The sequence below is a fragment of the Sinorhizobium sp. Y406 genome (assembly GCF_058732025.1).
The window spans coordinates 730,326-786,223 of the sequence record NZ_CM178974.1; the positions used below are offsets into that span (position 1 = coordinate 730,326).

Below are 55,898 nucleotides of genomic sequence, written 5' to 3' on the forward strand. Positions count from 1 at the left end.
ATCCGGACCTGCTCCGCGAAGCCGTCTTGATAAACGCCGCTCATTGGGGACTCGGCGCCGCCGTATACCCGGGCGATCCGCGCCGCACCCGGCTCGAGGCCTCCGGCAATGTCAAGATCGACACGATCCGCGCGATTGCCGAAACGGGCGTCGACTATATCTCCACCTCGAAGATCACCATGGCGGCGCCGACGCTCGATATCGGGCTCGATATTTCGATCTAGCCGAACCCGAGCCAGCGGTGGCTCCGGCAAAATCCATCCGGGCAGGGGAACGAGGTCGGCAGCCATGCGTTGCCGTCTTGGAGCCGAGAGCAAGGAAGGATTGATGATGATCAGGACGATAGCTGTCGTCGCCTTCGCGGCGGGACTGGCAACCGCTGCGGCCGCACAACAATCATCTCAGACGGCAACCGCCGATTTCATCGGCAAGGATGGCAAGGAGACGGGGCGGGCGACCCTGACGGCCGGCGGCAAGGGCGTGCTGCTTGAGGTGGAGGTCAGCGGCCTGCCGAAGGACACCTGGGTTGCCTTCCACGTGCACGAAATGGGGAATTGCGACCCTGCGGAGAGCTTCAAGTCTGCGGGAAGCCACTTTGCCGGTGAAGACGAAAACGCCGAACACGGATTCCTCGCGGCAAACGGCCCGCATGCCGGCGATCTGCCGAACCAATATGTCGGCGCCGACGGTGTCCTGCGTGCCCACGTGTTCAACAGCTTCGTATCGCTTGATGAAACGGGGACGGCGATCCGCGGCCGCGCTTTGGTGATCCACCAGAATTCCGACGACAACCGCAGCCAGCCGGACGGCGGTGGCGGCGAACGATTGGCCTGCGCCGTCATCAGGTGACGTTTATCGGCCTCCGACCTTAAGGCCCGGAGCGGGCCGCTCGTCGAGAATTTGCCGTCTGAAGCGGAAAAGTGCCGCGGGCCGGCCACCGGTCGACGCCAGCGTTCCTCCCGTGGCTTCGACGAGTTCGGCGCCCTCGACCAGCCGACGAAAATTCTGTTTGTGCAGGTGCTGGCCGGAGATTGCCTCCACAGTCGCCTGCAGATGGGTCAACGTGAATTCCGGCGGCATCAGTTCGAAGACGACGGGCCTGTACTTGATCTTGCCGCGCAGCCGGGCGATGGCGGTGGCAACGATGCGGCGATGATCGTGCCGCATGGCGAGCCCGACCGCCGAACCGCCGGGGCCGCGGCAATGACCGTCGATCACGGCCTCCCGCACCAGCCCCGCCTCGTAAAGCAGCTCGTACCGCTCCAGCACGCGCTCCTCGTCCCAGGGGAAGTCATCGAGACCGAAAGCGAGGCGCAGGCGCGCTCGGCGCTGTGCGCTCGAGACGGATTTCTCCTTGTCGGCCTGGGCAATCTTCCATTGGGCGAGCGCAGGCAGGATCGCCTGGTCGAGAATTGCCGGGCGACCCTGCCGCCAGTCTTCCCAAGGCAGATAACGGTACCAGTCCCGCCAATGGGCGCCTGCCTCCGCCAGCCGTTCGTTGTTCTCGGCGTCGGTGCGCGTCAGCGCGAGATAGCCGACGGAGACCATGTGCTTGCCTTCCTCGCCAGGAAGACGCTGCCGACCGCGATCGCCGAAGGTATAGAGCTGCTCGATATAGCCGAGCTTCAGCGCGGTCCGCTTCTCGACGCGGGCGCGAAGGCTCTCCTCGAAAGTGCGGTGGCGCGCCGGATCGAAGGGCCCGAAGGGCAGGCCGTCGCGCACGTCGCCATCGGTTTCGCTGACGGCGAGAATGCGCGGGCTGCGGTTGACGACGGCGACGATGACCGCATTGAGGCCGATCTCGACCGTAGCGGGTTGTGCGTCAGCCGGCATGCATGGACATCTCCGGGCGAAGTGGCAGGAGGAAGGGCGCATTGCCGTCGGCCTCCGCGCCGCGGCCGATGGCTCGTACCGCCGCGATCAGCCTTCCCTTGCGCGATAACGCATGATCCCCAATTTCCACCAGCCGGGTGTTCGGCGTCGCGAAGGGCGACACCACCCGCAGCCGCGTCGCCAGCACCACGTCGTCCTGATCGGGCTCGACGGCAAGTGCCGCGATCAGCGCTGCGGCCGGTGAGCGCGAAACGCCCATCCAGCAATGGACGAGGAGCGGTCGCGCACGATCCCATTGCCGCGCGAATTCGACGATCTGCTCGACGTGGGTCTCCTGCGGCGCTACGAGGTCGCCCGTCCCGGCGAAGCTGATGTCGTTGACGCCGATCGTCAGATGTTTCGTGCCGTCGATCACCGCAGGGCGATGGAAATCCTGCCCCTTCGCAAGCAGGCTGACCATTTCGCGGCAGCGGTGGCGAACCGCCATTTCCGCTATGCGTGCGAGCGGCGACACGACGATGCCTGTCATGTCACGCTCTCGTGCTTCGCCTTGGCGCGCTCATTCTCGAGCGTGCCGAAACGGGCGGAAAAAAGGCGTTGTGCCTCGATCGCCGGCAGCGGATCGATCAGCAGGGTCTCGCGCGTAATGCCGCGCGGCTGACCGAAGAACTTCCGGGCCTCTTCGGGCGAGAAGCCGGCAATTTCCGTCGCCTCGAAATAGGCGGCGACGCGGTCGGCCTTCTTGATCCGATCCTTAAGTTCCCTGGGCGTGTGCGCCGGCAGACCGAAGCGCAGATGCACCGCGCTCTCCAGGCGGTTTTCCACCGCCTTATAGCCGCCACCGACCACGGCCTTGAAAGGTGAGATCATATCGCCGATCACATATTCCGGCGCATCGTGGAGCAGCGCCATCAGGCAGTCGTCGGCACTGCAGCGATTGGTGCGCCGGAAAATCTCCTCTACGAGCAGGCTGTGCTGGGCGACGGAAAAGGCGTGATCGCCGGTCGTCTGCCCGTTCCAGCGCGCAACGCGGGCGAGTCCGTGGGCGATGTCGGCCAGTTCGACGTCGAGCGGCGAGGGGTCGAGCAGATCGAGCCGCCGACCGGAAAGCATCCGTTGCCAGGCTCGCGCATTCGTCATGCGCTTGCCTCATCGGTATCCGCCGGAAAGACGAGTCCGGTCCAGCCGGGCAGCGTCAGCATCACGGGCACATCGCCGGCAAGGATCGCTTCCCCCTTCGCCATCGCTTCCCCCGCCTTGTCGATGCGCACGATCGCGAGCCCGGCCTTGCCGCGCACCGTCCCGAGCGCGCCGATCGGCCGCCCGGAGGCGGAGATGCTCGTGCCTGTCGGCGGGAGGGCCATTTCGCCGGCGACGATCACCACGCGGCGCCGGGCCGAGCCGCGGTGCTGCATGCGCGAAACGACCTCCTGCCCGACATAGCAACCCTTGCGGAAGGATAGACCGCCATTCAGATCCATCAGCACATCGTGGGGAAAGGCGTCCTGCAAGGCATAGTCCCGACCGGCGACAGCGACGCCCGCCGCGATCCTCAGGCCGTCGAGATCGGCGACGGTCGCGTCGGCTTCGGCCGTCTCGGCATAAATCCGGAACACCGGCGTGCCGGCCTTTTCAAAACGGTGGTCGCGATAGCTGCCGCTCGGTCGCTCCTCGCCGAAGACGACCGTCACCGGCGCTGGCGAGGCGAGCGACAGTTCCACCGCTGATCTGAGCTTGTACATGGTCAGGCGCTTTAGAAGCACCTCGGCCTGATCGCTCGTCGTCTCCAGCCGGAATTTGTCGCCGTCGCGGGAGATCAGAAACTCGAAAAAAATCTTGCCCTGCGGGGTCAGAAGGGCACCGGGACTCGCTTCGCCCTCGGCCAGCGAACCGATATCGGTGGTGACCAGGCCCTGCAACAGCGCTTCTGCGTCCTGTCCGGAAACGCGGATCACTGCACGGTTGTCAAGGCAGAGCTTCGGCATGGCTTCGAATCCTGTTCTGTTTCTCGAACAGGTAGGATTTCCGGTGGGCAAGAGCAAGCGTGCCGGTCAATCGCCGGCGACGAAGAACCGCCATCGGCCGTCGGGCGCAATGCCCACACGATAGAAATTGTAGTTGCCGAGTTCCTCCATGCCGGCGAAGTCACCGGCTGTGACGAGGCGGAACAGATCGACCTTCTCCGGTGGCGTCAGGGACGACAGAGGTTTCTCGGCAAAATAGGGCCAGATATAGGCCTCCTCAGGCGTGCCCTTGTCCGCAAGAACGAAAGCAGTCGAAAGCACGTCGAGGAGGATCGCCAGAATTTCGACGCCGTCCTGGTCGCCGGACAGGCCCTTCAGCACCGCAATCGGATCCTCCTCGCCGGCGGCGCCGGAGACTTGCGTCTGGGTCGGACCCTTGCCGAGCAGGGGGCGCAGCCTCTCGATGTCTCCGGACGCAGCGGCTTCGACGATCAGTTCGCGCATGCGGACGACGGGTGCCGGTAGTTTGGAAACATCCGTCAGCACCTCGACCGGCTCGACCACCTCCGGTGCAGCCTCTTCGATGGCCTCTCCCGCCCCTTCGTTCACCAACGGGTCAGGTGTTGGAATCTCAAGCGGGACGGCCTCTTCGGGCGCCTCTCGAGGTGCCGGTGCATCGCTCTGCCCGTCGGCAACGGGAGCGGGGGCCGGTCGCAATTCGCTGAGCGCGAATGCAGGCGCAACCGCGGTCGGTGACAGGACGACACCTGCCAGCAGCAGCGCAACGAGGCGCACCGGTGTCGCCCGGTAGGCTGAAGTCCGGCTCATGGGCAGTCCTGGCGTTACTGTAGAGTCCGCTGTGGCGAAAATTCTCCAGCGAGCATCCGCTCGCGAAGAGAGTTCAGCATGGCCTCGGCACCCTCTTCGCCGTGGAGCCGAACGGTTTCCCGCATTGCCAGCGCAATGGCCGCGTCGGCGATGATTTCCGGCTCGATTCCGTCGGCCATACCGTCCGCCCAGGCTTCGTTCTGGTGTTCCAGGGCCGCCTGCATTTTTTCGTGGACGATCATGTCGTCAATGTCGGTCAGGCTTGGTTCCATCATTCGATCCATGCGGGTTCCATCAGCTATACTCGGCCTAAGCTAGCGCCTCTCTGCTGAACCGCAACTGAACGGGCAGACAGGCCGGGCACTCCTTACCACTGTCTTAACAACTTAGCAGCCTTTTCCCGAAACGACACGGGCTCGCGGAAAAAGGGGTTAATATCCTGTTAATTCCCGAAGCGTGCCACGATTTCTGAAGCAAGTGTTGCGCCTTCGGCACGGTATCGCGCCTCGGCGAGTGTCGCCGACTCGGTGCAGGCGCTGTAGACGGAGGCAAATGTCCGATAGCCCCGGTTGAAGGCGGCGGTCATGTGCTCGCGTCGTTTCGGTTCGCCTGCCGTCTCACGGTCGATCAACGCCTGCATCGATTGCCGCCAGGTGTCTTCGGGTTTCGCCAGGCAGAGATTGCGCAGGTAATGGACCGAACCCAGTATTTCGGCGAGCCGCAACAGGCGCTGTTCATAGGGCGGCGGTTTCGCCTCGACGGCCGGCGGGGGTGTCTCGGCGGGCGGCGCGTCCTGGGCGGCAGCGGCTGCCGCCAAGGCAAGCGTCACGCAGGTCAGGAACAGCCGTATTGGAAGCGATGCAGCGGTCATCGCTCCATCAAAGCCGAATCGGGTCTGGTTTCAAGCCTGTGCAACGGGAGAACACGAGCATTTTTTGAAGCCCGAGCTGGCGCGAAATACACAACTGGATGCAGGCGGACCATCTTCGATGGATGTCCGCGTCCTATTCCGGGCAGGCCGTCGTCCGGATGCGAACCAGCTTCTCCACGCAGTCACGAACGCTTTTCGGAACGGGCAAGGCAAAGATTTCGTCCGGCGTGAACCAGCCGACATCCAAGGCGTCGTCACTGGCAATAGCTACACAGGCGGCGTCCGCCTCGACCGTGAAGACGGATAGGAGAAAGTGACGGCTCTCGGTTCGTCGCGGGGGAAGGTCGTAAACCTCGAAAAGCACGGGATTGCATCCCCTTATGCCGGTCTCCTCCGCCAACTCGCGAAGGGCGGTTTCCGCCGGCGTTTCGCCGGCCTCGGCGCGACCGCCCGGGAAAGCATACATCTGGGCTGCGGGTGGATTGGCCCGCCGGACGAGGAGATAGCGTCCGTCCCGTTCGAGAATGGCGGAGGAAGCGCGTTCAGGTTGGCTTTGCATAATCCGGATCGAATTGCATGGGGTCGTTGACCCACCTTAAGCGAAGTGCCACATCCCTGTCATGTGCGGACGTTTTGCGCTGACGGCGACGCCGGAAGTATTGGTGGAACTGCTTGGGCTGCTGAAAGTCGAGGGCTTTCCGGCGCGGTTCAATATTGCTCCGACGCAGCCGATCCTTGTCGTCATCGCCACGGAGCGGCCGGAGCCCGGCAGCAATCTGCCGGAGCGCAAGGCGCTCCTCGCACGCTGGGGATTCACGCCGGGCTGGGTGAAGGACCCGCGCAGCTTCCCGCTGCTGATCAATGCCCGTGCCGAAACGGTGGCGGACAAGGCGGCCTTCCGGGGTGCGATGCGGCACCGCCGCATCCTGGTTCCGGCCTCCGGCTTCTACGAGTGGCATCGGCCGCCAAGGGGCAGCCGGGGCGCCTCGCAGGCCTATTGGATCCGGCCGAAGGAGGGCGGTATCGTCGCCTTTGCCGGGCTCATGGAAACCTGGTCGTCAGCGGACGGTTCGGAGGTCGATACCGCAGCCATCCTGACGACCAGCGCCAACAGGGCGGTCAGCCACGTTCACGACCGCATGCCGGTCGTTATCCAACCGCAGGATTTCACGCGTTGGCTCGATTGCAGGAGGCAGGAACCGCGCGAGGTTGCGGATCTCATGGTACCGGCGGCTGAGGAGCTCTTCGAGGCGATCCCCGTCTCCGATCGGGTCAACAAGGTCGGGAATATGGGGCCCGAGCTTCAGGAAGAAGTCACGCCCGCCGCCGGGGCTGCATTGGAGACCGAGGATCCGAGTGGGGACGGGTGCGGCCAGCTGTCGCTGTTCTAGAGGAGGCGCTCACGTGCGGCGCTTGGTGCTCTTAGTGTTCGTCGGCTTGGCCTTGGCTTGCAGGGCGGCAGCGAGCACGGCCTTGATGCCGAGCGGCCGGTATTTCGTGACGAGATCCGCCGCCGGGGTTTTTGTTGTGGTCGCGGCTTTCATTTCACACTCTCCTGTGTTTTCCCGAGTCATGGTAACGCTTCGCTTTCGCATTTGTGCCGAAAGCCGCGTCACTTTTCATTTCCTTGGGAAACAGGATACGGCGCACAACCATGCCTCACGAATCGCTTTCCCGCGTGGCGCTTTCGGATAAGCCAAAACATGACAGATCCGTGGCCATGGGCATCGACGACGACGACTTTCGCTTGCATGCGGCTCGCCTCTTGACCGGGGCGGAGCGACGCGCGATAAGGGGCGCCATGAAGACGGTTATCTGCATAATTTGCCGGAAAATTATTCGCTAGCGCCCCGCTGGCCTGGCCGTTTTCGTCTCCACAATTCCAAGATGACAAAACGTGCGGGCCGCCCCGGACGCGCTGTTGCAACGGTTGCATGCAGGCTTGGAGATTTGGGATGGGCGGAATGCCGGTTTTGAAGCTGTACAACACGCTGACGCGGGAGAAGGCCGATTTCCGGCCGATCGACCCTCAAAACGTCCGCATGTATGTCTGCGGACCGACGGTCTACGACTATGCCCATATCGGCAATGCGCGGCCGATCATCGTCTTCGACGTGGTTTTCCGGCTGCTGCGTCATATCTACGGCGAAAGCCAGGTCACCTATGCGCGCAACATCACCGACGTCGACGACAAGATCAATGCACGGGCGTTGCGCGACTATTCCGGCCTTCCGCTGAACGAGGCTATCCGCCGCGTCACGGAATCGACCGAGAAGCAGTTCCTGGAAGACGCCGCGGTGCTCGGCTGCCTCGACCCGACCGTGCAGCCGCGCGCCACCGAAAACATCGCCCAGATGATCGAGATCATCGAGAAGCTCATTGCGAAGGGCCATGCCTACGAGGCCGAAGGCGAGGTGTTGTTCGACACCACGTCGATGGCCGATTACGGGCAGCTTTCCAAGCGCAACCTCGAGGAACAGCAGGCAGGCGCCCGCGTCGCCGTCGAGGCCCACAAGCGAAATCCGGGGGACTTCGTGCTCTGGAAGCTCTCGGAGGAGCATGAGCCGGGCTGGGAAAGTCCCTGGGGGCGGGGCCGGCCCGGCTGGCACATCGAGTGCTCGGCGATGAGTGGACGCTATCTTGGCGAGGTGTTCGATATTCATGGCGGCGGCATCGATCTGATCTTTCCGCACCACGAGAACGAGATTGCTCAGTCGCGTTGCGCCCACGGCACCGAAGTGATGGCGAATGTGTGGATGCATAACGGCTTCCTGCAGGTCGAAGGCCGCAAGATGTCGAAGTCGGAAGGCAATTTCATCACCATCTACGAGCTCCTGCACACGGAGAAATTCGGCGGCCGGCAATGGCCGGGCGAGGTCCTCAGGCTCGCCATGCTGATGACGCATTATCGCGAGCCGATCGACTTCTCGATCAAGCGGCTAGAGGAGGCCGAGCATCTGCTCTCGAAATGGCCGGTACCGGGCGATGCGGCTGGGGAGCCGGACCGCCAGGTGGTGGCGGCTCTTGCGGACGACCTCAATACGGTTGCAGCGATCCAGGCGCTGCATGCGCTGGCTCAAAAGGCGTCGGCCGATGCGCAATATCTCGGCGCCTTTGCCGCGAGCGCCGCCCTGATCGGCGTCGTGCCGAAGGAGATCGAACTCGACGAGGCGGTCGTGCACGAGATCGACGCCCGCGTGCGCGTGCGCCTCGAACTTCTAAAGGCGAAGAACTATGCCGAGGCCGATGCGATCCGCGCCGATCTGCAGGGGCGGGGCATCCAGCTCAAGGACGGCAAGGATCCGGAAACGGGCGAACGGGTGACGACCTGGGAAGTGAAACGCTCGCAGCCCTGACCGGCGCGACGGCAAGGACCGCCGGTGCGCGAGGCAAGAGGAGGACCACATGGCTGACGATATCCATAGCGGCGGATGCCAATGCGGTGCGGTCCGCTTTCGCGTGGAAGGCAAGCTCGGCGACGCCTCGGTCTGCCATTGCCGCATGTGCCAGAAGGCGAGCGGCAACTTCTACCTGCCGCTCGTCTCCGTTCGCGGTGCAAGGCTTGTCTGGACGCGTGGCGAGCGCAAGCGCTTCCAGTCCTCGAACCACGTGTGGCGTGGCTTCTGTGGAGATTGTGGGACGCCGCTCACCTATGAGGCGCCGGACAGGATGGCGCTGGCGATCGCGGCTTTCGACAGGCCGGAAGGCATCGCGCCGGCGATTCAATGGGGCGTGGAGGCGAAGTTGCCTTATGTCGATCGCGTGCCGGAACTTCCCGGCGAGGAGACGATGGCCGACCGGGATTCGGCATCCTTCCTCGCCGATCTCGTGTCCTATCAGCACCCGGACCATGACACCGAAACCTGGCCACGGAAGGAGAGATGATGAGCGAGACCGTCAGAACAGGGGGGTGCCAATGCGGCGCCGTTCGCTTCCGCACCCGCGGCGCGCTTGGACGTCCGTCGATCTGCCACTGCCGCATGTGCCAGAAGCAGTTCGGCTCGTTCTTCTCGGCCCTGGTGACGGCGCCGAAGGACGGCGTCGAATGGACCCGTGACGAACCGAGCTACTTTCAGTCGTCCGTCAATATCGATCGCGGCTTCTGCCCGAAATGCGGCACGCCGCTGACCTATCGGCATCCCGGCGGGCTCGAAATTGCGATCGGCGCCTTCGACGACCGCTCCGATCTTTCGCCGCGCATCCAGGTCAACTTCCAGGCGAGGCTGCCTTGGGTCGAGACCATTTTCGACCAGCCGGTTCATGAAGATCCGGATTACTATGCGCGACAGGAGCAGATCATCTCGTTCCAGCATCCGGACCATGAGACCGAGCAATGGCCGCCGGCGGGAGTCTGGGCATGATAATCCGGCGCATCTTCACGGGCGGTTGCCAATGCGGCGCGGTGCGCTATCGCGCCGAGGGTACGCTTGAGGATGCGCATATCTGTCATTGCCGCATGTGCCAGAAGGCGGCCGGAAACTATTTCCTGCCGCTCGCCAATATCGCGCGCGAGGATTTCCGGATCACGCGCGGCGAGCCAGCTTGGTTCAGGTCATCGGACCTCGTGCGGCGCGGGTTCTGCCGCGCATGCGGTACTCCGCTTTTCTATGACATGCCGAACGAGAACTTCCTGAACATCACGCTCGGCTCCCTCGACGATCCGGACGACGTGCAGCCGATTTACCAATCCGGTGTCGAGTCGCGCATGCTGTGGTTTTCGCACTTGCCGGCCCTGCGTGAAAAGGAGACCGACGACGGCAGCGATGCGGCCGCGGCGCGCCATCTCGCCGTCCTGGAATCCAACCGCCAGCATCCCGATTTCGACACCATCCACTGGCCACCCGAGGAAGAGTTTCAGTGAGTGCTGATCTGCGTAATCTCTATCCGGAAATCGAGCCCTATGCTTCCGGTCACCTGGACGTGGGCGACGGACATCTCGTCTATTGGGAGCGGGTCGGCACGCCCGGCGCCAAGTCGGCGGTCTTCCTGCATGGCGGCCCCGGCGGCACGATCTCGCCGAGCCACCGCCGTCTCTTCGATCCGGAGCTCTATGACGTCTTGCTCTTCGACCAGCGCGGCTGCGGCAAGTCGATGCCGCACGCCGAACTGGAGGCGAATACGACCTGGCATCTGGTCACCGATATCGAGCGGCTGAGGGAATTGGCCGGTGTCGAGAAGTGGCTGGTCTTCGGCGGCTCCTGGGGATCGACGCTGGCGCTCGCTTACGCCGAAACCCATCCGGAGCGCGTCTCCGAGCTGGTCCTTCGTGGCATCTACATGCTCACCAGAGCCGAGCTCGATTGGTATTATCAGTTCGGCGTGTCGGAAATGTTCCCGGACAAGTGGGAGCGTTTCGTCGCGCCGATCCCGCCGGAAGAGCGCCACGCGATGATGCGGGCCTATAATCGGCGGCTGACGAGCGAGGACCGCGCGACGCGGATCGCAGCAGCAAAGGCCTGGAGCCTCTGGGAGGGCGAGACGATCACGCTCCTACCGGAGCCAGAGACCAGCAACCGCTTCGAGGAAGAGGAATTCGCCGACGCCTTCGCCCGCATCGAGAACCATTTCTTCGTCAATGCCGGCTGGCTCGAGGAGGGGCAATTGCTGCGCGACGCGCACAAGCTCCATGGTATCCCGGGCGTGATCGTGCACGGCCGCTACGACATGCCGTGCCCGGCCAGATATGCCTGGCGATTGCACAAGGCGTGGCCCGCGGCCGAATTCCACCTCATCGAGGGCGCAGGCCACGCCTATTCGGAGCCCGGCATTCTCGATCGCCTGATTCGCTCGACCGACAAGTTCGCCGGCAAAACCGAATGACGCGGAAGTCGCCGCGCCTTTTGTAGACTTTGCATTTGGAACCAAGCCATGACCAGGGAACGCATCTATCTCTTCGACACGACGCTTCGAGACGGGCAGCAGACGCCCGGCATCGACTTTTCCGTCGAGGACAAGATTGCGATCGCGGCGATGCTTGATGAATTCGGCGTCGACTATGTCGAAGGCGGCTATCCGGGCGCCAATCCGACGGACACGGAATTCTTCAAGCGCAAACGCACGGCGCAGGCTTCTTTCGTCGCCTTTGGCATGACCAAGCGTGCGGGCGTCTCGGCCTCAAATGATCCCGGCCTCAACGCGCTGCTCGCCGCCGCGAGCGACGCGATCTGCCTCGTCGCCAAGAGTTGGGATTACCATGTCTCGGTGGCGCTCGGCTGCACCGAGGACGAAAATCTCGAGAGCATCCGCGCCTCGGTGGAGGCAGTCGTCGCCTCCGGCCGCGAGGCGATGGTCGACTGCGAGCATTTCTTCGATGGCTACAAGGCAAACCCGGCCTATGCCACCGCCTGCGCAAGAGCTGCGCTCCAGGCGGGCGCACGCTGGGTGGTGCTCTGCGACACCAATGGCGGCACCCAGCCCTCCGAAGTCCGCGAGATCGTCTCGGCGATGATTGCGGCGGGCGTGCCGGGTGCAAGGCTCGGTATCCATGCCCACAACGACACCGGACAGGCGGTGGCGAATTCGCTCGCCGCCGTCGAGGCTGGCGTGCGCCAGATCCAGGGAACGCTGAACGGAATCGGCGAGCGGTGCGGCAACGCCAACCTCGTGACGCTGATTGCGACGCTGGGGCTCAAGGAGACCTATTCGGGGTGTTTTGAGACAGGCATCGACGCCGAGAGGCTGCAGGAACTGACTGAGCTTGCCCATGCCTTCGACGAACTCCTCAATCGCTCGCCGGATCCGCAGGCGCCCTATGTCGGCGCTTCGGCATTCGCCACCAAGGCCGGCATTCATGCCTCGGCTCTTCTGAAGGACCCGCGCACCTACGAGCATGTCGCGCCGGAAAGCGTCGGCAACCTGCGCAAGGTCATGGTCTCGGACCAGGGCGGCAAGGCAAATTTCATCAATGCGCTGAAGCGCCGCGGCATCACGGTCGGCAAGGACGATCCGCGCCTCGACAAATTGATTTCGATCGTCAAGGAGCGCGAGGCGACGGGCTATGCCTACGAGGGCGCGGATGCGAGTTTCACGCTGCTCGCCAACCGCATCTTAGGTACGGTGCCGGATTTCTTTCATGTGGAGAGCTTCCGCGTGATGGTCGAGCGTCGCTTCGATGCGAATGGCAATCTGAAGACCGTCTCGGAAGCCGTGGCCAGGGTGATCGTCGACGGCGAGACGATGATGTCGGTCGCCGAGGGCCATGGTCCGGTCAACGCGCTCGACCTCGCGCTGCGCAAGGACCTCGGCAAGTACCAATCGGAAATCGCCGACCTGGAACTCGCTGATTACAAGGTGCGCATCCTCAATGGCGGCACCGAGGCCGTCACCCGGGTGCTGATCGAGTCGACGGACCGGACCGGCGCGCGCTGGTGGACGGTCGGCGTATCCGACAACATCATCGATGCCTCCTTCCAAGCGCTGATGGACAGCATCGTCTACAAGCTGCTTAAGAACCGCGACCAGGTCGGACTGGTGGCGGCGGAGTAGGACCGTTCGAACTTCAAAGGGTATGGCGGCAATTCCTGTCGCAACCTTCAGCAACACTCACGCTTCGCTTCACGGAAATGAATTGGTGCATCACCATTCGTTGGAGTAGGACGCTCGAGGAACGGCGGTCCGTGGGACGAGCCGTGATTTTTGCCGGAGTGATTGCGTGCCCTCGCATGACTCCGGCGCCGTTTTCAGGACCACGACCATGGCCGAGCCGAACGCGAAACCGCCCGCCGACAATACCGATTCCGCACGAGGATTCGCCTTCGCGCTGGCGGCATATCTTCTTTGGGGTTTTCTGCCGTTTTTCATGAAGGCGGTGGCGCATATCCCGGCGCCCGAGGTCGTCGCCCATCGCATCGTCTGGTCGGTGCCGCTCGCGGGGCTCGTGCTTGTGTGGCTCGGCCGCACACAGGAGCTCAAGGCGGCGCTCAGCTCTCCGCGCATGCTGAAAATGGCGACCTTGACGGCCGCGCTCATCACGGTGAACTGGGGCATCTATGTCTGGGCGATCGGTGCCGGCCGGGCGATCGAGACGGCGCTCGGCTATTATATCAACCCGCTCTTCTCCATCTTTCTCGGCGCGGTGCTGCTCAAGGAGCGGCCGAACGCGGCGCAGATGGTGGCGATCGCGCTTGCCGCACTGGCGGTTGCCGTGCTTGCCCTCGACGCCGGCGGTCTTCCCTGGGTGTCGATCGGACTTTGCTTCTCGTGGGGCTTCTACGCTTTTTTCCGCAAGACGCTGCCGATCGGACCGAACCAGGCCTTTTTCCTGGAAGTGCTTCTCCTGAGCGTCCCCGCGCTTGGCTACGTCGTCTGGCTCGAGGCAACGGGTGAGGGGCATTTCGGCGATACCGGAATGACCGATGTCCTTTTGCTTCTCGCTTGCGGTCTGGTTACGGCCGTGCCGTTGATGATCTATGCCAACGGCGCCAAGCTGCTCAGGCTCTCGACCATCGGCATCATGCAATATATCGCCCCGACGATGATCTTCCTGATCGCAGTCTTCGTCTTCAACGAGCCCTTCGGAGCCATGAAGCTCGTCGCATTCATTTTGATCTGGGCGGCGCTGTTCCTCTATTCAGGCGCGATGCTGGCCGAAAGCAGGGCGCGCCGAGCGGCGCGGCCGACGCCGGCCGAATGAGCCGATGTCGGGGCCGCGATCTTCGGCCCCTTTCCCTCGAAAGTTCAGAGCTTGGAGATGATCCCGCTCTCACCCTCGCTGCCTTTTGAAGTCGCTACGCCGAGAATGCCGGGAACGATCTCCTCGGCCTTGTCGATAACGAGTGGTTGAACGAGATGGGCCGTGTGGACGAAGCCTTCGTCGCGCATATGCTGCAGGAGCTCCAGCAGCGGCGTCCAGAATCCATTGATATTTCCGAACACCATCGGCTTGCGGTGCCGGCCGAGTTGCGCCCAGGTCATGATCTCGACGATCTCTTCCAGCGTACCGATCCCGCCGGGCAGCGCGACGAAGGCATCGGCACGCTCGAACATCTTGTGCTTGCGCTCGTGCATATCGGCCGTGACGATGAGCTCGTTGAGCTGCCCCAACGAATGGCGAGTCGCTTCCTTGTCCATCAGAAACTCGGGAATGATGCCGGTGACGTGGCCGCCCGCCGAGAGCACACCGCTTGCAACCGCGCCCATGATGCCTCGCGTGCCGCCACCATAGACAAGCTGCAGGCCATGCGACGCGATGGACTTGCCGAGAAGGCGTCCAGCCAGCATGTGGTCGGGATCACGTCCGGGCTGTGAGCCGCAATAAACGCAGACGGATCGAATCGTGGTAGCTTCCTTGCTCATGCCGCCAAGTGACATTGCAGCGCAGCATGGGTCAAGGAAAATGAGGGAAAAAGCCTCTCCGCGGATGTGCGCCTGCACACTCGGCGCTTGTGCCGAGCCATAGGAAACGTTAGCAATTTCAGCGATACACTGAAGAATTCCGACGGACGGGTCGCCGTTGCGCTATAATGCGGCAAAAGCTTGGCGACCGTAGGCCTGCAATGGGGATGCGCGGAGCATGATGCTCTGCTGCTGTGGAGAGTGGCATGATAAAGAACAAAGCCAGCTGGGTGGCCCTTAGCGTGCTGGCGATTGCGACTGCGCTGATGGTTTTCGTAGTCCAGCCGAACCTGAACGACGAGACGACGGAAGAGGCCGCACAATCCACGGCCGGCGGAGTATCGGGTGAGCCGGCGCTGGCAACGGCGGAAACCGCTCCTGCCAACGGGGCGCAGGTCGCCGCCTCCGATGCGGATGCGGCCAAGGACTGGACCGTACCCGGATTCGACGTCCTTCGCGTCGAGCCCGACGGGTCGACGGTGATCGCCGGTCGCGCTGAACCGGGTACAAAGCTCGAGATTCTAAGTGGTGATACGGTTCTCGGCACGGCGGACGTCAGTGCAGGAGGGGATTTTGCGGCCGTGTTCGACAAGCCTCTGCCGGCCGGCGATCACCAGCTGACGCTCAGGAGTGTCGGCGCGGGTGGTGCAAGCAGGACGTCGGACGAGGTTGCGACCATTTCCGTTCCGAAGGAACCGGGCGGCCAATTGTTGGCGATGGTGTCCCGACCGGGCGAGGCGAGTCGGCTGATCACCACGCCGAAAGCCGAGGACGAGCCGGCGCAGTCGGCCGCTGCACCAGTCGCACAGGCGGATACTGCTGCGGCCCCGGCAACGCCGGACACGCCCAATGCGGTGCCGGGGCTGCAGGTGACGGCCGTGGAGATCGAAGGAAAGACCATGTTCGTCGCCGGCAATGCAAGGCCGGGGGCGCTGGTGCGAATCTATGCCGACGACTCGCTGTTCGGAGAGATGAGGGCCGATGGAAAGGGGCAATTCGTCGTCGATGGTACGATTGATCTCGCGGTCGGCAGCCATATCATCCGGGCCGATATGATGAACGACGACGCCACCAAGGTAGCCATGCGTGCGTCGGTGCCCTTCGATCGGCCCGAGGGCGTGCAGGTCGCGGCGATTGCCGCTACGCCGGCTGACGCCGCCGCCACGGGGCTTGACGGGCTGAAGACGGAAGCAGGCAAGGCGCTCGCTTTGTTGAAAGGCCTCTTCGCCGACGGCAAACAGCCGACGGCCGAACAGCTGGCGGCAGCACGATCGGCCACCGAGTTCGCCCTTCAGTCGCTTGCGGAATTCAAACCCGCCGACAATTCCGCGCCGGCGGTGGTCGCGGCGGCGAATGACGCCTCCAAGGCGGCCGGCAAGGCATTGTCGGTCCTGAAGTCTGCGCCGCAGGATCCCGCAAGCGTAGTTGCCGCCCTGGACAAGGTGGATGGCGTGATCGGCCCCGCATTGCCGCGACCGGCGAGTGTCGCGGTGGCCCTCGCTTCAGACAAGCCCGTGATGGCAACGCAACCGGAAACCATGAGCGCTGTCGAGCAGCCAAAGGTCGAGGAAGCGGAAGAAACCGCAGCCAAGTCCGACATCGAGACCAAGCAGATGGCGGCGGCCGCGCCGGCCACTGCGGATGAGCAGCCGGCGACGATCCAGCAGGCGCCGCTCCAGGAAAGCAAGTCTTCCGTGATCATTCGCCGCGGCGATACGCTTTGGGAGATTTCGAGGCGCGTCTACGGGGCGGGCGTTCGCTACACGACGATCTATCTCGCCAACCGTGAGCAGATCGAAAATCCCGACCTCATTCAACCGGGCCAGGTTTTTGGCGTGCCCCACGAGGCGCTTTCCGATGTGGAATCGCGGGAGATCCATCGCAAGCACATGCGACACGAGGAATAATCGCGCTTCCGGCCGCGCTTCCATTGCGGCTTAGGGAGAGCTGACCTATCTGTGAAGCAAAGGCGGCGTCCTCAAAGACGCCGCTTTTCATTGAGCCGGACGAGATAGGGGTTTGCGATGGCCCTTTGAGCGCCCGGAAAACGATGACCATCAAGAGCATCGGAAGCGGACTGAAACGTGGCATCCAGCACTCAGACGAAAACGGTTTCCGCCGACACCAGCAACCCCTTGTCGACGATCGCGAATCTCTGGCCCTATATGTGGCCGGCCGACCGTTTTGACCTGAAGCTCAGGGTCGTTTGGGCGACGGTGATTCTCGTGGTTGCCAAGGTCGTCCTCATCCTCGTGCCCTACTTCTTCAAATGGGCCACGGATGCGCTCAATGACAGACCGGATGATCTGGCTTTCCTGCCGCAATTCCTCACCGGCGCCGTCATGCTGGTGCTCGCCTATAACCTCGCGCGTCTGTTGCAGAGCGGTCTTAATCAGCTGCGCGACGCGCTTTTCGCCAGTGTCGGCCAGCACGCCGTTCGGCAGCTTGCCTACCGAACCTTTGTGCACATGCATCAGCTGTCGCTGCGCTTCCACCTCGAGCGGCGCACCGGCGGGCTATCGCGCATCATAGAACGCGGTACCAAGGGCATCGAGACGATCGTCCGTTTCACGATTCTGAACAGCGTGCCGACGCTTATCGAGTTCCTGCTGACGGCGGTGATCTTCTGGTGGGGCTATGGCTTCAGCTATCTCCTCGTTACCGCCGTTACCGTCTGGCTCTATATCTGGTTCACCGTGCGAGCCAGCGATTGGCGCATCGCCATCCGTCGTTCGATGAACGACAGTGATACGGACGCAAACACCAAGGCGATAGACTCGCTCCTGAACTTTGAGACGGTCAAGTATTTCGGCAACGAGGAAATGGAGGCCAAGCGCTTCGACCGCTCGATGGCGCGCTATGAACGGGCCGCGACCCAGGTCTGGACCTCGCTTGGCTGGCTGAACTTCGGACAGGCGCTGATCTTCGGTGGCGGCACAGCGGTCATGATGACGATGACGGCGCTGGCCGTTCAGCGCGGCGAACAGACGATCGGCGACTTCGTCTTCGTGAATGCGATGCTCATCCAGCTCGCCATTCCCTTGAACTTCATCGGCTTTGTCTATCGCGAAATCCGCCAGGGCCTCACCGATATCGAACACATGTTCGACCTCCTGGACGTATGTCCGGAAGTCGTCGATCGGCCGAGTGCGACCGATCTCAAGATCGAGCGCGGAGGGATCGCCTTTCGCGACGTGCATTTCGCCTATGATCCGGCACGGCCGATCCTGAAGGGGATATCCTTCGAAGTGCCCGCCGGCAAGACGGTCGCTGTCGTCGGTCCGTCCGGCGCCGGCAAATCCACCCTTTCTCGGCTTCTCTACCGCTTCTACGATGTGCAGCGGGGATCGATCACCATCGATGACCAGGACGTGCGCGATGTCACCCAGAAGAGCCTGCGCGCCGTCATCGGCATGGTGCCGCAGGACACGGTGCTCTTCAACGACACGATCGCCTACAATATCCGCTATGGCCGGGTGAGCGCTTCCGATGCCGAGGTTGCAGCGGCCGCCGAAGCCGCACAGATCGCCGATTTCATCCGCGGCCTGCCGGAGGGCTACAGCGCAATGGTCGGCGAGCGCGGGCTGAAGCTCTCGGGCGGAGAGAAGCAGCGCGTCGCCATCGCCCGAACAATCCTGAAGGCGCCGCCGATCCTGATTCTCGACGAAGCGACATCGGCGCTCGACACGAAGACGGAACAGGAAATCCAGGCGGCTCTCGACGTGATCTCACGCAATCGCACGACCCTCGTCATCGCCCACCGCCTGTCGACCGTCATCAATGCCGACGAGATCATCGTACTGAAGGACGGGGTCATTGCCGAGCGTGGCACGCATGGGGAACTCATCGATCGCGACGGCCTTTATGCTTCGATGTGGAGCCGCCAGCGCGAGGCGACGCAGGCGGAGGAGCAGTTGAAGCGGGTGCGCGAAAGCGACGATCTCGGCATCGTCGACCGCGGCGTGCCCGCCCTCTGAAGAGTACCGGTTGCAGCCCGGGTCGGCGTCCAGGCGTTGCCGGGCCGTCCAATTCGCGCTACTGCATGTCTCCTTGAATCGAATTCGGTTTAAGGACAAAGACATGCGGCAATTCAACGTGCTACGGCGACCTTGGCGCGTCTGACGAGACGCTTGGCGCCGGAGGTGACGTTCGGCGTAAAATCTGGAGTAGATTTCATGAACTTGGTCGACACAGTGCGCAACACGCTCGTTCCGGTGCACAGGGAAGGCTATCGCTTCATCGCGATCTTCTTCGCCGTTTCACTGGTGCTTGGCCTCCTGTGGGAGCCCTTGATGTGGATCGGCTTCCTGCTGACCGCCTGGTGCGCCTATTTCTTCCGTGACCCCGAGCGCATGACGCCGATCGACGAAGACCTCGTCATCAGTCCGGCCGACGGGCGCGTGTCGGCGATCGCCCGTGTGACGCCGCCGGAGGAATTGGGTCTCGGTTCTGAACCGATGCTGCGCATCTCCGTGTTCATGAATGTGTTCGACTGTCATGTGAATCGTGCGCCGATGGGCGGTACGGTTCGGCGCATCGCCTATCGGGCCGGCAGCTTCCTCAATGCGGAACTCGACAAGGCAAGCCACGATAACGAGCGCAACGGCCTTGTCATCGAAACGAACCATGGCGCGATCGGGGTCGTCCAGATCGCTGGTCTGGTCGCGCGCCGCATCCTCTGCTGGACGCGGGAGGACGCTGCACTGGAAGCGGGCGAGCGTTTCGGTCTGATCCGGTTCGGTTCTCGGCTCGACGTCTTTCTGCCCGAGGGTGCCGCGCCGCGCGTCAGCGTCGGCCAGACGGCCGTTGCTGGGGAAACGGTGCTTGCCGAATTCGGCTCGGAAAAGGGGCCCGTCATCAGCCGTCGCGCATAAGGAGTGGTCATGGAAGAGCCCCGGATGGAAGAGCCCCGGATGGACAAGGCGGCGGGTGTGCCGGCATCGGACGCCGACGCGAGCGGCACCCATGACAAGGCGCGCGGGCCGCGGCTGCGCGAAATACCGCTGCGCCTGATGATCCCCAACATGATCACGGTTCTGGCGATCTGCGCCGGCCTATCCGGCATTCGTCTCGCCTTCGAGAATCGTTTCGAGCTGGCGGTTGGCATGGTCTTGCTGGCGGCGTTCCTGGACGGCATCGATGGACGCGTGGCACGCCTGCTCAAGGCGACGTCGAATTTCGGCGGCCAGATGGATTCACTTGCCGATATCATCAACTTCGGTGTGGCTCCGGCACTTGTCCTTTATGTTTTCCTGCTCGATCAGGCACGCTCGATCGGCTGGATCGCGGCCCTCATCTACGCCATTGCGACCGGACTGCGACTCGCCCGTTTCAACGTCATGGCCGAGCGTCAGGTGAAAGCCTCCTGGCAGTCCGAATATTTCGTCGGCGTTCCGGCGCCGGCGGGCGCCATACTCGTGCTCCTGCCGGTCTATATCGGCCTGCTCGGATTCGCGCCCGAGCGGGTGTTTGCCCTGATCGCGTCAGCCTATACCGTTCTGATCGCCTTCCTGCTGGTCAGCCGCTTGCCGGTCTGGTCCGGCAAGTCGGAAACCAGCCGTGTGCGTCGCGATCTCGTGCTTCCGGTCATCCTCGTCGTCGTCCTCTATGTTGCGACGCTGATGACCTATACCTGGGAAACCATGGTGGTGACCGCGCTGGCCTACCTGATCAGCCTGCCCTTCGGCGCGCGCGCCTGGCAGCGCAAATATGGCGACTGGACGGTACCGCAAGGGGGCGATGGGCTTCCAGGGGATACTGAATAGGCGGGGAGAAGGGACTTGCCGCAGCGTCTCAGTACCCTCTCCCCGCGCGCAGGGATTGGGTCAGTCCTCGGGTTAAACCGGTTAAACCCGAGGAGAGGGGCCATCTTCCACTTATTCGAACCTACAAGCTGTCGTCGAAAAGTCCTATTCCGGCCTGCGGTAATCGACGATCTTCTTCTCACGAACGATGAAGAGCTTGCCAGTTTCCGTCTGCTCGGGACCGAAGAGCGGCATCAGCGCGGCGGCGACCTCGGAAGGGTGCGGCACCGTCGATGGATCCTCGCCCGGCATCATCTGCGCCCGCATGGCGGTGCGGGTCGCGCCTGGATCGACGCTCAGGATGCGCAGCGGCAGACGCTGTGTTTCATGCGCCCAGGTTCGCGCCAGCGCCTCGACGGCGGCTTTCGAGGCGGAGTAGGGGGCCCAGAAGGGCCTGCATTTGTGTGCGGCGCTTGACGAGAGAAGCAGGGCGCGACCCGCATCGGAGCGCACGAGTAGCGGCTCGAGGGAGCGGATCAGTCGCCAGGTCGCGGTGACGTTGATCGTCATCACCTTTTCGAAGACTTTTGCCTCCACGTGGCCGATCGGCGAAGTCGTCCCGAGCACGCCGGCGTTAGCGACCAAAATGTCCAGCTTGCCCCAGCGCTCGTTGATGGCGCCGCCAAGCTTGTCGATAGCGGCCATGTCCGCAAGGTCGAAGGGAACAAGCGTGGCCGAGCCGCCAACGTCCTTGATGGCGTCGTCAAGCTCTTCCAGTCCGCCGACGGTGCGGGCGCAAGCGATAACATGCGCGCCGGCCTTGGCGAGCTCGAGGGCGGTGAAGTAGCCGATGCCGCGCGATGCGCCGGTGACGACGGCGATCCGGTCTTTCAGATTGGGCGTCATTTTTTGTTGTCTTGTTATCCGTTGCTGGCAAGAACCGAGAGCTTGCGGACGTTGCTCGCGCCTTCCTGGTCGAGTAGGCGGGTGGGGTAATCACCGGTGAAATAGTGATCGGTGAACTGCGGCGCTTGCGGGTCGCGCGACGTGCCGCCGACGGCGCGGTAAAGGCCGTCGATCGAGAGGAACTCGAGCGAATCAGCGCCGATATATCGGCACATGGAGGCGAGATCGGCGTGCTGGTTGGCAAGCAGCTTGTCGCGGTCCGGCGTGTCGATGCCGTAGAAGTCCGGATGGAAAATCATCGGGCTCGCGACGCGCACATGCACTTCCCGCGCCCCGGCGTCGCGGATCATCTGCACGATCTTGACCGAGGTCGTGCCGCGCACGATGGAATCGTCGACGAGAACCACGCGCTTGTCCTTGATCATTGCCCGGTTGGCCGAATGCTTCAGCTTGACGCCGAAGGCCCGGATCTGCTGCGTCGGCTCGATGAACGTCCGTCCGACATAGTGGTTTCGGATGATGCCGTATTCGAAGGGAATGCCGCTCTGCTGCGCGTAGCCGAGTGCGGCGGGAGTGCCGCCATCGGGCACGGGAACGACGACGTCGGCTTCGACAGGCGCATCCTTGGCGAGATTGATGCCCATGTTCTTGCGCGCCACATAGACGCTGCGGCCACCGACGACTGAATCCGGACGCGCGAAATAGACGTACTCAAAGAGGCAGAGCCGTTCAGGCCGCGGCGATTCGGGCTTACGCGCATCGATCGAGATCGAGCCGTCCGGCTGGATCTCGCAAATGACCACTTCGCCGTTCTCGACATCGCGGATGTACCTGGCGCCGATGATGTCGAGCGCGCAAGTTTCCGAACAGAAGATCGGCTTGCCGTCGAGTTCGCCCATCACGAGGGGCCGGATGCCGATCGGGTCGCGCGCGGCGATCAGCTTGGTTCGCGTCATCGCCAGCATGGAATAGCCGCCTTCCATCTGGCGAATGGCGTCGATGAAGCGATCGGAGGAGGAGGCTTGCTTGGAGCGGGCTATGAGATGAAGGACGACTTCCGTGTCCGAGGTCGACTGACAGATTGCGCCGTCGGCGATCAGTTGGCGGCGGAGAGTCAGGCCATTGGTGAAGTTGCCGTTGTGGGCGATGGCGATGCCGCCAACTTCGAGTTCGGCGAAGAGCGGCTGAACGTTGCGCAGCGCCACTTCGCCCGTCGTCGAGTAGCGCGTATGCCCGATGGAGATAAAGCCCGGCAGCTTCGCCAGCGTCGCCGGATCGGTATAGTGGTCGCCGACGAGACCCATGCGCTTTTCTGTGTAGAACTGCTTGCCGTCGAAGGTGACGATACCCGCCGCTTCCTGGCCCCGGTGCTGGAGCGCGTGCAGTCCCAGTGCGGTCAGCGTCGCCGCATCGGCATGGCCGAGAATGCCGAAAACGCCGCACTCTTCGTGCAGCGTATCGCCATCGAATTCGTCGTGGATTTCACTGGATCTGAGATCGGTCATCGCAGTCTGCCCTTGCTCCGCGCCGTGCGCATATCGTGATCGCTCCGCCAGTCGTCAAGCAATCTTAGCCGAAAAGCCTTGCGAGCTCATTTCAAATAGACAAAGCCCGCACCGCGGGCTTTGTTTGCAAACGTCTTCCTTCATCAGCCGTTCGTCGCCGGAGCGCCATCGCTCGGCGCCTGTTCGTTGGCGGCGGGCGGGTTTTCGCTCTCTCCTTCGCCAGTCGTATCACGGCCGCGCAAACGGTTGAGAATGGTGGCGTCCGCTTCTTCTGGCAGCAGTGCCACCAGCCTGTTGCCGAGATTGTCGAGCAACGGCTTCGATTTTGCTTGCGTGACCCAGATCGGCTGCTGCTGGGGCGAGACCAGCCAGTTGAAGAACAGCATGGCGACGACGACCAGCAGAATGCCGCGCGCCGCTCCGAAGAGAAAGCCAAGCGTGCGGTCGAGGGCGCCGATGCGGCTGTCGATGATGAAATCGGCGATCCGCATCGTGATAAAGGAAATCACGATCAGCGCCACCAGGAAGATGACGGCGGCCGAACCGATCAGCGCCACCGTATCATTGTCGGTATATTGCTTCGCATAGGGGAGCAGGTACCGGTAGAGAAAATACGCGGCGGCGGCCGCGCCGATCCAACTCGCGACCGACAGAACTTCGCGCGAGAAACCGCGGACCATCGCGAGGATGGCCGAAAACAGAGCGACGCCGAGAACGATACCGTCGAGAATTGTGATGGGCATATTGTCCTTACTCCGACCCCGTCTCCAAGCGGGTCATACAAAGCTTATCTGCCTCCGGACGCCCGCGCATGCGCCCGAGACATTTATCCACCGCCGATCGCGGGCCTATGTCTCAATCCGCCTCCTCCGCCTGCTGCAGAACGCGCCGCGATCCGGCGATCTGCGCCACGAGATCCGGCAGGGTTTCCATCTCGCTTAACCGGCCATTGCCGTTCTTCGGCAGGTCGGTCGATGCAGACGGCAATACGGCCCGGGAGAAACCGAGTTTTTCGGCTTCCTTGAGACGTTGAGCGGTATGCGCAACCGGCCGGACGGCACCCGACAAGCTGATTTCGCCGAAATAGACGCAATCAGCCGGAAGGGCAAGCCCGGCAAGTGACGAAACCAGCGCGGAAGCGACAGCGAGGTCGGCCGCGGGCTCGGAAATGCGATAGCCACCCGCGACATTCAGATAGACGTCGTGCTGGCCGAGCCGTACGCCGCAATGGGCCTCGAGCACGGCTAGGATCATGGAGAGCCGTGCCGAATCCCAGCCGATCACTGCGCGCCGCGGCGTGCCGAGCGAGGTCGGAGCCACCAGAGCCTGTACTTCGACGAGCAGAGGCCGGGTTCCTTCCATGCCGGCAAACACGGCGGCACCCGGCGACTTCTCATTGCGCTCCCCGAGAAAGAGCTCCGACGGATTGGCGACTTCGCGCAAACCACTATCCGACATCTCGAATACGCCAATTTCGTCCGTCGCGCCGAAGCGGTTCTTGACGGTTCGCAAGATACGGTAGTGATGGCCGCGATCGCCTTCGAAATAAAGCACCGCGTCGACCATGTGCTCGACGACGCGCGGACCGGCGATCTGGCCTTCCTTGGTGACATGGCCGACGAGCACGATCGCGGTGCCGGTCTGCTTGGCGAAACGGATCATCGCCTGCACGCCGGTGCGCACCTGCGTCACCGTACCGGGAGCGGAATCGACCGTATCGCTCCAGAGCGTCTGGATCGAATCGATGATGACGAGGTCGGGCCGTTTGCCTTCGGAAAGCGTCGCCAGAATATCCTCGACATTGGTCTCGGCCGCAAGCAGCACGTCACTGTCGGCGGCCCCGAGCCGCTGGGCGCGCAGCCGCACCTGGGCTACCGCCTCTTCACCCGAGACATAGATCACCCGATGCTTGCGGCGGGAAAGGGCCGCCGCGGCCTGCATCAGCACCGTCGATTTGCCGATTCCGGGATCGCCGCCGACGAGCAGCGCAGAGCCGCGCACAAAGCCGCCGCCGGTCACGCGGTCGAGCTCGGAAATTCCCGATTCGATCCGCGGCGCATCCTCGATCTCGCCGGAAAGCGTCGTCAGCGCCACGGGACGACCCTTCTTCGGTGCGCGTGCGGGACCGCCGCCGATGCCGCCCGTCGGGTCTTCCTCGATGATCGTGTTCCATTCGCCGCAGCCGTCGCACTTGCCCGCCCAGCGGGAGTGGACGGTGCCGCAATTCTGGCAGATGAACTGGGTGCGGGCTTTCGCCATATGAACTCGCTTTCGGCAGACGGGAAGGTGGGCGGAGCGTCTTCGCCCGAGAATCACTTTCGGCGGTCACATAATGACCCGAAATGCCGCCTTAGCGCATCGGCCCGAAAATCCTACATGACTTTCGGAAAGCTCGATGAGCGGAGTCAAAGAGCTACAGCGACCTTTGCGCGTCTGAAAGCCGCGCGGCGCTGTAAAGGACGGTTTTCAACAGCGGTCTGACTCAGTTGCCGCCGATATACGCACGGCAGTAGCGCCGACCAAGGCTCGTCAGCAGTTCGTAGCCGATCGTGCCGCCGGCACGAGACACGTCGTCGATCGCAACGTTGCGGCCGAAGAGCTCGATATAGTCGCCGGCGCGAACGGCGCTTTCCGGCAAGTCCGTGACGTCGAAGAGGCTTAAATCCATCGTCACCCGGCCGACATGCGGCACTCTCTGCCCATGCAGGAAGCCGTAGGCGCCCGACGGCATCACCTGCCGGAGCGTGACGCCGCCGCCCGAAAGCGAACGGTGATAGCCGTCGGCATAGCCGATCGCGACCGTGGCGATACGGCTGTCGCGGGCAAAGCGCGCCGAAGCGCCGTAGCTTGCCGTGCCGCCTGAGGGGACAGCCCGGATCTGCAGAATGCGCGCTTCCGCAGTTACGACCGGCTTCATCGGATTGGGGACGCCGTTCACCGCCTCGCCGCCATAAACGGCGATTCCGGGGCGTGTAAGATCGAAATGATAGTCCGCGCCGAGGAAAACGCCGCCCGAATTGGCGAGACTCGCGGGGATGCCCTCGAAGGCCGCCGTCACCTCGCGGAAGCGCTGAAGCTGGTAGAAATTCATCGGATGTTTCGGGTCGTCGGCACAGGCGAGATGGCTCATAACGAGCACCGGCGAGAAGCTTGCGGGCCTCGCCGGGTCGTGGGCAAGCGCGAGAGCTTCCTCCACGCAGAGGCCGAGGCGGTTCATGCCGGTGTCGACATGCAGCACGCAAGGATAGTCGCCCCGTTCTGAAAGCGCGGCCATGAAGGCGGCAAGCTGCTCCGCCGAGTTGACGACCGGCACGAGGTCGTTGGCGAAGAAGAGCTCCTCATTGCCCGGCCACATGCCCCCAAGGATATAGATCCGAGCGTCCGGCAGCAGCGGGCGAAGCTCGACGCCTTCCTCGACGCTGGCGACGAAGAAATCACGCGCTCCGGCGGCATAGAGCACCGGCGCCGCCTCGAAGACACCGATCCCGTAGGCGTCGGCCTTTAGGACGGCGGCAGCGCGGGCATTGCCCGAGCGCTCGTCCATGGACCGCCAGTTGTCGGCGAGCGCGGCAAGGTCGATGGTGAGCCGGTTGGAGGCAGCGATGAATTCTGGGCTGTGCATGAGGCGGGCTCTCCTACTGCATGTCTCCTTTAATCGACTTCGATTCAAGGACAAAGACATACAGCATTTCAAAGTGCTACAGCGACCTTTGCGCGTTCAATCAAACGCGCGGCGCTGTAGGGTGGTGGCTTGAGCTTTTACAGGCATGCGTCGATGGCGGCAAATCGGCTTCGCCGAGGCGGACTGAATGTGCGGACGGGCGAGCACTTTTGTACAAGACGTCCAGGCCCGGCGGCGCTAGGATTGATCGATGCATACGATTTCTCAGGAAGAGGCCACCGAGGCCATGCCGCTCAAAGGTGCCGAGCGGACGCGATTCTGGCGGGATCCACGCTTCAATGGGATGGAGTGCCTGAGCGCCACTTTCATCACCCATGAATTCGCGCCGCACGCGCACGACACGTTCAGCATCGGCGCCATCGAGGCCGGCTCGCAGATCAGCACGATCAAGGGCGAGCGATCCCAGACGGGGCCGGGCGATTTCTATCTCATCAACCCCGACGAGGTGCATGACGGGCATCCCGGCGCTGACGGCTACCGCTATCGCATGATCTATCCCTCGATGGAACTTTTCGTCGACGTTCTCGAGGATGTCACGGGCCGCGCTTTCCGTGGAACGCCCTCCTTTTCCCGACAACGGCTGACGGATCCGGAACTTGCCGATGCCTTCCATCGAGCACACCGTACCCTTGAAGGTAAGGCGGGAGCTCTGGAGGCGGACGAAAGCATGTTCAGCTTCCTGGCCACGCTTTTCCAGCGGCACGGAAGTGCGATTATCGTTCCCGTCCGGTCGCGTGAGAGCTCTGCCGTTCGTCGCGCGCGCGACTATCTGATCGAGAACTACGCGCGCGACATCGGCCTCGACGAGCTTGCCAAGGTGGCGGGCCTCAGCCGCGCGCATCTGATCCGCGCGTTCCGCAGGGAGTTCCACATCACCCCGCATGCTTTTCTCACTGACAAGCGCGTGCGCGAGGCACGCAGCCTGCTGCGGCTCGGTTGGTCGGCCGCCGATACGGCGTATCATTGCGGCTTCGCCGACCAGGCGCATTTCACCCGTCATTTCAAGGCGAGGACCGGCGTGACGCCGGGTGCTTTCCGCGCCGGCTGATCACTTTCGTTCAAGACCCGGCATCGTTCTCCCCCTATGAGCTCTGGTAAAAAGGACGGAGATCATGGACGTGAAAAGGGTGGATATCCTCGACGAATTTATCGGCGGCGTACGGGCGATGGCGCCGCTTACCGTGGCGGTCGTCCCGATCGGCCTGGTCTTCGGCGCCGTTGCCGCTTCCAAAGGGTTGAGCAGCCTCGAAACAACGATGATGAGTGCCCTGGTTTTTGCCGGAGGCTCGCAATTCGTGGCCATGGATATCTGGATGCATCCGGCCTCCTGGGGCGCGCTCGCCTTCTCGGCCTTGCTCGTGAACATCCGGCACGTCCTGATGGGCGTCTCGATAGGCACGAGGATGCCGTCCTTTTCCGGGCCGGCGAAGTATGCCGCGATGCTGCTGCTGGCCGACGAAATCTGGGCGATGGCGGAGCTGCGCGCTGAAGAGACACGGTTGACGCCGGCATGGTATGCCGGCCTCGCGATACCCTTCTATTGCGTCTGGGTGCTGACGAGCCTTGCGGGCTCGCTCGTTGGCGCCTTCCTGGGAGATCCGAAGGCGATCGGTCTCGATTTTGCCTTTCCGGCCGTCTTCACGGTTCTCGTCGCGAGTTTCTGGAAGGGCCGCGAGACCGGCGCGGTGCTCGCCGCCAGTGCCGCCGCGGCCGTGCTCGTCCACCAGCTTCTGCCTGGCGTCTGGTACATCGCGGCCGGTGCCGCCGCGGGTGTCGTTGCAACCCTCGTGACGCGCGTCGGCCAGGAGGCCTGCGCATGACCCTCGATCCGAGTACCTTCCTCGCCATCGTCGCCATGGCCGCAGCCACGGCGCTGACGCGCATCGCCGGCCTCGTCCTCATCCGCTTCGTCGCCATCGGTCCGCAGCAGAGGCGAGCGCTGGAGGTTATTCCGCCCGCCGTGCTGATGGCCGTCATCGCCCCGACGGCACTCGCCACCGGCCCGGCCGAAACGCTCGCTACCCTTGCGACGGCAATTGCTGCGACGCGACTGCCGCTGCTTTGGGCCGTTGCGATCGGCGTCTTTGCCGTGGCAATGGGAAGGGCAATGATTGGCGGGTGACACTGGTCTATAAAAGGCGGCCCTCAGCGCGCTGGCGGCCCATTCCTCGCCGGAGGGTCCGGAGAGCATGAGGGGGCGCCACGAGTCCCCTTCTCCCCGCCTGCAGCCAGAAGATCGCGGCAGCGGGATGAGGGGACAACTCCCGTCCGGCTCAATGTTCGTATTGCGTGAACGACGGGTCGGCCAGATCCGAGAAGCGGGTGAATTCGGACTGGAAGGCGAGTTTTACGGTGCCGGTCGGTCCGTGACGCTGCTTGGCGATGATCACGTCGGCCGTGCCCTTCACCTTGTCCATCTGCATTTTCCACTCTTCGTATTTCGGATCGAATTCGTCACGCGGCTCCATGTTCTTGACGTAATACTCCTCGCGGAAGACGAAGAGCACCACGTCGGCGTCCTGCTCTATCGAGCCCGATTCGCGCAAGTCAGACAGCTGCGGGCGCTTGTCTTCGCGGCTTTCGACGGCACGCGAGAGCTGCGATAGTGCAATGATCGGCACGTTGAGTTCCTTGCCGAGCGCCTTGAGGCCGGTGGTAATCTCGGTGATTTCCTGTACGCGGTTTTCCCCCGATTTCTTCGAGCCGGTCATTAGCTGCACGTAGTCGACGACGAGCACGTCGAGGCCGCGCTGCCGCTTCAGGCGTCGGGCGCGCGCCGCCAATTGGGCGATGGAGATGCCGCCGGTCTGGTCGATATAGAGCGGCACCTTCTGCATCATCTGCGAGCAGGCGACGAGCTTTTCGAAATCGGCCTCCGAAATGTCGCCGCGGCGGATCTTCGATGAAGAGACTTCCGTCTGCTCGGAGATGATACGGGTTGCAAGCTGTTCCGACGACATTTCGAGCGAATAGAAGCCGACGACGCCGCCGTTCTTTGCCTTGAACGAGCCGTCCGGCTGCACCTCCGGCTCGTAGGACGCAGCGATGTTGTAGGCGATGTTCGTCGCAAGCGACGTCTTGCCCATGCCCGGGCGTCCGGCCAGGATGATCAGGTCCGAACGCTGCAACCCGCCCATCTTGCCGTCGAGCGAATGGATGCCGGTGGAGATGCCCGAAAGATGCCCGTCGCGCTCGAAGGCTTGGCCTGCCATGTCGATGGCAAGAGCCACGGCATCATTGAACGACTGGAAGCCGCCGTCGTAGCGCCCCGTCTCGGCAAGTTCGAAGAGCCGCCGTTCGGCATCCTCGATCTGGCTTTGCGGCGGCATGTCGAGCGGCGCGTCATAGGCGATGTTGACCATATCCTCGCCGATGGTGATCAGCGAGCGGCGCAGCGCCAGGTCGTAGATCGCCCGGCCGTAATCCTCCGCATTGATGATCGAAACGGCTTCGGCCGCTAGGCGCGCGAGATATTGCGCCACCGTCAGGTCTCCGACCTTTTCGTCGGCCTTCAGGAAGGTCTTGACCGTCACCGGATTGGCGGTCTTGCCCATGCGGATGATTTCGCCGGCGATCTCGAAGATCTTGCGATGCAGCGGCTCGTAGAGATGCACGGGCTTAAGGAAGTCCGACACGCGGTAGAAGGCGTCGTTGTTGACCAGGATGGCGCCAAGCAGCGCCTGTTCGGCTTCCAGGTTGTTCGGCGCCTCGCGATAGTGCTGGTCCGCCTGATCCTTGGCCAAGGGGGCGAGCTTTCGCGCTGCGTCGTTCATGATCTTCTTTCCGTTCCGCCTGTCGTTCCTTCGAGCAATCCGGTTTGCGGCCTGCGCCGGTCCGCGTCTAGTGTAGCCGTGCAACAGTGCCGCGGCATGCAACCTCGCCCGTCGCCTTTGCCCGTTGTCCACATTCATCCACAGGGCCGCCCGAAGGCGCGATAGGGGCCGGTCGCAAGGCAGGGGCAATTGAGACTGGGAGTCCGGATAAGGTATCTGATTCGCGCTTTGGCGTCGCTCGCTAAGCGAGTGGTTAGGTCGACCTGCCCGGGAAAGAAAAAACCCGGACCACAAGGGGTCCGGGTTTCTCCTGAATCAGTTCTTTCGCTGGCGCTTATTCTTCTTCGCCTTCGAACTCGGCTTCCGGGTTGAAGAAGTCTTCCGGCTTCAGCGCGTCCTCGTCGACGCCGTAGATCGCCTCGGCGGAGGTCAGGCTTTCGCCCTTGGCCTGACGCTCGGCTTCTTCGGCAGAGCGGGCGACGTTGATTTCGATGACTGCATCGACTTCGCCATGCAGGTGCAGCGTAACCTTATGGACACCGATAGCCTTGATCGGCTGGTTGAGGTTCACCTGGTTGCGGTTGATGTTGAAACCTTCTGCAGCCAGGGCTTCAATGATGTCGCGAGCGGCAACCGAGCCGTAAAGCTGGCCGGTTTCGCCAGCGGAACGGACGATGACGAAGGACTTGCCGTCGAGCGTTTCGGCAACCTTCTGGGCTTCCGACTTGCGCTCCAGATTGCGGGCTTCAAGCGTTGCGCGCTCTGCTTCGAAGCGGGCCTTGTTGGCAGCATTGGCGCGCAGCGCCTTGCCGAGCGGCAGCAGGTAGTTGCGGGCGAACCCGTCGCGAACCTTCACGGTTTCGCCCATCTGGCCGAGCTTGGCGATGCGTTCGAGAAGAATGACTTCCATGATTTCGTTCCTTTCAGTTTGGCATTGTTCGTTGTTTAGCTTTTTCCCGTCGGCGTAACCGCGATGGTGCGTCGAGTGTCGGTCAATCCGAAGAGAAGGAAGAAGAGCGCCGGAAGCGTGAACACGAATACCGACAGATAGGCGATCCACAGCACGGGCAGCCGCCATGCCCTGCCGCGCGTGCGGTAGTGGAAGGAGGCAAAGCCCGAAAGCAGAAAGCCCGCACCGAAGGTGCCGCAAACGAGGGCGCCGATCGTCGCGGGCGCGCCGCCGATGAAGGCGAGGACGAGCCCTGCGAGAAAGATGAAGATGGCGTTGCGATGCATGCGCAGCGTGGAGGGGATATCTTCCCGCGGCCGCACGGAGCGACCGGACATCTGCACGATACGGATTGCAAGATAGTAGGCCGAAAACAGCATCATCACCCAGACGGCCCCTTGCACGAGCGGGAGCGCCAGCGTGAATATTGCCTTCAACTGGGCGACGGAGGCAGCGTCCGGATTGTAGAGCGGCTCCTGCGCCTTCACCGCCTCGATCAGCATATCGACCATGAGGTCGGAGACGCTCGCATCATAGCCGACGATGTAGCCGACAATGATCATGCCGATGGTGACGAGGCCCGCGAGATGGCTGAGGATGTCTGAAAGCGGATACCAGGCGAGGGCGCTCTCCGGTCCGCCGATCTCGCTGGCCGGGCGGGCGAGATTGGCGAGATGGCTGAGCCAGCCCGCGGGAATAAGGGTCACGACCAGGATTAGAAGCGCGAAATAGGGGGACGCGAGGCTTGCTGCCGTCACGCTAGCGGCGGCAATGGCGGCAATGGCGGCGGCGTTGCCCCAGCCGAGCCCGGCGATCAGGATCGGCAGCGCGGAAGCGGCATAGAGGACAATGGCAAAGGACGACTGCGTATTCGCGCCCATCGACAGAAGGGCGGCGGTAATGCCGGCGAGCGCGCCGACGATCAGCGATGTCCTGTTCCAGTTCTGCACGTTCGCTGTCCTGCTTCAACGCAGTTAGGGGCGACTGTTCGCGTGCCCCAACATGGGATTTGGCGTCTACCGCCGGTTCCGATCCGCGCCCACCGCGGAAGGGAGAGGGCAGGGCTTCATCCGAGATGAAGAGCCCTGCCCAAGGGATTTGAACTTCCGTTGAGTCAGGCGATCAACGGAGAGTCATGGCCTTACGACACGACGTAGGGCAGCAGGCCGAGGAAGCGTGCGCGCTTGATCGCCTGGGCGAGTTCGCGCTGCTTCTTCTGGGAAACGGCGGTGATGCGGGACGGAACGATCTTGCCGCGCTCGGAAATGTAGCGCTGCAGGAGGCGGACGTCCTTGTAGTCGATCCGCGGAGCGTTTGCGCCCGAGAAGGGGCAGGTCTTGCGGCGACGGTGGAACGGGCGGCGTACCGGAGCGGAAGAAACTTCAGCCATTGTCATCTATCTCCTTCGGCTTCTGATTACGCGCGGTCTTCACGCGGACGGCGCGGGCGGTCTTCGCGGTCACCACGGTCGGAACGGGGACCACGGTCGCCCCCGTCGCGGGGGCCACGGCCTTCGCCGCGCGGACGATCGTCGCGGTCGCGCTTCTGCATCATCGCGGACGGGCCCTCTTCGTGCTTCTCGACGGCGATCGTCATATAGCGCAGCACGTCTTCGTTGATGCGCATCTGGCGCTCGACTTCGTGGACTGCCGGCGCCGGAGCATCGATGTCCATGAGGACGTAGTGAGCCTTGCGGTTCTTCTTGATGCGGTAGGTGAGGGACTTCAGGCCCCAGTTCTCGACGCGACCGACCTTGCCGCCATTCGCTTCGATTACGCCCTTGTACTGTTCGACGAGGGCGTCGACCTGCTGCGGCGTGATGTCCTGCCGTGCAAGGAATACGTGTTCATAAAGAGCCATTGTGGCTTGCCTTTCTTGCGTTAATCAGCCCGGGCCTCGGCGGCTAAGCCTCAACGACTGTTCTTATTGGCTGCGACGAGCCGGCAAGAAAGTGTTGTATCGAGACGGTCGAGAGCGGAGACACGGGAGGCCGGAATATCTCTATATTCCTAGCGGCCTCCAAGGCGGAAGCCGGCCCTCCGTTCAGCCACCAGCCAGAAGACCGGGCGTTTCGAACAGCGCGCTTATACGGATTTTCCGGACAAATGCAAGGCGCGATCGCAAGAACTTGCCGGACGTGCGGCCATTCGGCGCGCTCAGATGGGGAGATTGGGGAACATACGCCTGCCGTCCTTGTTTTGCCTCCTGCAACACCGCAAGCAGCAGGAGACGAAGATGAGCCATATCGACCCCAAGGTGCAGGAATGCATCGACAAGTGCCTCGCCTGCTACAGTGCCTGCCTCTCGACGGCGATGGGCCATTGCCTGGAAACGGGCGGCAAGCACACCGAGCCGTCGCATTTCCGGTTGATGATGGCCTGCGCGGAAGTTTGCCGGACCGCGGCGCATTTCATGCTGGTCGGGACGCGCCATCACCGGCACATCTGCGCCGAATGCGCGGAGATCTGCGCCGAATGCGCGACCGATTGCGAACGCATCGGCGACATGCAGGGTTGCGTCGACGCCTGCCGGCGTTGCGCGGAAAGCTGCCGCTTGATGGCTGCCTGAGAGGGGCGATCCCGATCAGATCGGCGCCGGATAGAGCCGATGCAGACGGCGAATGCCGTTCATGACGTCCTGTGAGAGCGTAATCTCGGCGGCGCCGATATCGGTCTTCAGCTGTGCAATCGATGTGGCGCCGATGATGGCCGAGGCCAGGAACGGTCGCGTCAGGCAGAAAGCGAGCGCCATCTGCGCCGGATCGAGACCCTGTTCCCGCGCGAGCGCCACATAGGCTGCAACGGCGGGTTCCTGGTGCGGCGTGAAGCGGCCGCCGAGATCGCCGTTGATCGACAGGCGCGATCCGGCGGGCTTCGCCCCGTCGAGATACTTTCCGGTCAGGAGGCCGGCTGCGAGCGGCGAATAGGCGAGCAGCCCGACATCCTCATGGTGCGACAGTTCGGCCAGGTCGAGGTCGTAGCTGCGATAAAGTAGGTTGTATTCGTTCTGGATCGTCGCCACGCGTGGAAGGCCATGTTGCTCGGCGAGGTCGAGCATCTTCATCGTGCCCCAGGCCGTATCGTTCGAAAGCCCGACGGAGCGAACCTTTCCGGCCCTCACGAGTTCGCCGAGCTTGTCGAGAATTGCCTTTAGATCGGCGGCGACATGCGCCTTGTCCTGTTTCGATGGATCGTAGGACCACGCATTGCGGAAATGATAGTGGCCGCGGTTCGGCCAGTGAATCTGATAGAGATCGACGTAGTCGGTCTTCAGCCGTTTGAGGCTGGCATTGATCGCCTGGTCGATGCCCTCCGGGGTGATCGCTCCCCCATTGCGGATATAGGAGCGGCCGGAGCCTGCGACCTTGGTCGCGAGCACCACATCGTCGCGCCGCCGCCGCTTTGTCAGCCACTCGCCGACGATGCGTTCGGTATTGCCATAGGTCTCGGGCGAAAGCGGCGTCGTAGGGTAGAGTTCTGCTGTGTCGATGAAATTCACGCCGAGCTCGAAGGCGTAGTCGAGCTGTGCATGGGCCTCTGTCGGCGTGTTCTGCGAGCCCCAGGTCATCGTCCCGAGGCAGATCTCGGAAACCTTGATGCCGGTGCGGCCGAGTGTGTTGTAGCGCATGAGGTGACGTTCCTTGGTCGTGGCGGGCCTTGGTCGTGGCGGGCGCGCGCCGGCGGGAGGGTTGGCGCGCCGCCTCAATGCAGGATGATGCCTGCAGCCCGAGTATAGATGGTGCGCGGCAGCAATGACGAAGGCAAACTTACGTCTTGATTGACGAAGTTCAAGGGCAAAAGCCAAGGAGAGGCTGATGAAGACGGCGCCGCGCGCTTGACTCGCCGGTCAGGAATGTGAATGGAGAGGGGAAAACAGCAGGCGGGTCGGAAGCGGAGGATGTCTTCGCCGGTGTTCCGTTTGAACCACGGGATCGATCGAGGCGGGCCGGATCGCTCCGCCCTGAAACGATCATGGGAAGAGGCACTCCTGATGAGCATTGCATTCACGTTCCCCGGTCAGGGCAGCCAGGCTGTCGGCATGGGCAAGGATCTGGCGGAAGCTTTCCCGGAAGCGGCCGCCGTCTTTGCCGAAGTCGATGAAGCGCTTGGCGAGAAGCTTTCCGAGATCATGTGGAACGGGCCCGAAGAGGCGCTCACGCTAACCGCCAATGCGCAGCCGGCGCTGATGGCGGTCTCGCTCGCCGTCATCCGTGTCCTCGAGGCAAAAGGGCTCGATCTGAAGAGCAAGGTCTCGTTCGTCGCCGGTCATTCGCTCGGCGAGTACTCGGCCCTTTGTGCCGCCGGGACCTTTTCCCTCGCCGATACGGCGCGACTCTTGCGCATTCGCGGCAATGCCATGCAGGCGGCCGTTCCGGTCGGGAAGGGCGCGATGGCGGCGATCATCGGCCTCGAGCACGATGATGTCGAGGCGGTCTGTCGTGAGGCCGCGTCGATCGGCGCATGCCAGATCGCCAACGACAATGGCGGCGGGCAGTTGGTGATCTCCGGCGAGAGGCCGGCGGTCGAAAGAGCGGCGGCGCTTGCTTCGGAAAAGGGTGCCAAGCGGGCCTTGATGCTGCCGGTCTCGGCGCCCTTCCATTCCGCCCTGATGGCACCCGCCGCCGAAGCCATGCGCGAGGCGCTCTCCAAGGTCGAAATGCGCAATCCAGCCGTGCCGGTCGTGGCGAACGTGCGCGCTGCCCCAGTCGGCGATGCCGAGAAGATCGCGCGGCTGCTCGTGGAGCAGGTGACTGGGCAGGTGCGCTGGCGCGAGACGGTGCAATGGTTCGCCGCCAATGGCGTCGCGACGCTTTACGAGATCGGCTCGGGCAAGGTGCTGACGGGGCTTGCCCGGCGGATCGACAAGAATGTCACCGGCATCGCGGTCAATACGCCCGCCGATATCGACGCGGCGCTTGCCGCCCTCGTGGCCTGAGCGCCGCAATCACAAGGGAGAAATCCATGTTCGATCTTTCCGGCCGCAAGGCCCTCGTAACCGGCGCGTCCGGTGGTATTGGCGAGGAAATCGCCCGCTTGCTGCATGCCCAAGGCGTCACCGTCGGCCTGCACGGCACGCGCGTGGAGAAGCTCGAGGCATTGGCGAACTCGCTCGGCGAGCGGGTCCATGTCTTCCCCGCGAACCTCTCCGCCAGGAGCGAAGTCAAGGCGCTTGGCGAAAAGGCGGAGGTCGAACTCGGCGGCGTCGACATCCTCGTCAACAATGCCGGCATCACCAAGGACGGACTTTTCGTTCGTATGAGCGACGAGGACTGGGACAATGTTCTGGAGGTCAACCTGACGTCCGTGTTCCGCCTGACGCGGGAACTGACCCATCCCATGATGCGCCGCCGCTTCGGCCGCATCATCAACATCACCTCCGTCGTCGGCGTCACCGGCAACCCGGGCCAAGCCAATTATTGCGCGTCGAAGGCGGGCATGATCGGCTTCTCCAAATCGCTTGCCCAGGAAATTGCCACCCGCAACGTCACCGTGAACTGCGTCGCGCCGGGCTTCATCGAAAGCGCCATGACCGGCAAGCTGAACGAGAAGCAGAAGGAAGGCATCATGGCGGCCATCCCGATGCGACGCATGGGGAGCGGCGCGGAGGTGGCCTCCGCCGTCGTCTATCTCGCCTCCAATGAGGCGAGCTACGTCACCGGCCAAACCATCCACGTCAATGGCGGCATGGCAATGATCTGATCCCGTGTTCCCGTGGCTGGTTTTCGCGACACCCAGCCGGCCGTCTGAACCGAGGCCAAATGCCTGAAATTCAATGTTGAGCAAGCGAATGTCAGGCATTTTCCGACTTTGCGACAGACTTAAACCGTGTTAATCGGGCCATGACTGTGCGCAGTCGACCGGTCCGGTCGGGTCGTCCGGCAGCTTCGCTGCCACGGTTTTCCGCAGTGTCGGTTGAATGGATTGCCCGGTGGCCCATCTTGGTCTATCAGGCGTGAATTGAATACCGGCGCCATTGGCGCCGCAGAGAAACGAAGGTCGAGGAACTCCGACATGAGCGATATCGCAGAACGCGTGAAGAAAATTGTTATTGATCATCTTGGCGTCGACGCCGAAAAGGTCAGCGAAGGCGCAAGCTTCATCGATGACCTCGGCGCGGACTCGCTCGACACGGTCGAACTGGTCATGGCATTCGAAGAAGAATTCGGTGTCGAGATCCCGGACGACGCTGCGGACTCGATCCTGACCGTCGGCGACGCCGTCAAGTTCATCGAGAAGGCTCAGGCCTGATTGCATTTCGCGGCCAAAGCCGCTTGACGGGCCGCCTTTCTCGCGGCCCGCTCAGCCCTGGGGAGGTGGGCTGGCCCGCGTCTGCCGCGGGTAGCGATCAGCAAAGCGTTCCCGCCTTTCCCTATGAACGTCGTCACAAGATTTGCAGCGGAGGCATGGGTCGGGGCGTCGCAGGCGGTCCGGTCCGGCACTGGAATCGAACAGTCAGGGTGGATCACGGTTTATGAGACGTGTCGTTATCACCGGTACCGGCATGGTATCGCCTCTGGGTTGCGGAACCGAGGTTAGCTGGTCGCGTCTTCTTGCCGGCGGCAACGCGGCGCGCAAGGTCACGGAATTCGAGGTTGAGGATCTCCCCGCCAAGATCGCATGCCGTATCCCGTTCGGCGACGGTGCCGACGGCACCTTCAATGCCGACGACTGGATGGAGCCGAAGGAGCAGCGCAAGGTCGATCCCTTCATCGTCTATGCGATGGCGGCCGCGGACATGGCGCTGGCCGATGCGGGCTGGAAGCCGGAAAGCGATGAAGACCAGATCGCGACCGGCGTTCTGATCGGTTCCGGGATCGGCGGCCTGGAAGGGATCGTCGAGGGCGGCTACACCTTGCGCGACAGGGGTCCCCGCCGGCTATCGCCCTTTTTCATTCCGGGCCGTCTGATCAATCTTGCCTCTGGCCAGGTCTCCATTCGCCACCGGTTGCGCGGCCCCAATCATTCCGTCGTCACGGCGTGCTCGACCGGCGCGCATGCGATTGGCGATGCAAGCCGGCTGATTGCGCTCGGCGATGCCGACGTGATGGTGGCAGGCGGAACCGAATCGCCGATTTGCCGCATTTCACTGGCGGGCTTTGCCGCCTGCAAGGCGCTCTCGACCCAGCACAACGACAGCCCGCAAAAAGCGTCGCGGCCATATGATGCGGATCGCGACGGCTTCGTCATGGGTGAAGGCGCCGGCGTCGTCGTTCTGGAAGAACTCGATCATGCAAAGGCCCGCGGCGCCAAGATCTATGCCGAGGTGGTCGGCTATGGCCTCTCCGGCGATGCCTTCCACATCACCGCGCCTTCGGAGGATGGTGATGGTGCCTATCGCTGCATGCAGATGGCGCTGAAGCGCGCGGGGATCACGGCCGCCGATGTCGACTACATCAACGCGCACGGCACGTCGACCATGGCCGACACGATCGAACTCGGCGCCGTCGAGCGACTGGTCGGCGACAGCGCGTCGAAAATATCCATGTCTTCGACGAAGTCGGCCATCGGGCATCTGCTCGGGGCTGCGGGCGCGGTCGAGGCGATTTTTTCGGCGCTGGCGATTCGCGACAATGTCGCACCGCCCACGCTCAATCTCGACAATCCGTCCGTCGAGACCAAGATTGATCTGGTGCCGCACGTCGCCCGCAAGCGCGAGATCAATGTTGCCCTGTCGAATTCTTTCGGTTTCGGCGGCACGAACGCATCTCTGGTTCTGCGCCGCTACACGGGCGATTGATGCTGCGCTCTCGGTGTGACAGCGCGTTGCCCGCGCTGTCGAGCCCGGTCCCGCCGCCGAATGTCCTGCTTTTTGCCGCAATGCTCGCTAAAACCTGTCGGCGAAGGGCTTGGCAGGGGGAATGCGGGCGACGTTCCGTGCGCATGCCGCTCTCGAGGGCGGGAGTCATCGTTGACGGGGAACCGGCCGGCTTCATCGCCACGCGGTGGCGATGTTCGCGCAAGGCACGGCTGACAATTGTAGGATACCCATTGCCCTGACACATTCATGCGTGCCGCCGGTCCAGGCCGAAATTCGCGCCGGCGGGCTGCTTGATCGAAGGAGCGAATTTCGGATTCGGGATCATCGTGAGCGACTCAAACGAGAACAGAGCGGCGCAGTTCGGCCGCAATGAGAGCGGGAGCAACGGGCCGATCATTCCGAAGTCGGCCAGCGAGGCGCTGCGACCGGAAAAGGTGCCGCAGCCGCCGAAGCGTTCGCGAAAGGCCCGCAGCCAAGTCGTGATCTTCTTGAACTTCATGATGACTGTCGTCGTCCTAGTGGCACTGGCGGCGGCCGGCGCCGTCTATTACGCCATGCACGAATATGAAAAGCCGGGTCCGCTCGAGGCGAACAGGAATTTCATCGTGCGCAGCGGTGCCGGCATACAGGAAATCGCCAATGGCCTGGAGCGCAACGACATCATCACCGATAGCCGCGTGTTCCGCTTTGTCTCCGAGGCCTATCTGGACGATGACACGCTGAAGGCCGGCGAATACGAGATCAAGGCCCATGCTTCGATGCAGGAGATCATGCAGCTCCTGAAGTCAGGCAAGTCGATCCTCTATTCGGTCTCGCTGCCGGAGGGCCTGACGGTCAAGCAGATGTTCCGCAAGCTCGCCGATGATCCGGTTCTCGTAGGCGAGCTCCCGAGCGAACTGCCGCCGGAGGGGTCGCTTAAGCCGGATACCTACAAGTTCATGCGCGGTACGCAACGCAACGAAATCATCGAGCAGATGATCGCCGCGCAGAAAGCCATGGTCGAGCAGATCTGGAGCAAACGCGATCCCGACCTGCCGATTTCAACGATCGAGGAATTCGTCACCCTTGCCTCGATCGTCGAAAAGGAAACGGGACGTGCCGACGAGCGGCCGCGGGTCGCGTCGGTATTCATCAACCGGCTCGAAAAAGGGATGCGGCTGCAATCGGACCCGACGATCATCTACGGCATCTTCGGGGGAGAGGGCAAACCTGCGGATCGGGCGATCCTGAAATCGGATCTCGACAAGGACACGCCCTACAACACCTATGTCATCAAGGGGCTGCCGCCGACACCGATCGCCAATCCCGGCCGGGCCGCTCTCGAAGCGGTCGCCAATCCGTCGCGCACGCCCGAACTCTATTTCGTCGCTGACGGGACGGGCGGGCACGTCTTCGCTGAAACGCTCGAGGAGCACAACGCCAATGTTCGGCGGTGGCGAAAGCTCGAAGCTGAAAAGGCGGCGGAGGCGGCGAAGGCCGCCGCGGAGGCAGCACCCGCGGTTGAGGCGCAGTAGAAACGAGCCCGTGCGCCATCGGCGCGACCATTTGGACCGTTCTCGCAGCGTCTTCGCCTTTATTTCTGTGCATAAGCCAGGCTATGGCGGAGGAGAGCATTGCTCCACCGCAACCGCCAGACAGCGGCTGTTGTCGCGTGCAGTGACGTCCTGAAGGACGCACAAAGGACGCTGTATTGTGGACGATCGGCAGGCGGCGCGGTTATCCCTTGCGGGATGCTGCGCCGCCGACCTATTGCTGCTGCTACCGCGTGTCTTCTTGAATCGAGTTTGATTTACGGACAAAGACATGCCGCAATTCAAAGTGCTACAGCGATCTTTGCGCGTCGAATGAGACGCGGGGCACTGTAGGAACGATGGAGGATGACATGCCGCTCCAATCGATGACCGGCTTTGCCAGAAAAGAGGGGAGCAGCGGGCGCTTTCGCTGGGCGTGGGAATTGCGCTCGGTCAATGGCAAAGGGCTCGACGTGCGGCTGCGCCTGCCGCCCGGTCTGGAGCGACTGGAGCCGGACTGTCGGCGCCTCGCCGCACAGTATTTTTCGCGCGGCAACCTGCAGATCGCCCTGTCGCTTGCGAGTAGCGAGACGGCGATCGAGGCCGTGGTCAATCACGAAGCGCTGGCGGCAGTGCTGAAGTTGCGGGAGCAGATCGGCGACCGGGTCGATCCGGCGCCGCTTCGGTTCGACACGCTGCTGACAATCCGCGGCATCATCGACTTTCGCGAGCCGGAAGAGAGCGAGAGCGAGCGTGAGGCCCGCGATGCGGACATCCTTTCCGGCCTGGATCAGGCGCTCGCCGACCTGAAAAGCATGCGGGAAAAGGAGGGAAGCGCACTCGGACAGATTCTTTCCGCCCAGGTGGACCGCATCGAGCAGCTGAGGGCCACGGTGGAGAACGATCCGTCGCGCAGCCCGCAGGCCATTGCCGACCGGCTGGCGCAGCAATTGGCGCTGGTGATGGAGAATTCGTCCTCGCTTGACCGCGAAAGGCTGCATGCCGAGGTCGCCTTACTCGCTACCAGGGCTGATCTCCGCGAAGAAATCGATCGTCTGGGTGCCCACGTCGCCGCCGCGCGCGACCTCCTGGCGAGGGGCGGACCGGTCGGGCGCAAGCTCGATTTCCTTGCACAGGAATTTAACCGCGAATCGAATACGATCTGTTCGAAGTCGAACGCCGCCGCTGTTTCGGCTGCCGGTATCGAATTGAAGGTGGTCATCGACCAGTTCCGCGAACAGGTTCAGAACTTGGAGTAAGACATGAAATCGGCGACCCCTTCGCCCATCAAGATTGCCCGTCGCGGATTGATGCTCGTGATATCGTCCCCGTCGGGTGCCGGAAAATCGACGATCGCGCGCAATCTCCTCGAGGCGGATCCGGAACTCAGCATTTCGGTGAGCGTGACGACGCGGGCGCGCCGGCCGAGCGAGATCGAGGGGCGCCACTATTTCTTCAAGTCCGTCCGGGAATTCGAAGCATTGAAGGCGACGGATTCGCTGCTTGAATGGGCCGAAGTGCACGGAAACTACTACGGCACGCCGCGCGACGCCGTCGAGACGGCCATGGCCGAGGGCCGTGATATGCTCTTCGACATTGACTGGCAGGGAGCCCAGCAGCTTCAGGAGAAGATGGCTGGCGACGTGGTTTCGATTTTCATTCTGCCGCCGACCATGGCCGAACTGCAGTCGCGCCTGCATCGGCGCGCCGAAGACACCGAGGAAGTCATCGCCACCCGGCTCGCCAATTCGCGCGCTGAGATCGAGCACTGGCGAGAGTACGATTATATCGTCGTGAACGACGACCTCGACCGCGCCTTTTCTGCAGTCCGCTCGATCATCGAGGCCGAACGGCTGCGTCGCGACCGTCGACCCGGACTGTTCGAATTCGTCAATGGGCTTCTGACGGAGAATCCTTTCTGACTTCTCTGGGCTATTCGGCGAGCGTCGGGAAAGCGGGAAGGGGGCGATGCCCCCTCTGCCCTGCCGGGCATCTCCCCCACAAGGGGGGGAGATCGGCCAGAAGCACAGCCGAGCCAGTATCAACATCGCGTGTGCGAATGCGGAAGACCGGAACCCAGCTATCTGGGGCGAGAGATCGCCACTTGCCGATCTCTCCCCTTGTGGGGGAGATGGCCGGCAGGCCAGAGGGGGTGCTTCGCTGTGTCCGTTCCAGATACCGCTCAAAGGCAATTGGCCAGACGGCAGAATTCTTCGACCGTCAGCGTTTCGGCGCGGCGTTGCGGGTCGATGCCCGCCTTGGCAAGCAGTGCCTCGCCGCCGAGCGGCTTAAGGCTTTGCCGCAGCATCTTGCGACGCTGGCCGAAGGCCGCATGGGTCACTCTCTCGAGTGATTTAACCGGGCAGGGGATCGGATTTTCGATCGGCTCCAAGTGCACGACCGTGGAGGTCACCTTCGGTGGCGGCGTGAAGGCCTGGGGCGGCACGTCGAATGCCAGCCGCGCCTTCGTCCGCCAGCCGCAGAGAACGCCCAGGCGGCCGTAATGATCGTCATCCGCACTTGCGACGATCCGCAGGCCCACCTCACGCTGAAACATCAGGGTCAGCGACTGCCAGAAGGACGGCCAGCGCTTCGGCAACAGCCAATTGACCAGGAGCTGGGTACCGACGTTATAGGGCAGGTTGGCGATGATGCGCGTCGGGCCGTCGGCGAGCGTTTCAAAGTCGATCTTCAGGGCGTCGGCCTCGATCACCTCCAGACGGTCAGGATAATGGGCGCCAATTTCCGCGAGCGCCGGCAGGCAACGGGGGTCGCGTTCGATTGCGACGACCTTCTTCGCACCAAGCGCCAGGATCGCGCGCGTCAGCCCGCCAGGGCCGGGGCCGACTTCAATAACGGTCACGTCCTCGAGTGGACCGGCCGTGCGGGCGATCTTCTGGGTGAGATTGAGGTCGAGCAGGAAGTTCTGCCCGAGCGCCTTTTTTGCGTCCAATCCATGGCGGTGGATGACGTCTCGAAGGGGCGGCAGGCCGTCGAGCGCCGCCATCAGCGAAAAGCTCCCGCCGTGTTGGCGGCGAGTTCCGCCGCCAGGCGCAATGCGGCGATCAGACTGTGCGCGCGTGCTATTCCTTTGCCGGCGATGCCGAATGCGGTGCCGTGGTCTGGCGACGTCCTGATGAAGGGCAGGCCGAGCGTGACATTGACGCTGTCGTCAAAGCCGAGCGCCTTGGCGGGGATCAGCGCCTGGTCGTGATACATGCAGATGGCGACGTCAAAGGTTTCCCTGGCGCGGTCGTGGAACATGGTGTCGGCCGGAAGCGGGCCTGCGACATCCAGTCCCTCGGTGCGGAGCCGGTCGATGACGGGACGGATGATTGCATCGTCCTCGAGACCGAGCGCTCCGCCTTCGCCCGCATGCGGGTTGAGGCCGGCAATCGCGAGGCGAGGCGCCGCCACGCCGAAGCGGCGCTTGAGATCGCCGGCCGTGATCACGGAAGTCTTGTAGATGAGGTCTGGGGTCAGGGCAGCCGGCACCTCCTTGAGCGGAATATGAATGGTCACGGGCACAGCGCGCAGTTTCGGTCCGGCGAGCATCATCACCGGCAGGGTGGGCGCACCCGTCGCCTTCTCCGCGAGGTCGGCGAGATATTCGGTATGGCCGGGGAAGCGGAATCCCGCCTCATAGAGGACGGCCTTGGCGATCGGGTTGGTCGTCACGGCGGTGGCTTCGCCGCTCATTACCAGCCGGACGGCGGTATCGATCGCCCCGGTGACGGTGACGGCGTTCTCCGGGTTGGGTTGGCCGGCAACGACGGCGGCGGGGCAGCGGATCGGCAGGACGGGGAGCGCGTCAGCGAAGGCCACGGCCGCACCCGCGCAATCGGTCTCCCTGATCTGAACGGTCTCTCCGAGGGCCTTGGCACGCTCGGAGAGCACCGCCGGGTCACCGATGAAAAGGAAAGGGGGGATCTCTTGCGACCGCCGGAGCGCCCATGTGGAAAGGGTGATGTCCGGGCCGATACCGGCCGGATCGCCCATCGTCAGGGCGATCGGACCGTCGCTCGTCTCGTTCATGACCGGCCGTTACTTGTTGATGATCTGCGCCTTGGCGCGCAGTTCTTCGAGATATTTGGCGCTGTTCGGATCCTCGCTGCCCGTTTTCTTGCCGAGATCCTCGGCGCGGAAGACGATTTCGGCGGCAGTGTCGTCATTGACCTGGCGCTTTTTGCAGATCGCCAGATATTCGACGCCCTTTTCCGTGACGCGCGTGCCCGTGGTCATCCCGTCGCCCGCTTTCTCGACGAGCGGCTTCCATTCCTCCGGCAGTTGCTGCGCGAGCACCCGACCAAGACTGCGGATCGACACGTCGCGGTAGTTCGCTGCGAAGGCCTTCGAGCTGTCGCAACCGGGAAATTTGGAGCGCGAGGCGTTCGCTTCCGCCTGCCGCTTACCGGTGATCGCGCCGCGCTTCGATTCCGGAATGACGAAGATGACCTGTTGCAGGAAATATTCCGTCGTCACCGGCTTGTCGCCGCCCGCTTCCATCATGCGCTTGACGAGGTCGCCACCGGAAAGACGATTGGCGCTGCCATAGCGGAAGTTCACGAGACGCGGCCAACTCATCTGAACGGCGATATATTGCTTGAAGTGCTCTACCCCGACGCCCGCCTGTTCGAGGATTTTGCCGAGCTGTTCGGTCGAGAGCTTGTTGCCCGCGGCAAAACGCGCGTAGGCGGCATCGACCTCCTGGGTGCTGACCGACTGCTGGACCCGGGCAATTTCGCCCCGCTTGAGGACCTCGTCAATCAGCTGCTTTTTCGCTTCGGCGGCTCCGCCGCTCTGGTGCTGAAGACGAAGGAAAGCTGTGCGCTTGGCAATGTCGCCCGAGGTGATCACGACATTGTTGACGATCACCTTGACCTCGCTTGCCGCCCTGGCGACCGTGGCGGCCGAAAAGCTCAATGCTCCGGCAATCGCCAGTGCCGAAAGTGCCCCCACGATCGAGAATTTCCCACCCATCATCATTCCTTGCCCGTTCCGCGCTCCAGCGTGAGCGACCTTCCGCGGCCGCGCTCTCCCATATTTGGTGGCAAATGCATAATACATGCGGCCAAACGATGACAAGAGCGCATGAATGGCCGAAGAGCGATCTTTGAGCGCTGCTTCCGCCTCTTCCCATCGGAGCAGGATGCCGGTGGTGAGGCCGAGGTCTGAACGCATGGCGCTCCACGAGCCCGCGCACTACAGACACATCTGCGGAGACTGCCTGGCGCACCGGCCACGAGAATCGACCGTTGCGCCTCCGAAAAGACGCACGGCGCCGTAACGTCAGAAATAGTCGAGTTCGTCGACCGTGGTATCGCCCACATTGATATCGCCGAGCGTGCGGAAGCTGATCCGCGCGCCGATCGACCAGTCGTTGGCAAGCGAGTTGTCCGTATCGCGCTCCTGCCTGTAGACGATCGAGAACAGCGTGTCCTGATCGTCATAGGTGATGCCGAAACCATTGCGCGATATGACGCCTTGGTTGATGTCATAGGTCACCGCGCCGAAAACCGACCAGTAGTCGTGGAAGCGATAGGCGGCTGCCGTCTGCACTTCGTCCTGATCGGACGAGGACCCGTAGAGTGGCTGCGCCTCGATGCGCGTATAGGTCAGGGCTGCCTGCCAGGTCAGGCCGAGATAGCCGACGGTCGCGTCCGCGCGGCGCAGGTTGAAACTCTCTTCGTCCAGTCGGCCGGAAAGGCTCGCCATCAGGCCGGACGGCGCGTCGACGCCGAGCATCGCGACATAGTCGGAGCGATCGGTTTCGAGGCCCGAATCCGAGCCGGCCTTGACAAGATCGTCGGTTGCGAAGGAGTTGAGGCCGGCAAGGTGGAAGGACTGGCCGGCACTGGCGCGCAGGCCATAGCCGCTGTCGAAGGTGCCGGTATAGCGCAGGCCGATATTGGCGCGCGTTCCGCCCTCGATCCGGTCGTAGCCCGAGTATTTGTCGCGTTCGAAAAGATTGGTGGCGTCGAAGACAAAGCTCTGGGCGTCCTCGTTCGGCAAGCCGCCCGCGTATTGTTCGTCCGGGCGCACATAGATCTGCCCGATCGGCTCCAGAATATGGCTGCTGCTCTCGCCCGCAAAGAGCATCGGATAACGCGCCTCGAGGCCGGCCGTCAGCATGCGCCGCGTAAGCGCGTCACTGTTGGTGAACTCGCCGGTATAGCCGGCAGGGTCGTCCATGTTGACGCCGATGGCGTCGCCGCGCGCCGCCAGCAGCGGCGTCAGGACGAGCCCGCCGGGCGCGATGAATGTCCGCTTCCATTCGACTTCCGCTGTCAGCCGGTGCGACGTGCCTTCAAGGCCGGGAAAGCGCAGGACGCCGAACCCGGCAGTGTCCACGTCCAGTCGGTTGCGCCTTACGTTTGTCAGGTTGACGTCGGCATTGAGCTCTCCGCCCAGCACCGGTTCCGGCGCGGTGTAGGAATAGTCGAGGACCTGCGCGACCGGTTGCTGGTTTTCCGCCAGGCTGTCCGGGTCTGCGTCCTGGATGTCGAAATAAAAGGCGCGCAGATCGAAATAGTTGCGCCTGCCGAGGCCGGTCAGATAGGCCTGGTTGATATAGGTGGTGCCGTCGAAGGTCGACAGGTCGTAGGTCTTGGCGAAGTTGTTGTCCGTCTGCACGAGGACGTCCCAGCCGAAGGTCCAGCGAGGATTGACCTCGAATCGGCCTCTGGATGCGACCATTGCGCGGTTCGTTTCAAGGGCATCGACGGTACCCGGCGTGAATCGGTCGCGGTTCATCTGGCTTATGCCGGCGACGTTCAGCGTGTGCAGGCCGTTGTGGAATTGCTGGCGAAATTCGCCTTCGAGCAAAAAGCCCTGGCGCGTCAGGCCCGTTGCGGTGACCGTGGCATCCATATAGGGCGAGATCGCCCAATAATAGGGCACGCTGACGCCGGCGCCGAGTTTCTGCGTGTAGCTGAAATGAGGAAACAGGAAGCCGCTCTTGCGCTTGACCGTGTGGTCGGGGATTTCCATCACCGGAATATAGGCGATCGGCTTGCCGAAGAGCTCGAAATAGGCGTTTTCAAGCCGGATCGTATGGGTGCGGCCGTTCTGGATGACGCGCTCGGCCTTGATATGCCACAGCGAGCGATGCTCGGGCTTGGTCGCGCAGGGCGTGCAGGCGGTGTAGACGGCCTTGTTCAGGATGAACTGATCGCCGCTGCGCCGCTCGCCGGTCTCGGCCGCGAGCCTGGTGAGATCCGTCGTCTCGATCCTGAGCGCCTCGACGATACCGTTGGCGAAATCGTCCGTCACGTCCATTCGTTCGGCATAGACGATGTTGCCGTCCGGCTCGATCAGTTGGATATCGCCGGTCGCCACGATGCGGCCGGACCTCTGGTCGTATTCGACTTGGCGGGCGACCATCTTGTAGCCGCCATATTCGATCTGGACGTTGCCGCGCACGGTCACTGTTTCCGCGTCGCGATTGTAGACGAGTTCGTTGGCCGTCAACAGCATCTTGGCGTCGGCGGGGATGTTCGGCTGCAGCGAATCGAGCCGCGTTCCTGTGTCCTGCGCCATGGCTGGCGCATTCATTCCGATGGCAAGGGCATACAGCGCCACGCCTGCAAGCAGGGCGGCATTGATCAAATCCATACGTTCGCGGTTGCCTGCCGCCACTAGCCATCCTCCTGATGCAACAGAATCGTCGAGCCCAGCGCCATCGCTACAACAACTGGCAACCAGGCTGCAACGAACGGAGGCACAATACCGCTGCTCCCGAATGCTTTTACAAGCACGGTGACGACATAAAGCACGAAGCCTGAGAGGATTCCACCGAGAATCACCGCGCGAGATTGGTTGAACCGGCTAAATTTCAGGGACACGCATGCGGCGATCAGCGTCATCGCAACGAGAAGCAGCGGCAGGGACAAAAGCGAGTGAAGCTGCGTCTCCATGCCTTTCGTCGAAAATCCAAAGGAACGAGCGATCTCAATCTTTCGCGGAAGGTCGAAAAACTGAATGGAATCAGCCTTTGCGAGGCGTTCCTGTACGAATTCCGGTTTCAGATTGGTACGAAGTCGTGCTGTTTCCAAACGCCGGGGCAACTGCCCATTCCCGGTTTCGGTGACGCCGTTAAGAAGCCAGTAACCGTCTTCGAGTTTCGCCGACTTCGCATCCTGCCTGAGAATGATCGTTCCCTGTGGATCAAAGTGGATGACGGTGACGTTTATGAGCTCCGTGCCGCCGTTCTGGACGGACCGGGCGCCGATGATCGTGTCGGTACCTTCATAGATCTGCCTCAGCCACGGAATCGAGTTCGTTTGTGCCGCGCGGGACGACCCCCATTCGGCCTCCAGCGCCTCGGCTCTCTTAGCGCCCCAGGCGGCAAGCGGGTTGAGCGCGATCACGGCCAGCACGCCGAACAGAAACGAGCCGAGCACGAATGGCCTCAGGAACTGCCACACGGAAATGCCTGCCGCCCGGGTGACGACCAGCTCGTAACGGCGGTTGAGCGAAATCAGCGCCGCCATCGCAGCAAATAGCGCGACGAAGGGAATGGTCTGCTGCAGAATCATCGGAATGCGGAATGTCGTCATCACCAGCGCACCGGCGACCGAATAATGTGGCAGGTTGGACATGCGGGTGGCGAGTTCGCTGAAGTCGATGATAAAAATCAGCGTGAAGATCCCGATCAGGAACCAGAACGTCGTAACGACGTAACGCCTGAAGAAATAGCGGCCGAGCGTGTTGAGAATCATGATGCCTGCCCGGCGTCAGCGCCGGCCCGCGAGTGCCGGATCCGGGCTATTAGGTCGGAGAGCTTGTCGTGCCACGATGTCGGTATGTACAGTCGGCGATTGCTTGCGAGCTGGCGGATGGCCAGTGCGCCGGTCATGAGTGGGACGAGATACATGAGCGGCACGAACCAGACGGAATCTTCCGCACTGTTGGCCGCATAGAAGGTCATCCAGCGGATGATCAGGGCGGCCCCGACCGCGCTGATCGTCGGATGCACCCGGGCTTCGCGATGGGAGCGGGCATCGCTGCTGATGACGAGCGCGATCAGGCCGAAAAGAAGGGGGTAGCTCCATTCGGTGAAGCGCCGGTGGAGTTCCGCGGTGAAGACAAGCGGGGTCCTCTTCAAGGCAGGATCTTCCGGGTCCGGTTTCACAAGATAGAATAGGTCGCGGTCCTTGGGCCGGATGTTCGCCTCGCCCGCCGACTTCGTCATGTCCGTGAGGTCGAAGGCGTAGGAGTCGAACTTGATCACCGATACGCCGCCCTCCGGCAGTTTGCGGTGAACCTCGCCATCCTTCATCACCAGCGCCGAGCTCTTCTCGTCCACCGCGCCCTCGCGTGCGTAATAGACGAGTTCGAAATTCGGATTGCGTGAATCGGCGACGAAGATGCCGTGCAGCACACCGCCGCTGCGCCGGGCGCCTACCTGGACGTAGAGCCCGTCCGTGATCTTGCGGAAGGAATTCTCCTGTACCACGGACGACAGCAGGTCGGCATGCGCGGTCGCGATCATCTTGCGGACGGCGACGCGCGAATAGGGCTCGACGAAGTTGTCGATGGCAAAGGAAAGGACACTCAGCCCGGCCGCGAGATAGAGCACCGGCCGGATGATCGACATGCGCGAGCTGCCGGCGGCGCTGAGCACGGTCAGCTCCGAATCGCTGTTCATCGCACTCAGCGTCTGCGTCACGCCGATCACGAGCGCGAAGGGCAGGATGATCGGGACGACAGACGGCAGGATCAGCGTCGCGAGCTTCAGAAAGGCCAGCACCGACTGGCCGCTGTCGGTCACGAGATTGACATTGGCAAGCGCTTGCGTGGTCCAGACGATTCCGAGCAGCGGCAGGAGCGTTGCGAGGAACATGATCGCCGCGCGCCGGAAAATGTAGCGTTCGATCAGCTTCATAGACGATTCCGGTCAACATCCTGCTAAAGATCACGGCCCGCAAATAGGCATCGCGATCGTTTCCAACAAGCGGTGCGAAATGCGTGTGCCCGCCATTCCACCCGCCGCCCTGCCGTCCGCGCGAATCGCCACTGGCGCTGCCCGGCCGGACCGGTTCTCGTTCCTGCGTTGCAAACCAGAATCTGGAACAACAGGGATAATATATGGCGAAGAACTGCGGTTAAGCGCATGTAAACATGTGCGGCCATCTTGCCAAGCGATTCAAAAGCGAGAAGGGTACCCGCCACGGTTTTGCTCGTGGCCGATATTGCGAATGTCGCCCGCTGTAGCTGCCCGGTAACAGACCGGGCGCCTCCCAATCAGAAGTGTCCGGAGTCCTGAATGCCGATGAAGTTCGAATTCACCTTCATGAAATCCCATCGCCCGGCCGGCGGCGTCGCCGTTCTTCTACAGGTGGCGAACGCCAAGGAAGCGGCCGGCGCAACTGTTACCGATCCTGAAGGCGTTCTCGCCAAGGCAGCAAAGATCGGCAAGTTCACAGGCAAGGCGCTCACGACCCTCGATATCGTCGCCCCGCATGGCTCGCCGGCCGATCGGATCGTCCTTCTCGGCCTCGGTGGCGCGGCGGATGTTACGGATCACGATTGGTTGAAGGCCGGCGGTGCGGCGGCCGCCAAGCTGCGCAAGGTCGAGAAGGCGACGATATTCCTCGATGCTCCGGGCATCGACATCACCGGCAAGGCAGCCGCGGACTTCGCCCTCGGCATGGAAATGAACGCCTATGCTTTCGACAGCTACAAGACGCGCAAGTCCGATGACGAAGCCAAAACGCCCCAGAAGCCGGTAAAGGTCACGATCGTCACCGGCGCCGTGATTGCCGCCAAGAAAGCCTTCGCAACGGCTCTGTCGGTCGGCGAGGGTGTTTTCCTGGCGCGGGACCTCGTTAACGAACCGGCCAATATTCTCGGTCCGGTTGAGTTCGCTGCGCGTGCGAAGGAGCTGGAAAAGCTCGGCGTGGAGGTCGAAATTCTCACCGAGCGGGAGATGAAGAAGCTTGGCATGGGTGCGCTGCTCGGCGTCGCCCAGGGATCGGCCCGGCCGCCGCGGCTCGTCATCATGCAATGGAAGGGTGGCAAGGGGAAGGACAAGCCGCTGGCATTCGTCGGAAAGGGCGTCGTGTTCGATACCGGCGGCATCTCGATCAAGCCGGCCTCCGGCATGGAGGAAATGAAGGGCGACATGGGTGGGGCGGCCGCGGTGACCGGTCTCATGCATGTGCTGGCGGCGCGCAAGGCGGCCGTCAATGCGGTCGGTATCATCGGGCTCGTGGAGAACATGCCGGACGGCAGTGCGCAGCGCCCGGGCGACATCGTGACCTCGATGTCGGGGCAGACGATCGAGGTGATCAATACCGACGCCGAAGGCAGGCTCGTCCTCTGCGATGCGCTCTGGTATTGCATCGATCGCTTCAAGCCGAAAGCGATGATCGATCTGGCGACGCTGACGGGCGCGATCCTGGTGGCGCTCAGCAACCACTATGCCGGCCTGTTCTCCAATGACGATCGTCTGGCCGAGCAATTGCTTGCGGCGGGCACCACCACACAGGAGCGCCTGTGGCGGATGCCGCTCGGCAAGGAATACGACAAGATGATCGACAGCAAGTTCGCCGACATGAAGAACACGGGCGGCCGTCATGGCGGCTCGGTTACGGCTGCCCAGTTCCTCAAACGCTTCGTCAAGGACACGCCCTGGGCGCATCTCGACGTCGCCGGCACGGCCATGGGCTCGCCGACCGACGAGATCAACCAGTCCTGGGGTTCCGGTTTCGGTGTGCGGCTGCTGGACGAACTGGTCCGCGCAAACTACGAATCCTGATCGTTGCGCGAGAGAGTGGGTGCCCGGGAGAGATCGGCATGACCGAGATTCTTTTCTACCACCTGACGGAATCGAAACTCGAGGACGCCCTGCCGCCTTTGCTCGACAAGAGCATCGAGCGCGGGTGGCGCGTGGTGGTGCAGACGGTCGATGTCGAAAGGCGCGACGCTCTCGATACGCATCTCTGGGTCTATCGCGAGGACAGCTTCCTGCCGCACGGCACCGATGCGGGGGAATTCGCGGCCGAGCAGCCGATCCTGATCGTCGCCAACGGGGGCAATCCAAGCGCCGCCACAGTCCGATTCCTTGTCGACGGGGCCGAGCCACCGGAGGTCGCCGGTTACGAACGGGTCGTCTTCATGTTCGATGGATACGACCAGGCGCAGCTCGAGGCGGCGCGTGCCCAGTGGAAGCGGCTCAAGGCCGAGGGGCACAATCTCACTTATTGGCAGCAGAATCGCGATGGACGGTGGGAGAAGAAGGCGTGAATCACGTCCAGCAAACCCCTCCTCACAAGGGGGAGGGGTTGGGGAGGGGTGAACAAGCGGCGACCGAGAACGATAGCGAGACGACTTCCGCCGCCACGTCTCAATCGTGAAACGTCTCGACGAACTTGCGGCGCCCGAGCATGAAGGCATCGGCGACGTGCCGGAGCGGCGCCAGGTCGACATCCGATCTGCCGGTTGTGATAATTTCGGCAAAGCGCCGATAGAGCATCGGATATTCCTGCTCGGGCTCCTCGTGGACGATCTTCCCGTCGATGGCGAGCTTTGCGCCGCCTTCGGAGAGAACCATTTCGCCGGCCTCGGTTTCCGCGCTGATGTCCCAGCTCTGCTTGCCCGTCTGCCGCCAATCGAATTCGGCGGCGACGTCGAGCTTCTCGGCGTCGCTGAACGTGATCGAAGCGGCGATCGGCGCATCGCGGTTCTCCGGGAATTCGAGCGTTGCAGAGGTTATGAAGATCGGGCGCGGCAGGATATGGGTGATGATAGAAAGGGCATTGATGCCCGGGTCGAAGACACCGAGCCCGCCGGCAGCCCATATCCATGCCTGATTCGGGTGCCAGTGCCGCACATCCTCCTTCCAGATGATCCGGACGTTGCGGATCGTGGTCGAGGCGAGAAAGGCCCTGGCCGCTTCGACCGCGGGTGCATAGCGCGAATGCCAGCTCGCAAATAGGGAAACGTTCTTTTCGGCGGCACGCGCCTCGAGGTCGGCGACCTCGCTCAAGGTGGCGCCCGGCGGCTTTTCGAGGAAGACATGCTTGCCGGCCGCAAGGGCGGTATGAGCTGCTTCGTAGCGATATTGCGGCGGCATGCAGAGCGACACCGCCTCGATCGCAGGCACTGCTTCCAGCATTGCCTCGATCGACTTGAAGTTGTCGATGCCGTCCACGGTTCCATGGCGGCTCGCAGCCGCGATCAACTGGTAATCGGCGTTCTTCTGGAGCGCCGGCAGGTGCTGATCGCGCACGATCTTGCCGACGCCGACTATGGCAATCTTGATGGGGGACATGATGTTTCGCCCTGATTAGTATGACTTATTGCCGCTGTTGTAGCAGATTGGGGAGAGCGGGCAAGCGGGCTTCGCACTGCGGATCAAAGCTGCCAGTCTGGGCACAAAATGCCAACAGGAAAGTTAGACGCCAAGTCCGCGATCCGAGCTTGAGCCAGACGTCAAGGAGTTGCCATGCCGACCATCCGCCACGCGACGCGCGCCGAACTCGATACGATCATCGAGTGGGCCGCAAGGGAAGGTTGGAACCCCGGACTTGAAGATGCCAACGCATTCTGGGCCGCCGATCCGCAGGGCTATTGGGTTGCCACGCAGGACGATGCGCTGGCGGCGGCCATCTCCGTCGTGCGTTATGGCAATCAGCATGCCTTTCTCGGCCTCTATATCGCCGAGCCGGCCTTTCGGGGCAGGGGCATCGGCCTTCAACTGTGGAGACACGTGATCGAAAGCGCCGAGGGCCGGACGATCGGTCTCGACGGAGTCGTCGCCCAGCAGGAAAACTACCGAAGATCCGGATTCTCATGGGCGCATGCGAATATCCGCTATGGCGGGACGGCCAATGTCATCGAGCCGCCTGGTACCGACCTCGTCGATGCCGCGCCGGTTCATGCTGCGGCGCTGATCGACTATGACAGCCGCTTCAACCCGGCCCGGCGCGATGCGTTTCTACACGAATGGACCAAACAGTTACAAACGCGCCGCAGCATCGTGCTGCTGCGCGATGGCATCATTGTCGGCTACGGCGCGATCCGCGCCTGCCGCGATGGCTTCAAGATCGGCCCGCTTTTCGCCGACAGCGAGACCGGTGCCGATCTGATCTTTCGAAAGCTCGCCGCCGGCGTCAAAGGTGCGCGGGTCCATCTCGACATTCCCGAGCCGAATGCCTCGGCGCGGGCGCTTTGCGTGCGCTACAATTTGAAGCCGGTCTTCGAGACCGCGCGCATGTATCGGGGGCGGGCGCCGGATCTGCCCCTGGCGCGGATCTATGGGGTAACGACCTTCGAGCTTGGCTGATGATCGGCGATCCCGGGCAAATCCGTAGGGACACTTTGCGGAGCCATGCTCAGTCCGCCATCGCCTCCTCGTACTCGGCAGACAGCATGAGCCATTGCTCCTCGGCCTCAGCCAGTTTGGCAGCCGCCTCGGCACGTTCCTTCGCCCTTTGGGCGGCTTTGGCCGGCGCCTTTTCGTAGAGCGCGGGGTCGGCGAGTTCGGTATCGAGCGCCTGAATCTGTTTCTCCAGTTTTCCCGTCAAGGACTCGATCTCGTTGATCTTTTTCTTAAGCGGCGCCAGTGAGGCGCGCTTATCGGCATTGGCCTTGCGCTGGTCGGCCTTCGACAGCGCCTCATCCGCACCATTCGCCTTCTGCCTGTCATCCCGAGCCTTCGGGCCGCCGACGATAAGGCTTCGGTAGTCTTCGAGATCGCCATCGTAGCTCGTAACCGTTCCGTCACTTACCAGCCACAGGCGATCGGCGGTCGCCTCGATCAGGTGCCGGTCATGCGAGATCAGAATGACGGCGCCGGAATAGTCGTTGAGCGCGGAGATCAGCGCATTGCGGCTGTCGATGTCCAGGTGGTTGGTCGGCTCGTCGAGGATGAGCAGGTTCGGCTGATCGAAGGCGGCGAGCCCCATCAGCAGCCTTGCCTTCTCGCCGCCGGAGAGATCTTTGGCGGCCGTGTCCATCTTTTCCGTCGCGAGCCCCATTTGCGCCACGCGTGATCGCACCTTTGCTTCCGGCGCGTCCGGCATAAGACGGCGCACGTGCTCCACCGCGCTTTGTGTCGGGACGAGATCGTCGAGCTGGTGCTGGGCGAAGAAACCGATCTTCAGGCCGGGTGCGACGCGCACATCGCCGGCGTCAGCCGCGAGGCGGCCCGAGATGAACTTCGCAAAGGTGGACTTGCCGTTGCCGTTGGAGCCGAGGAGCGCAATGCGGTCGTCGGCGTCGATGCGGAGGTTCA

At 62.8% G+C, this 55,898-nt stretch carries 57 protein-coding genes (2 of these 57 cut by a window edge); 28 read left to right on the plus strand and 29 right to left on the minus strand.

Annotated elements, in window-relative coordinates:
• Both nadC and AC4P1R_RS03505 read left to right on the plus strand, forming a co-directional pair.
• Positions 1-224 carry the 3' end of a carboxylating nicotinate-nucleotide diphosphorylase gene (gene nadC, locus AC4P1R_RS03500; RefSeq protein WP_069460567.1) on the plus strand. 679 nt of this gene lie to the left of the window's left edge, so 224 of the gene's 903 nt are visible here — the last part of the coding sequence; the start codon falls outside the window, past its left edge; the stop codon is at positions 222-224.
• Between the two features lie 103 nt (positions 225-327).
• On the plus strand, positions 328-849 hold the full coding sequence (locus AC4P1R_RS03505) for a superoxide dismutase family protein (RefSeq protein WP_492177433.1): 522 nt from the start codon (positions 328-330) through the stop codon (positions 847-849).
• 3 nt (positions 850-852) lie between these two features.
• On the opposite strand, the gene AC4P1R_RS03510 is transcribed toward AC4P1R_RS03505, so the two are convergent.
• The 8 genes from AC4P1R_RS03510 to AC4P1R_RS03545 form a co-directional block, all read right to left on the minus strand.
• Positions 853-1,875 carry an NUDIX hydrolase gene (locus AC4P1R_RS03510; RefSeq protein ID WP_069460568.1) on the minus strand — a complete coding sequence of 341 codons (1,023 nt, stop codon included), beginning with the start codon at positions 1,873-1,875 and terminating at the stop codon, positions 853-855.
• Entirely contained in the window at positions 1,823-2,362 is a 540-nt protein-coding gene (locus AC4P1R_RS03515; protein ID WP_069460569.1) for a tyrosine phosphatase family protein, read from the minus strand. Before AC4P1R_RS03515 ends, AC4P1R_RS03510 begins: the two co-directional genes overlap by 53 nt.
• Positions 2,359-2,973, minus strand: coding sequence for an HD domain-containing protein (locus AC4P1R_RS03520; protein WP_492177434.1), 615 nt, complete (start codon positions 2,971-2,973; stop codon positions 2,359-2,361). The genes AC4P1R_RS03515 and AC4P1R_RS03520 overlap by 4 nt, the downstream gene beginning before the upstream one ends.
• Positions 2,970-3,818 (minus strand): CAF17-like 4Fe-4S cluster assembly/insertion protein YgfZ, encoded by an 849-nt coding sequence (gene ygfZ, locus AC4P1R_RS03525; RefSeq protein ID WP_492177435.1) that lies wholly within the window; start codon positions 3,816-3,818, stop codon positions 2,970-2,972. Before ygfZ ends, AC4P1R_RS03520 begins: the two co-directional genes overlap by 4 nt.
• A 66-nt stretch (positions 3,819-3,884) precedes the next feature.
• Positions 3,885-4,625: a hypothetical protein gene (locus tag AC4P1R_RS03530; RefSeq protein WP_069460572.1), complete on the minus strand. Its 741-nt coding sequence runs from the start codon at positions 4,623-4,625 to the stop codon at positions 3,885-3,887.
• Positions 4,626-4,639: 14 nt separating this feature from the next.
• Positions 4,640-4,909 carry a hypothetical protein gene (locus tag AC4P1R_RS03535; protein WP_106407932.1) on the minus strand — a complete coding sequence of 90 codons (270 nt, stop codon included), beginning with the start codon at positions 4,907-4,909 and terminating at the stop codon, positions 4,640-4,642.
• A gap of 158 nt (positions 4,910-5,067) precedes the next feature.
• On the minus strand, positions 5,068-5,496 hold the full coding sequence (locus AC4P1R_RS03540) for a TIGR02301 family protein (RefSeq protein WP_069460573.1): 429 nt from the start codon (positions 5,494-5,496) through the stop codon (positions 5,068-5,070).
• Between the two features lie 133 nt (positions 5,497-5,629).
• Positions 5,630-6,058 (minus strand): NUDIX hydrolase, encoded by a 429-nt coding sequence (locus tag AC4P1R_RS03545; protein ID WP_225192500.1) that lies wholly within the window; start codon positions 6,056-6,058, stop codon positions 5,630-5,632.
• Positions 6,059-6,116: 58 nt separating this feature from the next.
• Between AC4P1R_RS03545 and AC4P1R_RS03550 the strand changes: the two genes are divergently transcribed.
• Positions 6,117-6,887, plus strand: coding sequence for an SOS response-associated peptidase (locus tag AC4P1R_RS03550; protein ID WP_069460575.1), 771 nt, complete (start codon positions 6,117-6,119; stop codon positions 6,885-6,887).
• Between the two features lie 9 nt (positions 6,888-6,896).
• Here AC4P1R_RS03550 and AC4P1R_RS03555 read toward each other — a convergent pair whose 3' ends face one another.
• Complete coding sequence (locus AC4P1R_RS03555) at positions 6,897-7,040, minus strand: hypothetical protein (RefSeq protein ID WP_492177436.1); 144 nt, start codon at positions 7,038-7,040, stop codon at positions 6,897-6,899.
• A gap of 411 nt (positions 7,041-7,451) precedes the next feature.
• Here AC4P1R_RS03555 and cysS point away from each other — a divergent pair, with 411 nt between their 5' ends.
• The 7 genes from cysS to rarD all read left to right on the plus strand — a co-directional run bounded on the left by cysS (position 7,452) and on the right by rarD (position 14,128).
• Positions 7,452-8,852: a cysteine--tRNA ligase gene (gene cysS / locus AC4P1R_RS03560; protein WP_492177437.1), complete on the plus strand. Its 1,401-nt coding sequence runs from the start codon at positions 7,452-7,454 to the stop codon at positions 8,850-8,852.
• Between the two features lie 49 nt (positions 8,853-8,901).
• Complete coding sequence (locus AC4P1R_RS03565; protein ID WP_492177438.1) at positions 8,902-9,381, plus strand: GFA family protein; 480 nt, start codon at positions 8,902-8,904, stop codon at positions 9,379-9,381.
• Entirely contained in the window at positions 9,381-9,857 is a 477-nt protein-coding gene (locus tag AC4P1R_RS03570) for a GFA family protein (RefSeq protein WP_069460579.1), read from the plus strand. The genes AC4P1R_RS03565 and AC4P1R_RS03570 overlap by 1 nt, the downstream gene beginning before the upstream one ends.
• Complete coding sequence (locus AC4P1R_RS03575; RefSeq protein ID WP_225192499.1) at positions 9,857-10,357, plus strand: GFA family protein; 501 nt, start codon at positions 9,857-9,859, stop codon at positions 10,355-10,357. The genes AC4P1R_RS03570 and AC4P1R_RS03575 overlap by 1 nt, the downstream gene beginning before the upstream one ends.
• The gene (pip, locus tag AC4P1R_RS03580) at positions 10,354-11,316 is read left to right on the plus strand and encodes a prolyl aminopeptidase (RefSeq protein ID WP_492177439.1); all 963 of its coding nucleotides are present in this window, start codon (positions 10,354-10,356) and stop codon (positions 11,314-11,316) included. The genes AC4P1R_RS03575 and pip overlap by 4 nt, the downstream gene beginning before the upstream one ends.
• Positions 11,317-11,364: 48 nt before the next feature.
• The gene (gene cimA, locus AC4P1R_RS03585) at positions 11,365-12,981 is read left to right on the plus strand and encodes a citramalate synthase (RefSeq protein WP_069460581.1); all 1,617 of its coding nucleotides are present in this window, start codon (positions 11,365-11,367) and stop codon (positions 12,979-12,981) included.
• Between the two features lie 208 nt (positions 12,982-13,189).
• Entirely contained in the window at positions 13,190-14,128 is a 939-nt protein-coding gene (rarD, locus tag AC4P1R_RS03590; protein WP_492177719.1) for an EamA family transporter RarD, read from the plus strand.
• Between the two features lie 44 nt (positions 14,129-14,172).
• Here the strand turns inward: rarD and AC4P1R_RS03595 are convergent, their stop codons facing one another.
• The gene (locus AC4P1R_RS03595; RefSeq protein WP_225192488.1) at positions 14,173-14,790 is read right to left on the minus strand and encodes an LOG family protein; all 618 of its coding nucleotides are present in this window, start codon (positions 14,788-14,790) and stop codon (positions 14,173-14,175) included.
• A 245-nt stretch (positions 14,791-15,035) separates the two neighbouring features.
• On the opposite strand from AC4P1R_RS03595, the gene AC4P1R_RS03600 reads away from it, so the two are divergent.
• The 4 genes from AC4P1R_RS03600 (at position 15,036) to AC4P1R_RS03615 (ending at position 20,594) form a co-directional block, all read left to right on the plus strand.
• Entirely contained in the window at positions 15,036-16,736 is a 1,701-nt protein-coding gene (locus tag AC4P1R_RS03600) for a LysM peptidoglycan-binding domain-containing protein (protein WP_225192487.1), read from the plus strand.
• A gap of 177 nt (positions 16,737-16,913) precedes the next feature.
• Positions 16,914-18,806: an ABCB family ABC transporter ATP-binding protein/permease gene (locus AC4P1R_RS03605; protein WP_069460584.1), complete on the plus strand. Its 1,893-nt coding sequence runs from the start codon at positions 16,914-16,916 to the stop codon at positions 18,804-18,806.
• Positions 18,807-19,004: 198 nt separating this feature from the next.
• On the plus strand, positions 19,005-19,703 hold the full coding sequence (locus tag AC4P1R_RS03610) for a phosphatidylserine decarboxylase (protein ID WP_492177442.1): 699 nt from the start codon (positions 19,005-19,007) through the stop codon (positions 19,701-19,703).
• Between the two features lie 39 nt (positions 19,704-19,742).
• Positions 19,743-20,594: a CDP-alcohol phosphatidyltransferase family protein gene (locus AC4P1R_RS03615; protein WP_225192498.1), complete on the plus strand. Its 852-nt coding sequence runs from the start codon at positions 19,743-19,745 to the stop codon at positions 20,592-20,594.
• Positions 20,595-20,738: 144 nt separating this feature from the next.
• Here AC4P1R_RS03615 and AC4P1R_RS03620 read toward each other — a convergent pair whose 3' ends face one another.
• The 5 genes from AC4P1R_RS03620 to alr form a co-directional block, all read right to left on the minus strand.
• Positions 20,739-21,479: an SDR family NAD(P)-dependent oxidoreductase gene (locus tag AC4P1R_RS03620; protein WP_069460587.1), complete on the minus strand. Its 741-nt coding sequence runs from the start codon at positions 21,477-21,479 to the stop codon at positions 20,739-20,741.
• A 14-nt stretch (positions 21,480-21,493) separates the two neighbouring features.
• Positions 21,494-22,984, minus strand: coding sequence for an amidophosphoribosyltransferase (gene purF, locus AC4P1R_RS03625; RefSeq protein WP_069460588.1), 1,491 nt, complete (start codon positions 22,982-22,984; stop codon positions 21,494-21,496).
• Positions 22,985-23,127: 143 nt separating this feature from the next.
• Positions 23,128-23,727, minus strand: a complete 600-nt coding sequence (locus tag AC4P1R_RS03630; RefSeq protein ID WP_069460589.1) for a CvpA family protein — start codon at positions 23,725-23,727, stop codon at positions 23,128-23,130.
• A gap of 112 nt (positions 23,728-23,839) precedes the next feature.
• Positions 23,840-25,243 carry a DNA repair protein RadA gene (radA, locus tag AC4P1R_RS03635; RefSeq protein WP_069460590.1) on the minus strand — a complete coding sequence of 468 codons (1,404 nt, stop codon included), beginning with the start codon at positions 25,241-25,243 and terminating at the stop codon, positions 23,840-23,842.
• A gap of 223 nt (positions 25,244-25,466) precedes the next feature.
• A complete protein-coding gene (gene alr, locus AC4P1R_RS03640; protein WP_492177445.1) occupies positions 25,467-26,606 on the minus strand; it encodes an alanine racemase in 1,140 nt (379 codons plus the stop codon).
• 250 nt (positions 26,607-26,856) lie between these two features.
• Between alr and AC4P1R_RS03645 the strand changes: the two genes are divergently transcribed.
• The 3 genes from AC4P1R_RS03645 to AC4P1R_RS03655 all read left to right on the plus strand — a co-directional run bounded on the left by AC4P1R_RS03645 (position 26,857) and on the right by AC4P1R_RS03655 (position 28,788).
• On the plus strand, positions 26,857-27,714 hold the full coding sequence (locus tag AC4P1R_RS03645; protein ID WP_069460592.1) for an AraC family transcriptional regulator: 858 nt from the start codon (positions 26,857-26,859) through the stop codon (positions 27,712-27,714).
• A 118-nt stretch (positions 27,715-27,832) separates the two neighbouring features.
• Entirely contained in the window at positions 27,833-28,486 is a 654-nt protein-coding gene (locus AC4P1R_RS03650; RefSeq protein WP_106407950.1) for an AzlC family ABC transporter permease, read from the plus strand.
• Positions 28,483-28,788 (plus strand): AzlD family protein, encoded by a 306-nt coding sequence (locus AC4P1R_RS03655; RefSeq protein WP_069460594.1) that lies wholly within the window; start codon positions 28,483-28,485, stop codon positions 28,786-28,788. Before AC4P1R_RS03650 ends, AC4P1R_RS03655 begins: the two co-directional genes overlap by 4 nt.
• Before the next feature lie 151 nt (positions 28,789-28,939).
• On the opposite strand, the gene AC4P1R_RS03660 is transcribed toward AC4P1R_RS03655, so the two are convergent.
• The 5 genes from AC4P1R_RS03660 to rpsF form a co-directional block, all read right to left on the minus strand.
• Positions 28,940-30,439 carry a replicative DNA helicase gene (locus AC4P1R_RS03660; protein ID WP_069460595.1) on the minus strand — a complete coding sequence of 500 codons (1,500 nt, stop codon included), beginning with the start codon at positions 30,437-30,439 and terminating at the stop codon, positions 28,940-28,942.
• Between the two features lie 334 nt (positions 30,440-30,773).
• Positions 30,774-31,349: a 50S ribosomal protein L9 gene (gene rplI, locus AC4P1R_RS03665; RefSeq protein ID WP_069460596.1), complete on the minus strand. Its 576-nt coding sequence runs from the start codon at positions 31,347-31,349 to the stop codon at positions 30,774-30,776.
• Between the two features lie 35 nt (positions 31,350-31,384).
• A complete protein-coding gene (locus AC4P1R_RS03670; RefSeq protein WP_069460597.1) occupies positions 31,385-32,338 on the minus strand; it encodes a YybS family protein in 954 nt (317 codons plus the stop codon).
• Between the two features lie 191 nt (positions 32,339-32,529).
• Positions 32,530-32,778, minus strand: a complete 249-nt coding sequence (gene rpsR / locus AC4P1R_RS03675) for a 30S ribosomal protein S18 (protein ID WP_012707461.1) — start codon at positions 32,776-32,778, stop codon at positions 32,530-32,532.
• A 26-nt stretch (positions 32,779-32,804) separates the two neighbouring features.
• The gene (rpsF, locus tag AC4P1R_RS03680; RefSeq protein WP_069460598.1) at positions 32,805-33,248 is read right to left on the minus strand and encodes a 30S ribosomal protein S6; all 444 of its coding nucleotides are present in this window, start codon (positions 33,246-33,248) and stop codon (positions 32,805-32,807) included.
• A 375-nt stretch (positions 33,249-33,623) separates the two neighbouring features.
• Here rpsF and AC4P1R_RS03685 point away from each other — a divergent pair, with 375 nt between their 5' ends.
• Positions 33,624-33,956, plus strand: coding sequence for a four-helix bundle copper-binding protein (locus tag AC4P1R_RS03685; RefSeq protein ID WP_069460599.1), 333 nt, complete (start codon positions 33,624-33,626; stop codon positions 33,954-33,956).
• A 15-nt stretch (positions 33,957-33,971) separates the two neighbouring features.
• Here AC4P1R_RS03685 and AC4P1R_RS03690 read toward each other — a convergent pair whose 3' ends face one another.
• Positions 33,972-35,015 carry an aldo/keto reductase gene (locus AC4P1R_RS03690; protein WP_069460600.1) on the minus strand — a complete coding sequence of 348 codons (1,044 nt, stop codon included), beginning with the start codon at positions 35,013-35,015 and terminating at the stop codon, positions 33,972-33,974.
• A 363-nt stretch (positions 35,016-35,378) separates the two neighbouring features.
• Between AC4P1R_RS03690 and fabD the strand changes: the two genes are divergently transcribed.
• The 7 genes from fabD to gmk all read left to right on the plus strand — a co-directional run bounded on the left by fabD (position 35,379) and on the right by gmk (position 42,579).
• A complete protein-coding gene (fabD, locus tag AC4P1R_RS03695) occupies positions 35,379-36,323 on the plus strand; it encodes an ACP S-malonyltransferase (RefSeq protein ID WP_069460845.1) in 945 nt (314 codons plus the stop codon).
• A gap of 26 nt (positions 36,324-36,349) precedes the next feature.
• Positions 36,350-37,087, plus strand: a complete 738-nt coding sequence (gene fabG / locus AC4P1R_RS03700; protein WP_069460601.1) for a 3-oxoacyl-[acyl-carrier-protein] reductase — start codon at positions 36,350-36,352, stop codon at positions 37,085-37,087.
• A 312-nt stretch (positions 37,088-37,399) separates the two neighbouring features.
• Positions 37,400-37,636, plus strand: coding sequence for an acyl carrier protein (locus AC4P1R_RS03705; RefSeq protein WP_003531676.1), 237 nt, complete (start codon positions 37,400-37,402; stop codon positions 37,634-37,636).
• Between the two features lie 223 nt (positions 37,637-37,859).
• Positions 37,860-39,125, plus strand: a complete 1,266-nt coding sequence (gene fabF / locus AC4P1R_RS03710) for a beta-ketoacyl-ACP synthase II (RefSeq protein ID WP_069460602.1) — start codon at positions 37,860-37,862, stop codon at positions 39,123-39,125.
• Positions 39,126-39,472: 347 nt separating this feature from the next.
• On the plus strand, positions 39,473-40,660 hold the full coding sequence (mltG, locus tag AC4P1R_RS03715) for an endolytic transglycosylase MltG (protein WP_069460846.1): 1,188 nt from the start codon (positions 39,473-39,475) through the stop codon (positions 40,658-40,660).
• A gap of 368 nt (positions 40,661-41,028) precedes the next feature.
• Entirely contained in the window at positions 41,029-41,916 is an 888-nt protein-coding gene (locus tag AC4P1R_RS03720; RefSeq protein ID WP_069460847.1) for a YicC/YloC family endoribonuclease, read from the plus strand.
• A gap of 3 nt (positions 41,917-41,919) precedes the next feature.
• Entirely contained in the window at positions 41,920-42,579 is a 660-nt protein-coding gene (gmk, locus tag AC4P1R_RS03725; RefSeq protein ID WP_069460603.1) for a guanylate kinase, read from the plus strand.
• Between the two features lie 260 nt (positions 42,580-42,839).
• Here the strand turns inward: gmk and rsmA are convergent, their stop codons facing one another.
• The 6 genes from rsmA to lptF form a co-directional block, all read right to left on the minus strand.
• Positions 42,840-43,664: a 16S rRNA (adenine(1518)-N(6)/adenine(1519)-N(6))-dimethyltransferase RsmA gene (gene rsmA, locus AC4P1R_RS03730; protein ID WP_069460604.1), complete on the minus strand. Its 825-nt coding sequence runs from the start codon at positions 43,662-43,664 to the stop codon at positions 42,840-42,842.
• On the minus strand, positions 43,664-44,692 hold the full coding sequence (gene pdxA / locus AC4P1R_RS03735) for a 4-hydroxythreonine-4-phosphate dehydrogenase PdxA (RefSeq protein ID WP_069460605.1): 1,029 nt from the start codon (positions 44,690-44,692) through the stop codon (positions 43,664-43,666). Before pdxA ends, rsmA begins: the two co-directional genes overlap by 1 nt.
• Positions 44,693-44,701: 9 nt before the next feature.
• Positions 44,702-45,643, minus strand: coding sequence for a peptidylprolyl isomerase (locus AC4P1R_RS03740; RefSeq protein ID WP_069460848.1), 942 nt, complete (start codon positions 45,641-45,643; stop codon positions 44,702-44,704).
• A gap of 303 nt (positions 45,644-45,946) precedes the next feature.
• Entirely contained in the window at positions 45,947-48,295 is a 2,349-nt protein-coding gene (locus AC4P1R_RS03745; protein WP_069460606.1) for an LPS-assembly protein LptD, read from the minus strand.
• Positions 48,295-49,377: an LPS export ABC transporter permease LptG gene (gene lptG, locus AC4P1R_RS03750; protein ID WP_069460607.1), complete on the minus strand. Its 1,083-nt coding sequence runs from the start codon at positions 49,375-49,377 to the stop codon at positions 48,295-48,297. Before lptG ends, AC4P1R_RS03745 begins: the two co-directional genes overlap by 1 nt.
• Entirely contained in the window at positions 49,374-50,543 is a 1,170-nt protein-coding gene (gene lptF / locus AC4P1R_RS03755; RefSeq protein WP_069460608.1) for an LPS export ABC transporter permease LptF, read from the minus strand. The genes lptG and lptF overlap by 4 nt, the downstream gene beginning before the upstream one ends.
• 381 nt (positions 50,544-50,924) lie before the next feature.
• On the opposite strand from lptF, the gene AC4P1R_RS03760 reads away from it, so the two are divergent.
• Together AC4P1R_RS03760 and AC4P1R_RS03765 are read left to right on the plus strand one after the other, a co-directional pair.
• Entirely contained in the window at positions 50,925-52,418 is a 1,494-nt protein-coding gene (locus tag AC4P1R_RS03760; RefSeq protein ID WP_069460609.1) for a leucyl aminopeptidase, read from the plus strand.
• A gap of 38 nt (positions 52,419-52,456) precedes the next feature.
• Complete coding sequence (locus AC4P1R_RS03765) at positions 52,457-52,906, plus strand: DNA polymerase III subunit chi (RefSeq protein ID WP_069460610.1); 450 nt, start codon at positions 52,457-52,459, stop codon at positions 52,904-52,906.
• A 100-nt stretch (positions 52,907-53,006) separates the two neighbouring features.
• Here AC4P1R_RS03765 and AC4P1R_RS03770 read toward each other — a convergent pair whose 3' ends face one another.
• Entirely contained in the window at positions 53,007-53,933 is a 927-nt protein-coding gene (locus AC4P1R_RS03770) for a Gfo/Idh/MocA family protein (protein ID WP_069460611.1), read from the minus strand.
• Between the two features lie 174 nt (positions 53,934-54,107).
• On the opposite strand from AC4P1R_RS03770, the gene AC4P1R_RS03775 reads away from it, so the two are divergent.
• Positions 54,108-54,947, plus strand: a complete 840-nt coding sequence (locus AC4P1R_RS03775; protein WP_069460612.1) for a GNAT family N-acetyltransferase — start codon at positions 54,108-54,110, stop codon at positions 54,945-54,947.
• Positions 54,948-54,996: 49 nt separating this feature from the next.
• On the opposite strand, the gene AC4P1R_RS03780 is transcribed toward AC4P1R_RS03775, so the two are convergent.
• Positions 54,997-55,898: the 3' portion of an ABC-F family ATP-binding cassette domain-containing protein gene (locus tag AC4P1R_RS03780; RefSeq protein WP_069460613.1), read on the minus strand. 988 nt of this gene lie beyond the right edge of the window; only the last 902 of its 1,890 coding nucleotides appear in the window; the start codon falls outside the window, past its right edge; the stop codon is at positions 54,997-54,999.

Bases quoted from the DNA above. Each gene is read 5' to 3' on its own strand.
- ygfZ (WP_492177435.1), bottom strand. From the start codon at position 3,818: ATGCCGAAGCTCTGCCTTGACAACCGTGCAGTGATCCGCGTTTCCGGA.
- AC4P1R_RS03660 (WP_069460595.1), bottom strand. From the start codon at position 30,439: ATGAACGACGCAGCGCGAAAGCTCGCCCCCTTGGCCAAGGATCAGGCG.
- gmk (WP_069460603.1), top strand. From the start codon at position 41,920: ATGAAATCGGCGACCCCTTCGCCCATCAAGATTGCCCGTCGCGGATTG.
- AC4P1R_RS03655 (WP_069460594.1), top strand. From the start codon at position 28,483: ATGACCCTCGATCCGAGTACCTTCCTCGCCATCGTCGCCATGGCCGCA.
- rpsF (WP_069460598.1), bottom strand. From the start codon at position 33,248: ATGGCTCTTTATGAACACGTATTCCTTGCACGGCAGGACATCACGCCG.
- rpsR (WP_012707461.1), bottom strand. From the start codon at position 32,778: ATGGCTGAAGTTTCTTCCGCTCCGGTACGCCGCCCGTTCCACCGTCGC.
- AC4P1R_RS03515 (WP_069460569.1), bottom strand. From the start codon at position 2,362: ATGACAGGCATCGTCGTGTCGCCGCTCGCACGCATAGCGGAAATGGCG.
- cysS (WP_492177437.1), top strand. From the start codon at position 7,452: ATGGGCGGAATGCCGGTTTTGAAGCTGTACAACACGCTGACGCGGGAG.
- AC4P1R_RS03770 (WP_069460611.1), bottom strand. From the start codon at position 53,933: ATGTCCCCCATCAAGATTGCCATAGTCGGCGTCGGCAAGATCGTGCGC.
- fabF (WP_069460602.1), top strand. From the start codon at position 37,860: ATGAGACGTGTCGTTATCACCGGTACCGGCATGGTATCGCCTCTGGGT.
- rsmA (WP_069460604.1), bottom strand. From the start codon at position 43,664: ATGGCGGCGCTCGACGGCCTGCCGCCCCTTCGAGACGTCATCCACCGC.
- AC4P1R_RS03595 (WP_225192488.1), bottom strand. From the start codon at position 14,790: ATGAGCAAGGAAGCTACCACGATTCGATCCGTCTGCGTTTATTGCGGC.
- AC4P1R_RS03505 (WP_492177433.1), top strand. From the start codon at position 328: ATGATGATCAGGACGATAGCTGTCGTCGCCTTCGCGGCGGGACTGGCA.
- AC4P1R_RS03705 (WP_003531676.1), top strand. From the start codon at position 37,400: ATGAGCGATATCGCAGAACGCGTGAAGAAAATTGTTATTGATCATCTT.
- radA (WP_069460590.1), bottom strand. From the start codon at position 25,243: ATGGCGAAAGCCCGCACCCAGTTCATCTGCCAGAATTGCGGCACCGTC.
- pdxA (WP_069460605.1), bottom strand. From the start codon at position 44,692: ATGAACGAGACGAGCGACGGTCCGATCGCCCTGACGATGGGCGATCCG.
- AC4P1R_RS03645 (WP_069460592.1), top strand. From the start codon at position 26,857: ATGCATACGATTTCTCAGGAAGAGGCCACCGAGGCCATGCCGCTCAAA.
- AC4P1R_RS03620 (WP_069460587.1), bottom strand. From the start codon at position 21,479: ATGACGCCCAATCTGAAAGACCGGATCGCCGTCGTCACCGGCGCATCG.
- AC4P1R_RS03600 (WP_225192487.1), top strand. From the start codon at position 15,036: ATGATAAAGAACAAAGCCAGCTGGGTGGCCCTTAGCGTGCTGGCGATT.
- AC4P1R_RS03765 (WP_069460610.1), top strand. From the start codon at position 52,457: ATGACCGAGATTCTTTTCTACCACCTGACGGAATCGAAACTCGAGGAC.
- AC4P1R_RS03760 (WP_069460609.1), top strand. From the start codon at position 50,925: ATGCCGATGAAGTTCGAATTCACCTTCATGAAATCCCATCGCCCGGCC.
- AC4P1R_RS03610 (WP_492177442.1), top strand. From the start codon at position 19,005: ATGAACTTGGTCGACACAGTGCGCAACACGCTCGTTCCGGTGCACAGG.
- AC4P1R_RS03775 (WP_069460612.1), top strand. From the start codon at position 54,108: ATGCCGACCATCCGCCACGCGACGCGCGCCGAACTCGATACGATCATC.
- AC4P1R_RS03685 (WP_069460599.1), top strand. From the start codon at position 33,624: ATGAGCCATATCGACCCCAAGGTGCAGGAATGCATCGACAAGTGCCTC.
- fabD (WP_069460845.1), top strand. From the start codon at position 35,379: ATGAGCATTGCATTCACGTTCCCCGGTCAGGGCAGCCAGGCTGTCGGC.
- AC4P1R_RS03565 (WP_492177438.1), top strand. From the start codon at position 8,902: ATGGCTGACGATATCCATAGCGGCGGATGCCAATGCGGTGCGGTCCGC.
- AC4P1R_RS03540 (WP_069460573.1), bottom strand. From the start codon at position 5,496: ATGACCGCTGCATCGCTTCCAATACGGCTGTTCCTGACCTGCGTGACG.
- AC4P1R_RS03630 (WP_069460589.1), bottom strand. From the start codon at position 23,727: ATGCCCATCACAATTCTCGACGGTATCGTTCTCGGCGTCGCTCTGTTT.
- AC4P1R_RS03550 (WP_069460575.1), top strand. From the start codon at position 6,117: ATGTGCGGACGTTTTGCGCTGACGGCGACGCCGGAAGTATTGGTGGAA.
- cimA (WP_069460581.1), top strand. From the start codon at position 11,365: ATGACCAGGGAACGCATCTATCTCTTCGACACGACGCTTCGAGACGGG.
- AC4P1R_RS03555 (WP_492177436.1), bottom strand. From the start codon at position 7,040: ATGAAAGCCGCGACCACAACAAAAACCCCGGCGGCGGATCTCGTCACG.
- fabG (WP_069460601.1), top strand. From the start codon at position 36,350: ATGTTCGATCTTTCCGGCCGCAAGGCCCTCGTAACCGGCGCGTCCGGT.
- rplI (WP_069460596.1), bottom strand. From the start codon at position 31,349: ATGGAAGTCATTCTTCTCGAACGCATCGCCAAGCTCGGCCAGATGGGC.
- AC4P1R_RS03535 (WP_106407932.1), bottom strand. From the start codon at position 4,909: ATGGATCGAATGATGGAACCAAGCCTGACCGACATTGACGACATGATC.
- AC4P1R_RS03615 (WP_225192498.1), top strand. From the start codon at position 19,743: ATGGACAAGGCGGCGGGTGTGCCGGCATCGGACGCCGACGCGAGCGGC.
- AC4P1R_RS03520 (WP_492177434.1), bottom strand. From the start codon at position 2,973: ATGACGAATGCGCGAGCCTGGCAACGGATGCTTTCCGGTCGGCGGCTC.
- alr (WP_492177445.1), bottom strand. From the start codon at position 26,606: ATGCACAGCCCAGAATTCATCGCTGCCTCCAACCGGCTCACCATCGAC.
- AC4P1R_RS03690 (WP_069460600.1), bottom strand. From the start codon at position 35,015: ATGCGCTACAACACACTCGGCCGCACCGGCATCAAGGTTTCCGAGATC.
- AC4P1R_RS03720 (WP_069460847.1), top strand. From the start codon at position 41,029: ATGCCGCTCCAATCGATGACCGGCTTTGCCAGAAAAGAGGGGAGCAGC.
- purF (WP_069460588.1), bottom strand. From the start codon at position 22,984: ATGACCGATCTCAGATCCAGTGAAATCCACGACGAATTCGATGGCGAT.
- AC4P1R_RS03650 (WP_106407950.1), top strand. From the start codon at position 27,833: ATGGCGCCGCTTACCGTGGCGGTCGTCCCGATCGGCCTGGTCTTCGGC.
- AC4P1R_RS03530 (WP_069460572.1), bottom strand. From the start codon at position 4,625: ATGAGCCGGACTTCAGCCTACCGGGCGACACCGGTGCGCCTCGTTGCG.
- lptF (WP_069460608.1), bottom strand. From the start codon at position 50,543: ATGAAGCTGATCGAACGCTACATTTTCCGGCGCGCGGCGATCATGTTC.
- AC4P1R_RS03570 (WP_069460579.1), top strand. From the start codon at position 9,381: ATGAGCGAGACCGTCAGAACAGGGGGGTGCCAATGCGGCGCCGTTCGC.
- lptG (WP_069460607.1), bottom strand. From the start codon at position 49,377: ATGATTCTCAACACGCTCGGCCGCTATTTCTTCAGGCGTTACGTCGTT.
- rarD (WP_492177719.1), top strand. From the start codon at position 13,190: ATGGCCGAGCCGAACGCGAAACCGCCCGCCGACAATACCGATTCCGCA.
- AC4P1R_RS03740 (WP_069460848.1), bottom strand. From the start codon at position 45,643: ATGATGATGGGTGGGAAATTCTCGATCGTGGGGGCACTTTCGGCACTG.
- AC4P1R_RS03510 (WP_069460568.1), bottom strand. From the start codon at position 1,875: ATGCGCCCTTCCTCCTGCCACTTCGCCCGGAGATGTCCATGCATGCCG.